Raw genomic sequence first — 57,671 nt, forward strand, 5'->3', positions numbered from 1 at the left:
TCGCGCACGCGGTAGGTGAAAGTGTCGACGCCCGCGGTGTCGTCGAATGCCTCGTAGACGAAGTGGTCGGCCCCGGTCTCGGTGATCCGCCCCTTGCCGGGCGAGGAGGCGAGCCCGACGAGCTCGACGGAGTCGCCGTCGGAGTCGATGCCGTCCAGCGGCACCGCGATGTTCACGCGGCTCCCGGCGAGCACCCGGGCGGTGATGTCTCGGGGCCGCGGCGCCGCGTTCGTGTCGGCGTTGACGGGGAGCACCTGGATGGTGATGTAGCCGGCGTCCTTCTGCCCGGTGCTGTCGACGGCCTCATAGGTCGCGTAGACCGTGCCGGGCTCATCGGATGCGCGGAACCGCACGGTGTCCTGCGAGACGAAGACCTCGCCGTCCTCGGGCTCGATGAGCGGCGGCACGAGATCGGGCGCGACGTGGATGGTGTCGCCGTTCGGGTGGTAGTCGTTGTCGAGCACCGGGATCGTCACGACATCGCCGGCGCGCACCACGACCTGGTCGTCGTTCGCGACGGGCGGGCGCAGCTGCGCCGGGGCCGGGATCGGGATGACGATGACGTCGCCCTCGGCCGACTGCGAGCCGTTGGAGATGCGGTACGAGATACGCACCTGCTCCGACAGTGCCGCCTGGTCGCTGATGCGGAGGGTCTCGTGGTTCAGCACGGCCACGGCGACGCCCGAGTTCGGCTCGACCGTCACCGACTGCACCACGAGGATGCCGCCGGAAGGGTCGGAGTCGTTCGTCAGGACGTTGACGAGCACCTCGCCACCGCTCGGCAGCAGCGCGACGTCGCGCACGGCGACCGGCGGCAGGTCGGTCTCGCCCTCGGGGATGACGTCGACGCGCACGATGCCGGGGACGCCGGAAGCGCCCGCCGCCACCATGTATTGGACGTAGTAGGTGCCGGGCGTCGCGGAGCGGAACGTGAAGGTCTTGTTGGAGTAGTCGGGCACGATGTCGGCACCGGAGACCGGGTCGACACGTGCCAGGCGCAGCGGCTCGCGCCCCGCTCCGACGTCGTTGGCGAGCGGCGAGACGGTCGCGGTCTGGCCGGTGCGCACGGCGATGTAGTCGGCGTTCGTGACCGGGTCGATGGAACCGACCGGCCGGACATCGAAACGCACGGTGCCGACGGTCACGTCGGAGCCATCCGAGACGGTGATCTCGACGTCCTTGCGGCCCTGTGTGCCGCCGACTGCTCGATAGGTGATCCGGCCGTCCGACGTGAAGTCCGCCTCGTCGCCCTCGGCGGGCTCCACCGAGCCGAGGAACACGTCGTCCCCGTCGGGGTCGATCCAGTCGGGGAGCACGTTGTACGTGATGGTGCCCCCGGCCTCGACGGCCACGGTCGTGACGCGCTTCTGCGTGGGCGGCGAGTTGACGTCCCAGCCGTGGACGGCGAGCGACACCCTCGCGGTGTCGGTGCCGCCGCGCCCGTCGGAGACCTCGTACGTGAAGGAGGTCGAGCCCTGCGCGTCCTCGGGGACAGCGATCTGCAGCGAGCGGCCGTTGTCGACGGACTGGATCTCGCCGACCGACGGCCCGCCGTCGACCACACGCGTCGTCAGGACGTCGCCGTCGGGGTCGCTGTCGTTGTCGAGGATGGGGAGGATCGTGGTGCGGCCCGGGCGCACGCCCAGGTCGTCGTCGTTGGCGTCGGGCGGGGTGTTGATGTCGGAGCGCTCGGGGAGGACGGTCTCGGTCGTCTCCTCGGTCGTCTGCTCGTCGTCCTCGGTCTCCCCCTCGGGCGGGGTCATCTCGTCCCAGTTGTCGACGCGCTGGAGGTCCTCGACGGCCATCCACGTGGCACCGCCGACGACGTCGTTGAGCACCACGACGTCCCGGTTGACACGGAACTTCAGCAGCGACGTCGGCTCGATGCCGTCGATGTCGGCCGCGAGGTCGTCGGCCTCGCCCGCGCAGTCCCGCACGAACCTGCCGGACCCCGTCCACGCGGCGTAGCCGCAGCCGTCGAGCCAGACCGGCGCGGCGGGCGCGCCCTCGGCACCGGCCGTGACGGACTTCGGCTCGGATCCGTCGAACGGCACGCGCACGAAGGCGGATGCCGTGGAGAGCGAGACGGCATCGGATGCCGCGGACGGCTGCTGCAGGACGGCGTTGCGTCCGCCGTCGATCTCGGTCGCGCGGCCGTCGACGATCACGGTGCCGGTGGCGGTGTCGAGCACGGCGGGCTTGTCGCCGACCGCCGTCACCGTGAGCTCCGCGCTGTCGCCGAGGTCGTTGAGTCCGGAGCGAGCCGGTTCCTCGGGGGTGCCGTCCGCGCCGACGCGGATCGTCACCAGCTCGGCGGTCTTCGGCGAGACGGCGTACACGACGCCGTCGACCCCGACGGCGACATCCGCACCCTTGCCGACGTTGGCGGTCGGGTCTGTGCCCTCGATCTGGAACGAGCCGATGCTCGTGCTGGGAACAACCCACAGGTCGCCGGACGCGCGGTCGAGGATGGCGACCGTCTCGCCGCCGAGCGCCACATCGGCGTCGGCGGGCACGCCGGCCGCACCGGAGAGCGCGACCATGGCCGGATCGACCACGCCGACGGAGGAGCCGGCGTCATCGACGACGAGGACGGTGCTGCCCGACTGGAGGATGTCGTACTCGTCGCTCGTGGTGCGCAGAGCCCCGTCGAGCACCTGCGACTCGTGGTTGAAGTGACCGACGAGCAGGCTGGACTGCTTCGTCACCCACACGCCGCCGTCGTGGAGGTCGACCTCGGTGGTGGGCACCCCCTGGTAGACGAACGCGAGCGTCGTGATCGTGACCGCGGCAGCGGTCACCGCGCCTGCCGATGCGAGCGCGCGCGGGCGTGATCGCAGCCATGCGAAAGACCTCATCGAACCTCGGCCTCCTCCGGGGTGTCGTGTGTCTTGTCGTGGCGTGGGACCCCGGCGAGGGGCGTCGCGAGCTCACAGAAGACCTGGGGGAACACTCCAGCCTAACCCGGCGCACGGCGTGCGACGAGACAGGAAGTGTCAACTCAGGAGATCGTATTCCGCCTGATCAGAGAGGATCGATGGGGACAATCACCCATCCTCCGACAGGCTCAGGAAGCGATCAGGTCGCTGCGCGTGTCGACGCGCCGACGTACTCCCGCAGATGCTGGGCCGTCAGCGTCTCTGCGCCCGCGACGAGCTCGGCCGGCGTGCCTTCGAACACGATCGAGCCGCCGTCATGACCCGCACCCGGACCGATGTCGATGATCCAGTCGGCGTGCGCCATCACGGCCTGGTGGTGCTCGATCACGATCACGCTGTTGCCGGCTTCGACGAGGCGGTCCAGCATCCCGAGCATGTTCTCGACATCGGCGAGATGCAGCCCCGTGGTGGGCTCGTCGAGCACGTAGATCGCGCCCTTCTTCGCCATCGAGATCGCGAGCTTGAGGCGCTGCCGCTCGCCGCCCGACAAGGTGTTGAGCGCCTGGCCGAGCGTGATGTAGCCGAGGCCGACGTCGATCATGCGCATCAGGGTCGTGTGCGCCGGGCCCTTCGTGAAGAAGACGGATGCCTCTGCCGCCGACATCGCGAGCACCTCGGCGATGTTCTTCCCGTCGAGGGTGTACTCGAGCACCTCGTCGCTGAAGCCCGACCCCTCGCACAGCTCGCACAGGGTCTCGACGGTCTGCGTGAAGCCGAGGTTCGTGATGATGACGCCGAGGCCCCGGCACGCGGGGCACGCGCCCTCGGAGTTGGCGCTGAAGAGGGCGGGCTTCACGCCGTTGGCCTTCGCGAACGCGGAGCGGATCGTGTCGAGGATGCCGGTGTACGTCGCCGGGCTCGAGCGGCGGTTGCCCTTGATGGGCGACTGGTCGACGACCACGACGTCGTCGAAGCCGGGCACGTTGCCGTGGATGAGCGACGACTTCCCCGAACCCGCGACGCCGGTCACGACGGTGAGGATGCCGAGCGGCACGTCGACGTCGACCTCCTTGAGGTTGTGCTGAGTGGCTCCGCGGATCTCGAGCGCGCCCTTCGCGACCCGCGTCGAGTCCTTGAGGCGCGCGCGGTCGCCGAGGTGACGGCCGGTGATCGTGCCGGACGTGCGCAGACCCTCGACATCCCCCTCGTACTGCACCTCGCCGCCCGCACGGCCGGCGCCGGGGCCCAGATCGACGATGTGGTCGGCGATCTCGATGACCTCGGGCTTGTGCTCGACCACGAGCACGGTGTTGCCCTTGTCGCGCAGCAGCTTCAGCAGCCGGTTCATCCGCTCGATGTCGTGGGGGTGCAGGCCCGCCGTGGGCTCGTCGAAGACGTAGCTGATGTCGGTGAGCGCCGAACCGAGGTGCCGGATCATCTTGGTGCGCTGCGCCTCGCCGCCCGAGAGCGTGCCCGAGGCGCGGTCGAGAGACAGGTAGCCGAGTCCGATGTCGATGAACGACGCGATCGTCTGGCGCAGGCCCACCATGAGCGGCGCGACGGAGGGGTCGTCCACCGTGTCGAGCCACACCGCGAGGTCCGTGATCTGCATGGCCGCGGCATCCGCGATGCTCGTCCCGTTGATCTTCGAAGACCGTGCGCCCTCGTTCAGACGCGTGCCGCCGCAGTCGGGGCAGGGCAGGAACTTCACGGCGCGGTCGACGAACGCGCGGATGTGGGGCTGCAGCGCCTCGCGGTCCTTCTGGAGCATCGACTTCGTGATCTTCGGGACGAGACCCTCGTAGGTCATGTTGATGCCGGCGATCTTGACCTTCGTCGGCTCCTTGTAGAGGAAGTCGGCGCGTTCCTGCTCGGTGTAGTCCTGGATGGGCTTGGCGGGGTCCACGAAGCCGGACTCGGTGAAGGCCTTCACCATCCAGCCGTCGGGGTTGTAGCCGGGGACCTGGATGGCGCCGTCCTTCAGCGACTTGGTCTTGTCGTAGAGCTCGTCGAGGTCGACGTCGCTCACCTCGCCGAGGCCCTCGCAGCGCGGGCACATGCCCCCGGTGATCTCGAACGAGCGGCGCTCCTTGACCTTCTTGCCGCCCTTCTCGAGGGTGATCGCCCCTGCTCCTGACACGGACGGGATGTTGAACGAGAACGCCTGCGGCGAGCCGACGTGGGGCACGCCGATGCGGCTGAACAGCAGCCGCAGCATCGCGTGCGCATCGGTCGCGGTGCCCACCGTGGACCTCGCGTTCGACCCCATCCGCTCCTGATCGACGATGATCGCAGGGCTCACGTTCTCGAGCGCGTCGACCTCGGGGCGGCTCAGCTGCCCCATGAACTGCTGCACGAACGTCGGGTACGTCTCGTTGATGAGGCGCTGCGACTCGTTGGCGATCGTTCCGAACACCAGCGACGACTTGCCCGACCCGCTCACCCCGGTGAAGACGGTGAGCCGCCGCTTCGGGATGTCGACCGACACGTCCTTGAGGTTGTTCTCGCGGGCGCCGACGACGCGGATGACTTCGTGCGAATCAGCGATGTGGGACTCGGATGCCATGCCGACGAGTATGCCCGGGAACCCGGACACCGCGCTTCCTGAATCCTGCTCGATCCGGAGCCACCCCGCGGTTCGGGGCGCACCGCGAACGTTCGGGGCGCACGGCACGCGCCCCGACCGCGCGGCGCGCGCCCCAAACCCGGAAAAGACGGGGATGGATGCTGCGCCTCAGGCCGCGTCGGACTCCGCGGGCTCGATCGCGAAGTTGTCGCGGAAGACGCACGTCGGGTCGTAGGTCGCCTTCACGCGGCGCAGCCGGGTCAGCGTGGCGGGTGGGAAGGCCTCGGCGATCCGCTCCGGCCGCTCGGACGAGTCGAAGCTGAGGTACATGCCGTCGACGTGGTCGGCGAGCGTGCGCCACTGCGCGTCGAGCCGGTCGGGGTGGGATCCGAGCGCGGCGACCGAGAAGTTCGCCGACCGGTGCGCGTACGCGGTCGCGTCCTCGGCCACGTCGGCCACCGCGCCGCCGACCGCGCGGAGCTGGAAGAACGGCACGGCACCGGACTGCAGCATCCGTTCCACCGCCGCAGCGAACGCGGGCGTGACGTGCTCGATCAGACCCGAGCGGCTGTGCGGCTCGCCGGCGCCGTGCTGCGGCCCGAGGTCGGCGTTCGCCATGATCTGCGGGTACGTCGTGAGCTGCACGGACTGCTGCACGAGCGGGGCGAGCTCGGCGAACGGCTGCAACCGGGCGATGATCGTGTCGGGGTCGTCGGAGTCGACGATGCCGTACAGCTGGACGACCTGCGGCTGGCCGGGCCGCGGTCCGCCGGTGAGGAGGAACAGCGTGAGGTCGCGCGGCGACTCCTCGACGATGCGGCCGTAGCCCTCGAGGAACTCCGCGACGTCGTCCACCTGGAACGCGAGCTGCGCGTAGCCGACCTGCCCGACCTCGTCGACCTCGAATTCGAAGGCCGTGACGATGCCGACGTTCGCGCCGGCACCGCGGATCGCCCAGAAGAGGTCGGGATGGGTGGAGGCATCCGTCCGCACGATCGAGCCGTCGGCGAGCACCACCTCGGCGGCGCGCAGGTGGTCGATGGTGAGGCCGTGCTCGCGGGCGAGCAGGCCGATGCCGCCCGCCGTCGCGAGACCACCGACCCCCACGCCGCCGTAGTCGCCCGACGTCAGCGCCCAGCCGTGCTCGCCCAGCGCCGCGGCCACCTGTGCCCAGCGCGCGCCCGGCCCGATGCGCACGAGCCGGCGGTCGGCGTCGAACACCTCGATCTCGTCGAGACTGCGGAGGTCGATCACGATGCCGCCGTCGTTGGTGCTGCGGCCACTGATGCCGTGGCCGCCGCTGCGCACCGCGAGGGGAAGCTCGGGATGCCGGCGCGCGAAGGCGAGCGCCTCGGCGACCTGCTCGGACGACGAGGGCTGCAGCACGAGGCCGGGGCGTCCGCCGCGCATGTAGGTGGCGCGCACGTCGCCGTAGTCGAAGTCTCCGGGCTCGATCGCGCGGAGGCCGGCCGGCACGTCGTCGTACGCGATGCCGTCACGGCGGGCGGCGAGCGCCGCCGCCGACCGCACCGGCGCGGCGTCGACCCCGCGGGTCCCGCGTTCGGCGGTCACGAGCTCGCGCACGGCAGGGGCGACGTCCTCGCCGAAGCGCTGGAGCAGGTTCGGGTCGTCGGCCGCGATGATGAACGTGCCGATGCCGTCGTCGATCGCGAGGCGGGCCAGGCGCTCGGCGAACTCCTGCGGATCGGCGGCGAGCTGCCCGATGTTGAGCAGGCGCCGGACCTCGCGCGGGTCGCGGCCGGCCGACTCCGCGGCCTCGTCGATCGCGGCGTTGCCCTTCGCGAGGTCGCCCGGCTGAAGGTAGCCGAGCGACGGCAGCCATCCGTCGCCCTTGCGGCCGGTGAGCGCGAGCATGCGCGGCTTGTACGCGCCGATGTGGATCGGGATGTCGTGCGCCGGCCGCGGTCCGCGCTTCGCGCCGTGCACGGGGTGGAACTTCCCGTCGGTGAACACACCCCGGCGCTCGTCGGTGCGCCACAGCTCGCGGATGAGGTCGATCGCCTCCCCCAGCGCCGTCACCGCCTGACCCGGAGTGAGCCTCGTGCCGCCCATCGCCTCGATCGCGTCCCAGAAGCCGCCGGCGCCGAGGCCGAGGTCGAACCGCCCGCCCGACAGCAGGTCGATGCTCGCGGCGGCCCGGGCCACGACGGCGGGCGGGCGCAGCGGCACGTTCAGCACGTTGGGCGCGATGCGGATGGACGAGGTGCGTGCCGCGACGAACGACATGAGCGTCCACGTGTCGAGGAACGCGGGCTGATACGGGTGGTCCTGGAACGTGACGAGATCGAGACCGGATGCCTCGGCCACCTGCGACAGCAGCACCGGCGCCTCAGGGGTCGCGGCAGAGGGGGTGATGAAAGCGCCGAACTCGAGCGCGTGTCCGTAGTCCACGATCCATTCGAACGCATGGGGTGCGCTCGTTGTTCCTCGGGCGTCAGCCGACGCGCCAGCACCCGTCGACGTGGTCGTCCACCATGCCGGCGGACTGCATGAGCGCGTACATCGTGGTCGGCCCGACGAAGCGGAATCCGCGCCCCCGCAGCGCCTTACTCATCGCCTCGGCCTCGACGGTGATCGCGGGCACCTCGGCGAACGTCGCCGGGCGCCGATGGTCCGCCGGCGCGAAGGACCACATGAACGCGTCGAGCTCACCGGGCTCGAGGTCGAGCACCAGCCGCGCATTGGAGATCGTGGCCTCGATCTTCGCGCGATTGCGGATGATCCCGGCATCCGTCATCAATCGCGCGATGTCGTCCTCGCCGAACGCCGCCACGACCTCGGGGTCGAACCCCGCGAACACCTCGCGGAACCGCGGGCGCTTGCGGAGGATCGTGATCCACGACAACCCCGCTTGGAACCCCTCGAGGCTCATCTTCTCGAAGAGCGCGCGGTCGCCGTGCAGCGGCACCCCCCACTCGTCGTCGTGGTAGCGGGTGTACTCGGAGTCGTCGCCGACCCACGCGCAGCGCGCGCGGCCGTCGGCGCCGAGGCGGACGTCGGTGCTCACCGCGCCAGCCTAGGCTCCCCCGCCGACGTCGGTCTCCCGAGCCCGCGGCGGCCCGCGTTCAGCCGCCCGACATCCGCTCGATTCCCGGATGCCGCCTCCGTCGCTTACCTTGGAATGTCGGGCTGTTCGGGTCCGCGCAGCTGGGAGGCAGGACCATGAAGATCGTCGCATCGGCGGATTGGCGGGACTCGGTCCCCTTCGAGAACCCCGTACTCCTCGCAGACGTGGTCCCGGGCGAGCCGACGCGCTGCTTCTCGTGCGGCCCCGAGTCGGAGCTGCTGCCGCGCACCGAGCTGTGGGCGTACAAGCACCGGCACCCCAAGAACCACGACGGCTACGTCCGCTTCTACTGCGCGTACCACGTCCCCGCCGCCGCGATCGTCCCGCAGCCGGTGGCAGCCGCGCCGGCGGCACGCGCGAAGTCGTCGTCTCCTCGGGCCGCCGCCGAACGCCGCGTCGCCAAGCCGGTCGTCCCCGAGCGCGTGCGCGCGATGTGCCCGAACTGCTTCATCGAGGTCTCCGCGACCGGCGAGTGCGGCAACTGCGGCTGGTCCGCTTCCTGACCCGAGGCCGATCCTCGATTGAGGATCGTTGCCGAGATGCGGAGCTGTCGGCACAGCCCAGCCCGCATCCCGGCTCCGCTCCTCAGCTGAGGACGCCGGGTCGCACGGTGAGCCGCGCCGTCACTTCTTCTTGAGCGACTTCTCCGACACCGGCGCCGCGCCCGACGCGGCGAGCGCGCGGTAGTACTCGCGCGCCTCGTCCTGGCGCTTGCGCTCGGCGCCCGACGCGATGGGTGCGCGCACGTGCTCGGGCGCGAAGCCGTAGGCGTCGACGAGATCCTGCGCGTGCGGACGCAGCCGCGCCGCGAGACGATCGATGTAGCGGGAGACGGATGCCGCGCGCTGGGTCGAGAGCCGGCCGTTGATGATGTACCAGGCAAGGTGCTTCTCGATGAGGTGCAGCCCGAACAGGTCGCGCAGCCACGTCAGCACCTGCTTGGTGCCCTCGTCCGAGACGCGGTTCACACCGTCGGTGAAGGCCTCCCACTGCAGCAGCTCGCCGTGCGCGCGGGCGGCTTCGATGAGTTCCGCCTGGTGGCTGTTGAACAGGGCGGCGGCCTCGGCCGGCGACAGCTTCGACGCGGGACGCAGGGCGGTCGCGACATCCGCCACCATCTGCTGCACCCGGCCGGCGAGCAGCTCGTGCTGCTGGTCGGTGCGCAGGCCCAGCTCGATCGAGCGCGCGGTCGAGCCGAAGTCGGTCACCGTCTGCCCGAACTGGCGCAGGCCGGCGCCGTGGAACACCTTGCCCGCGGTCTGGCCGACGGCGAAGCGGGCCAGCTTCGCAGCATCCGCCCCCTTGAACTGCTTGGCATAGTCCGACAGGAGTCGCTTGCCGACCAGCTGGAGCAGGACGTTGTTGTCGCCCTCGAAGGTGACGTAGACGTCGAGGTCCTGGTGGAGGCCGACCATGCGGTTCTCGGCGAGGAAGCCGGAGCCGCCGCAGGCCTCGCGGGCCTCCTGGATCGTGCTCAGCGCGTTCCACGTCGACAGCGGTTTGAGCGCCGCCGCGAGGGTCTCGAGGTCCTCGCGCTCCTCGGGGGTGTCGGTGCGGCCCGAGAAGACCGCGTCGAACTTCTTGAGGAGCTCGTCGTGGCTGAAGAACTGGGCGTAGTTCTGCGCGAGGAGCGGCAGCAGGCGCCGCTGGTGCTTGCCGTAGTCGAGCAGCACGACCTCTTCGGTGCCGGCGCCCGAGTCGAACTGGCGGCGCTGGTTGGCATAGGTGAGCGCGATGTGGAGGGCGAGCGCGGTGCCGGTGGTCGCGGCGCCGTCGAGCGACACGCGGCCCTGCACGAGCGCGCCGAGCATCGTGAAGAAGCGGCGGCCGGGCGTCGGGATGTCGGAGGTGTACGAGCCGTCGGCGGCGACCTGGCCGTAGCGGTCGAGCAGGTTGAAGCGGGGCACCCGCACCTGGTCGAACGCGAGCCGGCCGTTGTCGATGCCGTTGAGGCCGCCCTTGACGCCGTCGTCCTCGCTGATGATGCCCGGGAGCATCGCGCCCTCGTCGTCGCGGATCGGCACGAAGAAGCAGTGCACGCCGTAGTTGACGCCGCCCGTGATGAGCTGTGCGAACACCGTCGCGGCCTTGCCGTGCAGCGCCGCGTTGCCGAGGTAGTCCTTGTACGCGCCGCGGAACGGCGTGTGGATCACGAACTCCTCGGTCTCGGGGTCGTAGGTCGCGGTCGTGCCGATGGACGCGACATCCGAGCCGTGTCCGGTCTCGGTCATCGCGAACGCACCCGGGATCGAGAGGTCGGTGATGCCCGGCATCCACTTGTCGTGGTGCTTCTCGGTGCCGAGCTGGAAGACGGCCGAGCCGAACAGACCCCACTGCACGCCGGACTTGATCTGCAGGCTGGGGTCGGCGAGCACGAGCTCCTGGAAGCCGGCGAGGTTCGCGCCGTTGTCGTTGATGCCGCCGAACTTCTCGGGCATCGCCCGGCGCGAGCCGCCGTGCTCGACGAGCAGGTGCAGCTGCGTCAGCACGCGCTCGCGGTGCTCGGGCATCGACTGCCCTTCGATGCGCCAGAACGCGGGGTCCTTGATCATCTCGCGGGCCTCACGGCGGGTCGCGCCCCACGTGCCGAGCAGCAGATCGGTGACCGCAGCGATGTCGATACGGGGATCGGATGCCTCGGCCGCGGTGTGCGGAGCGGTCGGGGCTCCTCCGGCGGGCGTGTTCTTGTGGACGGCGGGCTTCTTGGTGCGGACGGCGGCGTCAGCCATGTGCATCACCTCTCGGTGCGACGGGAAGGATCAAGTTCCCTTCGACCGTAGGACTCCGACAACGTCCTCTCAAAGCCTCTGGTGAATGTCCACAAGGCCGGAGCGACACGGGTGACGGATGCGTTGTGCGAGACGCACAGCCGGGGCGCCTCCGGACGCCGTGTCGGGGGTGTTCGGGCAGGACCGCGCGTACGTCCGCGGCGAGGCCTAGGCTCGGGTCATGAGCCCGCCGACGGCGATCACGACCGCGTTCATCCCCGTGCACGATCCGCGAGCGAGCGCGCACTGGTACGCCGATGCGTTCGGCCTCGGCGTCGTCGAAGAGAGCGACGCCTCGAGCGTGCTCGCGGGCTCGCACGGACAGGTGACGCTGATGGGCCCCAAGAGCGGCATCCACGTCGAACCCGGCCTGCCGTGGGCGACGTGCAACTTCCGCGTCGACGATTTCGCCTCCGTCCACGAGCGCCTCGCGCGGCTCGGGGCGCACCCGAGCGACGAGCTCGGCGACCCCGACCGCTGCCTCTTCTTCACCGCGACAGACCCCGACGGGAACACCATCCTCGTCACCGATCGCTGATGACCGAGGCAGCCGTGACCCTCGCCCCGTGGGCGGCGGGCGACCTGCCGCTGCTCGAGCGCGCCAACACGCCGGAGATGATGGCGCATCTCGGCGGACCGGAGACGCCTGAGCAGCTGGTCGAGCGCCAGGAGCGCTACATGAACCTGATGCGCACGGGCGAAGCCGCCATGTACCGCATCGAGCTCGATGGCACGCCGGTCGGCGGCATCGGGTACTGGCAGGTCGACCACGACGGCGAACCCGCGTGGGAGGCGGGTTGGAACGTGTTCTCCGAGTGGCAGGGGCGGGGTCTCGCGCACGCGGCGCTGGGGCTGGTCGTGCGCGAGGTCGCAGATCGGCACGATCGCAGCCTTCTGGTCGCCTACCCCGGCGTCGACAATCCCGCGTCGAACGCACTGTGCCGCGCAGCCGGGTTCGAGCACCGTGGGTCGAGGACGGAGCCGTGGCACGGCCGTGAGCTGTCGTTCAACGTCTGGGTGCTCGACATGTCGCCGCTCGACCTCGACGGCCGCGAGGCCGACCTCGAGGAGCGGTTCGGCGAGGGCGTGCTCGACGAGAAGGTGTGGTGGCCGCACTACCTGCCGCACTGGTCGTCGCGCGAGCGCACCGCCGCCCGCTACTCCATCGCGCCCGACGCGCTCGAGCTCTTCATCGACGCCGACACCGCGCCGTGGTCGCCGGAGTTCGACGGCGACAACCGCGTCTCGCACATCCAGACTGGCCAGTTCGCCGGCGCGCGGGGCGGGTCGATCGGGCAGCACCGCTTCCGCGACGGCCTGGTGGTGCGCGAGGAGCAGCCGGAGCGCCGGCTCCACCTCCCCCGGTTCGGTGTGATCGAGGTCCGCATGGCCGCGGTGCGCCACCCCGACGCGATGGTGGCGTTCTGGCCGATCGGGTTCGAGGACCGGCCGGAGGACTCCGGCGAGATCTGCATCGCCGAGATCTTCGGCAGCGAGATCGACGATGAAGGCGGGTGGGTCGGTGTCGGGGTCAAGCGCCAGCACGATCCGCGCCTGCGCGACGACTTCGAGAAGGTCCGTGTCGAGGGCGATCTCACGGAGATGCATGACTACGCCGTCGAGTGGACGCCCGACGCGGTGCGGTTCTTCATCGACCACCGCTGGGTGAAGACCGTGCATCAGACGATGGACTACCCCGTGCAGCTCATGCTCGACCTCTACGAGCTTCCGCGCGCCGACGGCGTCCGCGACACCGCGGCGCTCCCCCACACGCTCCGCGTCGAGCGGGTGCGCACGTTCCCGCCGCTCTGACCACCGGGCACCCCGGCCTCAGAAGAGCCCGACGATGCGCCCCTCGTCGTCGACGTCGATGCTGTTCGCGGCGGGCTTCGCCGGCAGCCCGGGCATCGTCATGATGTCGCCGCAGATCATCACGACGAACCGCGCGCCGGCGGCGAGGCGCACCTCGCGGATGTCGACGACGTGGCCCGTCGGCGCTCCGCGCAGCTTCGCGTCGGTCGAGAACGAGTACTGCGTCTTCGCGACGCACACCGGGTAGCCGCCGTAGCCCTCGTCCTGCAGGCGCTTGATCTGCGCGCGGACGGCGGTCGACGCGGTGATCTCGGACGCCCCATAGATGCGCGTTGCGATCGCGCTCATCTTGCGCCACAGCGTCGCGTCATCCGGGTACGTGAAGTGCAGCGCATCGACAGGCTCAGCATCAGGTCCCTGCGCTGCGGCCGGTCCCTGAGCTTGTCGAAGGGCGGCCCGTTCGTCGCACAGCCGCACGACCTCGCGCGCCAGGTCCGCAGCCCCCGCGCCGCCGTCGGCGAAATGCCTCGCCACCACGGCCGTGACCCCGACGGACTCGGCGGCCGCGATGAGCGCCGCGGTCTCAGCATCCGTGTCCTCCGCGCGATGGTTGATCGCGACCACCGTCGGGATGCCCCACGTCTCACGGAGGGTCTTCAGGTGCCGCAGGAGGTTGGCGGTGCCGTGCTCGAGGGCGGCGACGTTCTCTTGCGGGAGGTCGGCGACCTCGACACCGCCGTGGAACTTCATGGCGCGCACCGTGGCGACGACCACCGCGACGTCGGGGCGGAGGCCTGTCGTCCGGCAGAGGATGTCGACGAACTTCTCGGCGCCGAGGTCGGCGCCGAAGCCCGCCTCGGTGACGACGTAGTCGGCCATCCGCAGCGCGGAGTCGGTCGCGAGGTACGAGTTGCAGCCGTGCGCGATGTTCGCGAACGGTCCGCCGTGCACGAACGCCGGCGTGTGCTCGAGCGTCTGCACGAGGTTCGGCGCGAGCGCGTCGCGCAGGATCGCGGCCATGGCCCCGTGCGCCTGCAGGTCGCGGGCGCGGATCGGCGTGCGGTCGCGGGTGTAGGCGACGACGATCTCGCCGAGCCGCTCCTTGAGGTCGGCGAGGTCGGTGGCGAGGCAGAAGATCGCCATCACCTCGCTCGCCACGACGATGTCGAAGCCGTCCTCGCGGGGGTAGCCGTTCGATGGACCGCCGAGGCCGATCACGGCGTCGCGGAGGGCCCGGTCGTTGACGTCGAGCACGCGCCGCCAGGTCACGCGACGCACGTCGATGCCGAGGGCGTTGCCGTGGTGCACGTGGTTGTCGATGAGCGCCGCGAGCAGGTTCGTCGCGATCGCGATGGCCGAGAAGTCGCCCGTGAAGTGGAGATTGATGTCCTCCATCGGCACGACCTGCGCGTACCCGCCGCCCGCGGCACCGCCCTTCATGCCGAACACCGGCCCGAGCGCGGGCTCGCGCAGGCAGATCATCGCCCGCTCGCCGATGCGGGTGAGCGCGTCGCCGAGGCCCACGGTGGTCGTCGTCTTGCCCTCGCCCGCGGGGGTGGGCGACACGGCGGTCATCAGCACGAGCCGCCCGCGAGGCTCCTCCTGGAGCGTCCGCAGGTGCCGCAACGACACCTTGGCCTTGAACCGGCCATACGGCTCGAGTTCCTCTTCAGGGATGCCGAGTCCCTCGGCGATCCGGGTGATCGGCCAGAGTTCGGCCTGCTGTGCGATCTCGATGTTGCTCGTGGCCACGCTCGCTCCCCGTTGCGGGCCTCGTCGCCCGCCTCCGTCAGCCTATGCGGGTCGCGCTCACTCGTCGCGGACGCGCACCGAGAGGCACGTCACGCAGCCCTCGAGCTTCTCGAACTCCGTGATCGGCGTGGTGATGACCTCGAGCCCACGTGACCGGTAGAGCTCGGCGGTCTCGGGAGCGTCGGCCGACATGAGCACGGTGGCGTCGTCGAGCACGACGACGGCGGTGCCGTGCTCCTCGGGCACCGCCAGGAAGTCCGGGTAGGCGGCCGGGTCGTCGACGAGCGGCTCGAACCCGACGACCGTGTCGTCGGGAAGCGCGGTCACGCCGCTTTTGAGGTGCAGCACCTTCGAGACGGGCACGCCGACGACGCTCCAGCCGCGCGGCGCGAGCAGGTCGCGCAGCTGCGTGATCCCTTCGTCGTTCGTTCGCAGTGTCCGCCCGACGTACACCGTGCGCCCGATCTTGAGCACGTCGCCGCCGTCGAGCGTGCCCGGCAGCTCGATGGCGCGATACGGGATGCCGGCACCCTCGAGCGTCGACCGCGTCGAGGCGATCTCGCCCCGGCGGGACTCCGCCCCCGGGCTCGTGAGCACCGCGAGGTCGGCGAACATGACGACCGCGTCCTCGATGAACACGCCGTCGGCGTGCTCGTCGGCCGGGGCGACCTCGACGACGTCCCAGCCACGCTGCCGGAACACGTCGACGTACGACTCCCACTGACGCTGCGCGAGCGCGGCATCGACGGGCACGCGCGCGATATGGGTGAGCTCGCCCTCCGCGAGACGGGGCGATGGACGGCGGACGAGAAGGCGCGGCATGGGCGCAAGGCTACCGCCGCGACCCCGGGCGGCAGCATCCGTTCCCCCTTCGCCGTCTGTGATCCCAGACGGCGGTCGGGCGTGCGGGCCTATGCCCGATCCGCCTCGCGCACCAGACTTGGGGGCACTCCGGGCGAGGTGGCCCGGCCACCCCGTGGGGAGTCCGACATGGCCGCACTCGGCGAACAGCTCTTTCGGCGCAAGCCCATCGTCATCCAGCAGAAGCACCACAAGGGCGAGGAGCTCGCCCGGAACATCGGCACCTTCCAACTCATGATGTTCGGCGTCGGCGCGACCGTCGGCACCGGGATCTTCTTCGTGCTGAGCGAGTCGATCCCCGAGGCGGGCCCCGCGGTGATCATCTCGTTCATCGTCGCCGCGATCTGCGCCGGCCTCTCGGCGCTGTGCTACGCCGAGCTCGCGTCGGCGATCCCCGTGAGCGGCTCCACCTACTCGTACACGTACCACGCGCTGGGCGAGATCTGGGCGGTGATCATCGCGGGCTGCGTGCTGCTCGAGTACGGCGTCGCCGTCTCGGCGGTCGCGGTGGGCTGGAGCGGCTATTTCAACGAACTGCTCGAGAACACGCTCGGATTCCGGCTGCCGGATGCCCTGTCGGTGTCGTTCATCCCCGGATCCGATGGCGCGGCGACCGGCGGCATCATCAACCTGCCGGCCGTCGTCCTCGTGGGCCTGTGCTGTCTGCTCCTCATCCGAGGGGTTGCCGAGTCGGCCACGGTGAACACGATCATGGTGCTGATCAAGCTCGGGGTGCTGGCACTGTTCATCGTCCTCGGCTTCACCGCGTTCAACGCCGACCACTTCGAGAACTTCTTCGCGTTCGGCGCCGCCGGCATCAGCGCCGCAGCAGGGACCATCTTCTTCTCGTTCATCGGCCTCGACGCCGTCGCGACGGCGGGCGAGGAGGTGCGCAACCCGCAGAAGGCACTCCCGCGGGCGATCATCGGCGCCCTCATCATCGTCTCGACGGTGTACATCCTGGTCGCGATCGCGGGGCTCGCGGCCGAGCCGGTCGAGTTCTACTCGACCGAGGAGGCCGGTGAGGCGGGCCTCGCCCAGATCCTGGAGAACATCACGGGCAACCCGATCTGGGGCACGATCCTGGCGGCCGGCGCAGTCATCTCGATCTTCTCGGTGACGCTGGTCACGCTGTACGGGCAGACCCGCATCCTGTTCTCGATCTCTCGCGACGGGCTCGTCCCGCGGAAGTTCCTCCACGTCAACGCCAAGACGATGACGCCGATCTACAACACGGTGGTCGTCTCGACGATCGTCGCGATCATCGCCGGCTTCGTCCCGTCCGACTACCTGTGGGACACCGTCTCGATCGGCACGCTGATGGCGTTCAGCGTGGTCGCGCTCGCCGTCATCGTGCTGCGGCGCACGAAACCTGATCTCGAGCGCCCCTTCCGCGTGCCGCTCTACCCCGTGGTGCCGATCCTCACCATCGCCGCGTGCGTCTACATCCTGTCGGGGCTGGCCGCCATCACCTGGGTGATCTTCGGCACCTGGATCGCGATCGTGCTGCTCTACTACTGGTTCTACGGCCGAAAGCACGCGACGCTGAACGACTACACCTCGGAAGAGCAGATCGCCGAGCCGATCCATCCCGAGGACGAGACGTGACGTACCTCGTCGGCTACGGACCGCGAGGCGACGATCGCAGCGCGATCGAACTCGCGTTCCAGTTCGCCCGCTCGCATCCCGAGCCGGTCGTGGCGGTGTCGGTCGTGCCGCAGGGGTGGGGAACCCCTCTCGCCGGCGGCGTCGACCGCGAGTACGAGGAGTGGACAGCGGGCGAAGGCAGGCTGAGTGCGGAGCTCGCCCTGTCGGACTTCGCCCACCACCCCGGGATCCCCGCTGAGGCGGTGTGGGTCGCCGGCAGGTCGGCACCCGCGACCCTGATCGAGCAGGCCGTGGCGCGAGACGCGCGGATGATCGTGGTGGGATCCGCCGAGGAGGCGGAGCCCGGGCGCGTGCGGCTGACCTCGAAGACCGACCGCCTCGTCCACTCCTCGCCCCTGCCGGTGGCCATCGCTCCGCGGAGCTTCCGCACGACGAGCGCGGTCACGAGGGTGACCGTCGGCTTCCGCGACGACGACGCCAGCTGGTCACTGCTGAACCGCGTCGCGGAGTTCAGCAGGCTCGCGTCGGCGCGCATGCGCCTCGTGACGTTCCTCGTGAACCCGGCGCGCCGGCCCGTCACCACCGACATCAGCCACGCGCAGACGCAGGTCATCGAGCTGTGGGGCGTGCAGGCCGCCGCCGCGCTACAGGAGGCGGCAGCGCACCTGAAGACGCTGGGATTCTCGGACGACGAGCTCGAGTACGGCATCGCCGCCGCCGGCGACTGGGGCACGGCGGTGTCGTCGGTCGGCTGGACCGAGGGCGACGTCATGGTCGTGGGGTCGTCGTCGACGCACCGCCTGGCCCAGGTGTTCCTGGGCTCCAGCGCGTCGAAGATCCTGCGCAACGCCCCGGTGCCCGTCGTCGTCGTGCCGGGGACCGGCGCGTAGCCCGGCACAGATTCGGAGACTTTCGGCGACACACCGGGTCACAGCATCCCGAGCCCGCGCGTCGGGCACAGTCTCCGATTCTGTGCGCGGCGAAACGACGAAGGGATGCTGCGCCGCGAGCTCGCAGCGCAGCATCCCCCGTCTCAGCCGGCTAGAGCGAAAGGCCGTGGCCGAAGCGGTACAGCGGGTCGGCGGTGTCGAAGGGCACGTCGGGGCGCGACGCCTCCACGGCCGCCATCGAGCTCGGCACGTCGAACGGCAGCTTGCCGGTCGCCGGGGATCCGCCGGTCAGCACCTCGAGCAGTGCATCGGCATTCGCTCCCCAATTCGCGGTGACGGCGCTCGCGGCCTCGACGATCGGGCCGAGGATCGCGGGGCGATCGAGGAACACGTCCACGACCGTCGGCACGACCGACGACACCGCGCGCACATGGGCGACGACGTCCTCGGGGAAGTCGAGCGACCCCGCGTGGAAGAAGTTCTCGAACATCGAGGCGCGCTGCTCGTAGGGTGCCTGCAGACGCAGGATCGCAGCATCCGCTTCCTCCGGCGTCTCGACGATCTCGCCGTAGCGAGCCGCCGCCTCGGGCGCGATGCCCTCGACGTAGAGCTTCAGGCCGCGGCGCAGCGGCAGCGCTCCGTCGTTCAACAGCACGGCGATCGAGGCGCGCTGCGCGGCCTCGCCCGCGGCGCGGAACTCCGCCGAGCCGACGATGGCGTCGGCCGCCTCGACGTCGACGTACGGGTTCTCGAACAGGCCGAGCTCGAACTTCTCGCGCAGCAGGCGGCGGGCGGAGACGTCGAGGCGCTCCTCGCTCACGCTGCCGTCGCTCACGAGGCCGAGGAGCAGGGACGGGTCGTGCTCGCCGCCGAACTGGTCGGCGCCGGCGTCGAGGATCTTCACCATGCGCTCGGCGGGCGTCAGGTGCTCCACGCCCCACGCACGGGCGGCGAAGTCCGTGCCCATGATCGGCTGGTCGGTGACGAGGCCCCAGTCGGTGCAGACGATGCCGTCGAAGCCGAAGCGCTCGCGCAGCAGTCCCGTGAGCACGCCCTTGTTGAAGCCGAAGCCGACCTCTTCGTACTCGGTGCCGACCGGCATGCCGTAATACGGCATGATCTGGCGGCCACCCGCGGCGAAGATCTCCTCGAACGGCTTGAGGTGCAGCTCGAACTGCCCGCCGGGGTAGACCTGCTCGCGGCCGTAGTCGAAGTGCGGGTCCTCGCCGTCCTTCTGGGGGCCGCCGCCCGGGAAGTGCTTGGTCATCGTGCTCACCGAGCCGGGACCGAACGCGGAGCCCTGGAAGCCGCGCACGTACGCCGCGCCCAGCTCGCCCGCGAGCGCAGCGTCCTCGCCGAACGTCTGCAGCTGGCGTGCCCACCGCGACTCGGTCGCGAGGTCGACCTGCGGGTGCAGAGCCACGCGGATGCCGACGGCCGTGTACTCCTGGCGCGCGATGTCGCCGAAGCGCTGCACCAGGTCCGCGTCACGCGTCGCCGCGAGACCGAGGGGCTCGGGCCACTGCGAGAACGGGCCGGCGAACATCGCGGCGCCCGGGTTGTCGCTGAACGAGTGGCGCGGATCGGTCGAGATCGACACCGGGATGCCGAGACGAGTGGATGCCGCGAGCTCCTGCAGCTTGTTGTGCCAGGCCGCGATGTCACTGGCCTTGGGCGCGACGCCCAGCAGGTTGAAGTGGTTCATGTGGCGGCCGACCACGTACTCGCGGTTGGCCGGGATGCCGAACGCGGAGTCGCCCTCGGAGAGCTCGCCGCCCTCGCCCATGACGATCATCGTCTGGAAGAAGAGGCCGGCCTTCTCCTCCACCGTCATCTCGGCGAGGAGCAGTTCGACGCGCTGCTCAACGGGCAGGCTCGCATCGAGCCAGGGCCGGTTCTCCGGTGCGGCCGGGGTAGCGGCATCCGTTGTCAGAATGTCGGTCATCACTTCACTCCCTTGATGCGGTAGACGAGCACGGCGCCGGCGAGGGACACGAGCGCGCCGAAGAGGTAGTACACGGTGTAGCCGCCGAGGGCGGTGGTCGCGCCGAGGGCGATGATGCCCGGGGCGATGGCGGGGGCGATCGACTGCGGCAGCGCGTTGGCGATGTTGAGCACGCCGAGGTCCTTCGCGGTGTCCTCGCGGTTGGGCAGCACCTCGGTCGCGAGGGCCAGGTCGACCGACATGAACGAGCCGGCGCCGAAGCCGATGATCGCCTGGGCGATGAGGACGACGGCGATGCTCGGGGCGAAGGCGAGGGTCACGAGGCCGACGACCATGATGACGCCGGCGATGGCGACGAACGGGCGGCGCTTGCCGATCTTGTCGGAGAGCACGCCGCCGAGCGGGCCCGAGATGGCCATCGCGACCATCGACGCGAGGTTGGCGATGAGGATCGTCGTGATCGCGGTCTGCTCGTCGAGGCCGAACTTCTCGGTGAGGTAGAAGGGCAGGAATGTCGCGATGCCCGCGTAGCCGAACATCACGAGGAACTTGGTGAGCCAGGTCCAGCCGAAGTCCGGGTGCTTGGCGGGGTTGAAGACGAACGAGCCGAAGAACTGGCCGATCGTGAACCTCTGCGCGGGCTTGTGGTCGAGGCGGCGGTCCTTCAGCACGAGGACGAAGAGCACCGCGAGGACGGTGGCGATGGCCGCCGGCACGACGAAGCGGGCGAAGTCGTCCGACAGGAAGTTGACGAGGAACGAGCCGGCGAGGATGCCGAGCGGCGTGGTGAGCCCCACGATGCCCGACACCTTGCCGCGGCCGGTGACCGGCACCTGGTCGGGGAGCGTCGCGTTGGCCGCGGCGAGCACGGCATTCATCGAGGTCTGCACGAGGCACCAGGCGATGAGCACGACCCACACGGACTCCGCGATGCCGATGAGGGCGAAGCCTCCGAGGCCGACGAGGGTGCCACCGAGGATCCAGGGGCGGCGCATGCCGAAGCGGGAGGTCGTGCGGTCGGACAGGCGGCCGGCGAGCGGGTTGGCGATGAGCGCGAACAGCGCGCCGACGCCCATGATGAGGCCGAGGTTGGCGGTGGCGGTGCCATCGGGCGAGATGTGCTCGACCTTGAAGGCCATCGAGACGAGCACCGGGGTCAGCAGCGCGAGATAGACGCCGAAGTTCACCGCGGCGAGGCCGGGGGTGTAGCCCCGGGGAGTCTTCTCAGGCGTCGTGCCCGGGGCCTTGAAGCCGGTGGTGCCGGCGGCGGCAACCGTCGCGGCGGGCGACATCTCTGTCATCGGAGTCCTTTCTCGGGTGCGACGCGGTCGACTCCGACGCGCGTCCAGGCACGAGCGTACATGAAACCCGACCATTTGGTAACTGAAATTCGACCGCGTGGTAATCGACGAGGATAGGATGGGCGCAGGCGAGCGCGGGGAGGCGGTGACGACGTGACGACGACCGCACCCGGTACCGTGCGCACTGCCCGCACCGAGCGGACCCGCGCCGCGATCGTCGCCGCGGCGCACGACGCGTTCGTCACCCGGGGGTACCGCGCCACGTCGCTCCGCGACATCGCGACCGCCGCCGGCATCAGCCATCCCGGTCTGCTCCGCCACTTCGCCACGAAGGACGAGCTGCTCGCCGCCGTGGTCGGCCTGTTCGAGCGCGACAACGAGACCGAGCTCCTCGAGCGCATGGCGGCCGAGGACCCCGGCGCCCTCGCCTACAGCGAGCTCGCGCGGCGCAACGAGACCGTGCCCGGATACCTGGCGCTCTTCGCCGCGCTCACGGGCGAGGCATCCACTCCCCGCCATCCCGCGCACGAGATCATGCGCGACCGGTACGCGCGCCTGCGCGAGCTGTCGGCCGACGCCATCGACGAGGCGATCACGCAGGACACCGTCTCGGCGGATCGCGACCCGCGCGGCGAGGCCGTGCGCATCGCCGCCGCGTGGGACGGGCTCCAGCTGCTCGCGCAGTACCTCCCCGCGCAGGTCGACATCGCCGAGACCCTCGAGACGTACGAGGCGTCGCTCGCACTGCCCGTGGGCTGGCGCGACGCCGACGATCCCCCACCCGCCGCGACGGCGGCGCCGGTGCCCCCGATGCCCTCCTTCGCGTCAACGGATGCTGCGCCCTCGGGCTATCGCGTCGGCCGCGAGCGCCGCGCGCTCATCGTCGACGGCGCCACGGCTCTCTTCGCCGAGGAGGGCTACGGCGACACCAGCCTGCGCGACATCGCCGAGCGGGTCGGTGTCTCGAAGTCGACGCTGCTGCACTACTTCGGATCGAAGGAGGACCTGCTGAGCGCGGTGCTGAGCCACCGCGACCAGCAGATCGAGTCGCGCGCGGACTACGTTCCCGCCGACCGGGCGGTCGAGGAGCTGCGCGGCCTCCCCCGCGGCGCGACCGTCAACGCCGCGACAGCCCCGGGCCTCATCGAGGTCTACGCCGTGCTCTCGTGCGAGGCCGTGCCCGCAGACCACCCCGCGCACGTCTACTTCGAGGAGCGCCTCCGCGGGGTGGTGGACCACTTCACCGCGCTGTTCCGCGCCGCCCAGGAGGACGGCGACCTCCCCTCTCACCGCGACCCCGAGTTCGAGGCCCTCTGGCTCACCGCGCTCTGGGACGGCCTCCAGTACCAGTGGCTCTACGACCGTTCGTCCGTCGACGTGGCCGCCCAGCTGACCGCGCACCTCGACGACGTGCTGCCGCGCTCCGGGTAGGCGCCGGCGTCAGGCGGCGGGGCGTTCACATCGTGTGCTCTCGCCGAGGCCACACGTTGTCAGCGCGTACGACGTGTGTTCTCGGCGAGAGCACATGATCTGATCGGGGTCCGCGACCGACGGACCACGAATCAGGCCGCGGCGACCACCGCGAGCACGGCCTCGCCGTAGGCCTCGCGCTTCTTGGCGCCGATGCCCGAGACGCCGTCGAGGTCGGCGAGGCTCTCGGGCCGGCGCTCGGCGAGGGCGCGCAGGGTCGCGTCGCCGAACACGATGTAGGCCGGTACGCCGAGCTCTTTCGCGACACCGGCGCGCCACGCGCGGAGCGCCTCGAAGAGACCGGCGTTCGCGGGGTCGAGCGTCTCGGGAGCGGTGGTCTTGCGCACGCGCGCGACGCCGCCGGAGCGGCCCATCACGTCGCGACGCAACGGCACCGGCGTCTCGCCGCGCAGCACGCCCGCGGCGGGCTCCCCGAGCGCGAGCGTGCCGTACTCGCCGCGGGCGACGAGGATGCCGCGGGCCAGCAGCTGGCGGATCACACTGCGCCAGTCCTGATCGCTGAGATCGGCGCCCAGCCCGTACGTCGAGAGCTGGTCGTGCCCCTGCTGCCGGATGCGGTCGGTCGATGCGCCGCGCAGGATGTCGACGAGGTGACCGGCGCCGAACGCCTGGCCGCGCTCGCGCTGCAGACGCACGATCGTCGAGAGGAGCTTCTGCGCGGGGACGAGTCCGTCCCACGTGTCGGGCGCCTCGAGGCAGGTGTCGCAGTTGCCGCACGGGCCGGAGGGTTCGCCGAAGTAGGCGAGCAGGTTCTGGCGGCGGCATCCGACCGTCTCGCAGAGGCCCAGCATGGCGTCGAGGTGCTGGCCCAGCCGGGTCTTGAAGGCACGGTCGCCGGGCGACTGGTCGATCATGCGACGCTGCTGCACCACGTCGCCGAGTCCGTAGGCCATCCACGCGACGGAGGCCTCGCCGTCGCGGCCCGCTCGGCCTGTCTCCTGGTAGTAGCCCTCGACGGACTTCGGCAGGTCGATGTGCGCCACGAAACGGACGTCGGGTTTGTCGATGCCCATGCCGAAGGCGATCGTCGCGACCATGACGACGCCGTCCTCGCGGAGGAACCGGGACTGGTTCGCGGCACGCGTCTCGGCGGGAAGGCCCGCGTGGTACGGGAGCGCGTCGACGCCCTGCGCCGAGAGGAACTCGGCCGTCTGCTCCACGGACTTGCGGCTGAGCGCGTAGACGATGCCCGCCGCGCCGGACCCCTGTGACCGGATGAAGGCGACGAGCTGGCGCCGCGGGTCGGACTTGGCCTCGATGCGGTACTGGATGTTCGGCCGGTCGAAGCTCGAGACGAAGTGGCGCGCCTGCGGCAGCTGCAGCCGCTCGGTCATCTCGCGGTGCGTCGCGGGGGTCGCCGTCGCGGTGAGAGCCAGGCGTGGCACCCCGGGGAACCGCTCGGCGAGGGCGCCCAACGCCAGGTAGTCGGGGCGGAAGTCGTGGCCCCACTGCGACACGCAGTGCGCCTCGTCGATCGCGATGACGCTGAGCTGTCCGCGCGCGAGGAACCGCAGCGTCGTCTCGGTGTTGAGCCGCTCCGGGGCGACGTAGAGGAGGTCGAGCTCGCCCGCGAGGTACGCGCGCTCGACGGCCGCGCGCTCGGGCGGCGCCTGGGTCGAGTTGAGGTACGCGGCCCGCACGCCGTTGGCGACGAGCGCGTCGACCTGGTCATGCATGAGGGCGATGAGCGGGCTCACGACGAGCCCCGTGCCCGGACGTGCGAGCGCCGGAACCTGGTAGCAGACGCTCTTGCCGCCACCGGTGGGCATCAGCACGACGGCGTCGCCGCCGGCGATCACGTGGTCGACGATCGCGCCCTGCTCACCACGGAACGCGTCGTAGCCGTACACCTCGCGCAGAACGGTGGCCGCGTCGGCGCCCGTGAAGTCCCGGCGAGGGCCGGCTCCCGCGAACGGGTCGATCGATGTCGAGCCGCCCGCTATGGGGTCGGGTGGCGGCATCCATCCGTCCTCCGGCGGCGCCCACGAATCGTCGGGCGGAGGAGCGAACTCGGGCTCCCACGCGAGGTCGGCGTACGGGTCGCCCTGGGGGATTGTCACCCGTCCCAGGGTAGCCGCGGGATCCGACGCGGTCCCCCGCGCACCCTCCCCGGTGCACAACCCGGGCCGAACCCATTTCCCGGGGTCATGTGGAGGAGCCGCTCGGCATCCTCAATTGAGGATCGGGGCCGAGACGAGGAGCGGCGCGCCGGGGTCGGGTCCGCATTCCGGCCCTGGTCCTCGATTGAGGAGCGTGTGAAGCCACAGCACCCCGAGCTCAGCACCACTTCTCCGCGAGCGTCGTGATGACGTTCACGTTCCGGTTGGTCGCGACGCCGAGCAGCTTCGCCGCGCGGAGCGGATCGACGGTTCCGGCCTGGTAGCCCGGGCCGAGCAGCGCGTGCGCGACCCGGCCGCGCACGACCATCTCGCCGGCATCCGTCGTCAGCCCCTCGATCTCGGCGACCGTGTCGGCCGGCAGCGTTTCCTTCAGCAGATACACGTAGTGGCGCTCCAGGCCGTGGCGGCCCGCGGTGAGGACGACGGCGTCACGGGCGATCGCCGCAAGCTCGGCGGTCGTGAACACCATCGTCGGGACGTCGAACCCCCGGTCGGCGGCGAAGGCGTCCTCGAGCGCCTTCTCGATCTTCGCCCGCGAGCGCATCGGCGTCGTGAACCGCACGTTGCCGGTGTTGATGTGCGTCTCGACGTCGGTGAACCCGACCCCCTCGACCGCCCGCACGATGTCGGCCTTCGGGAACTTCCGGTTCGCCCCGAGGTTGATGGCCCGCAGGAACGCCACGTAGGTCGGCATGACGCCATCATTCCCGACAACGCCGCTCCCCGTGCGCGACCGCTGCAGTTCCCTGCGACTGCTGCGTCGCGCGACGCAGCAGTCGTAGGAAAGAGCAGCAGCTACCGGGCCCCGGCTCAGGCGATCCGCTAGCCTCTTCGCATGCAATGCCTGTGACCCCGTCTCCGTCACCATCCCGTCCGTCGCGCTCCGCATGGACGCAGAAACGGATGCCGCGACCCGGCGTCCTCGAAAGGCATCGCATGTTCCCCTCCTCGTCGTCCCTGCCACTCACGGGCAAGACCGCCCTCGTCACCGGTGTCTCGCGCCGGCGCGGCATCGGCTTCGCCGTCGCCGCCCAGTTCGCGCGCCTCGGCGCCGATGTCTTCTTCCACCACTACCGCCCACACGACACACGCCTGCCGTGGGGCGGCGACGACCTCGACGCCGTGCGCGAGGGTCTGCGAGCGGAGCTCGCGCCGGGCGCGCAGCTCGGCGACATCAGCGCGGACCTCCGGGACGCAGCTGGGCCCACGCGCCCGGAGGCTCCGGGCGACGCGTCAGCGGCGCCTGGAGGGGGCGCGGGGACCGTCGCCCTCGTCATCGAAGCCGCTCGGGCGCTGACCGGGCGGCTCGACATCCTGGTCTGCAACCACGCGCAGTCGGGCGACGACGGGTCGATCCTCGACATGACGGCCGAGCGGCTCGACGCCTTCTGGCAGACCAACACACGGTCGACGCTGCTGCTGACGCGCGAGTTCGCGGCACTGCACGCGGGCGACGGCCCCGCCGCGAGACCGGGCGAGCGCGTCGAGCGGCGGGGGCCGTTCTCCGAGCCGACCGGGCGCGTGTTCTGGATGACGTCGGGTCAGATCCACGGCCCCATGCGCGGCGAGGTCGCCTACGCGGCGAGCAAGGCGGCGCTCGCGGGCGTCACGAAGACGGTGGCGGCCGAGCTGCTCGACCTCGGCATCATCCTCAACACGATCGATCCGGGGCCGGTCAACACCGGCTATCTCGACCCCGAGACGACCGACCGGCCGCTCGATGAGATCGCGGAATGGATGCGGTCGACGCCGTTCGGCCGTTACGGCGAGCCCGCCGACCCCGCGCGGCTCCTCGGCTGGCTCGCGACGCCCGACGGTGCGTGGGTCGTGGGCCAGGTGCTGTCGACCGACGGCGGACTCGGGCTCGGCTGACGCGAGCGCTGGGGTGGCACGACACGCGGCACCGACCGACCGATGCCGCGTGTCGTGACCCCCGAGCGGCCGTGGCCGCGCAGCTGAGGTGGCGCAACACGCGGCGTGGACTCACCGGCACCGCGTGTCGTGACCCCCGAACGGGCGCTCGGGCCGCGAAGACGGGAGACGGGATGCTGCGGGCAGCCGTCTCCCGTCTTCGCGAGTCCGTCCGGCTCAGGCCAGCGCGGTCTCCGCGCCGGCGACGCGCCCGCGGTGGCTGACGCGGTGGCCGATCCAGAACCCGAGGGCGATGAGCCCGGCGAGTGCGAGTCCGAGCATCCAGGGCAGCACGTTCGGGGTCGTCGCAGCGGTTGCCGCGGCCAGCGTGCCGGAGCCGTCGGCGACCTGGCCGCTGCCGTCGGCGAGCGCGGTCGCACCCGCGGAGAGCGTGTCGCTGCCGTCCGCGAGCTGCTGCGACCCCGCGGCCAGCGTGCCGGCGCCCTCGGAGAGCGCGGTCGCGCCCGCTGACAGGTCCGTGGCGCCGGACGACAGCGCGTCCGTTCCGGCCGCGAGCGTCGCCGCGCCCTCGGAGAGCGACGTCGCCCCGCCGCTCAGGTTCTGCGACCCCGCGTCCAGCCGGGCGACACCGCTCACGAGCGACTGGGTGCCGGCCGCGAGCGAGGCCGCGCCGTCGCGCACCTGCCCGGTCCCCGCGCTCAGCGACTGAGCGTTCGCGGCGAGGAAGGGCGCACCCTTCGCGGGGTCGGCGAGGCCGGCGGTTCCGGGCCATCCCTGGGCCTGGTCGCCGTTGACGAGCGCGTTCAGCCCGCCGGCGAGCTGCTGCGCGCCGCCCGAGGCGTCGATGACGCCGGCCGCCAGCAGCGGAGCCGCGCCCGCGGCGCCGGCGATGCCGTCCACCTGCTTGTCGAGCCCCGCGGCGAGAGCACTGAGCTGCTTCATCTGCTCGGTGGGGTCCGCCGCGGCGAGCGCCGCGAGAGCGTCGGCGAGCTTCTGCGAGTTCACCGGGGCACCTGCCGCGGCCCCCTGGATCAGCTCCTTGCCGGCAGCCAGCGCCTTCACGTCGTCGGTGACCGCCGGAGCGAGCTTGTCGCGCATCGTGGTCGCTCCGGCCAGAAGGTCGCCGGAGATCTTGTGCGCGGCGCCGACGCCCGTCGCGAGGGTCTGCGCGCCCGCCGCCAGCCGCGTCGCGCCGTCTGCAGCCTGGCTCGCGCCGGCGGCCAGGCTCGTGGCCCCGGCCGCCGCCGAGCGCGTGCCGGTGCCGAGCGTGCCGACTCCGCTCGCGAGTGACTGCGCGCCCGACTGCAGGCTGGCCGCTCCGGTTGCGAGCGACTGCGCGCCCGCGTCGGCCGATGAGGCGCCGTTCGCGAGGCGCGCGGCGCCGGCGCTGGCGGACGCCGCACCGTCGTCGAGCTCCGACGCGCCGGCGGCGAGGTCACCGGCGCCGGCCGCGAGCTCGGACGCGCCCGCGGCGAGCTCGGTCGAGCCCTCGTGCGCCTGGCCGGCGCCGTCCGCGAGCTTCGTCGATCCGCTCGCGATCTGCCACGTCGTCACGAAGTAGAGCAGGATCATGGCCGCGAGGGCCACGCTGAGCACGATGACGGCGACACGCATGCCGACGCCGTGGGTGTGGGTTTCTGTTCTCGTCATTGAGAGCACTCCGGTTCAGCGCCTGGGGGGTAGGCGCGGTGGACGTCGACGACCGGTGATCCGGCCGCGCGGCGACACAGCGGCAGGGTGTCGGATCCCGCCTTCGTCGGAGGGGTCCGGCCTGCTGTCGCGAGTGCAGTGTATGAACGGCGCGCGTCAGGCACACGGTCGTCGTCGAAGGAACCCAGTTTCACATGCTCTGAGACTGAGTTTCGTTGTGCGATAGGCACAATCGACGCGTTCGGGCTACAGCCGCACGACCTCGGTCACCCGCACCACCGCGGTGCCCGCCTCCTCCGACGCCGCGAGGTCCACCACGCCGCGGATGCGCCAGTCGTGATCGCCCGCCGGGTCGTCGATCGTCTGCTCCACGCGCCAGAGCCCCGACTCCGCGGCATCCGTCTCGTCCATGGTCACGAGTCGCGGCGACCGGGCCGCGCCTCCCGTCAGGATCTCGTCGTGGTCGTCGAAGTAGGCGTCGAGCACTGCCGGCCAGTCCACCTCGGGGTCGAGCTCGACGAGCTCCTCGTCGCCCTGCCGCGCGGCGAGCTGCACCCTCCGGAACAGCTCGTTGCGCACCAGCACGCCGAACGCGCGGCGGTTGGTGAGCACCGACGGCGGGGCGGGCGGAACCACCGGCGCCGACGGGTCGTCGACGGGGTTGATCAGCGCCTCCCACTCGTCGACGAGGCTCGAGTCGACCTGTCGAACGACCTCGCCGAGCCACGCGACCAGGTCGTGCAGATCGTCGGTCTGCGCCTCGGCCGGAACGGTCTGGCGCACCGCGCGGTACGCGTCCGAGAGGTACCGCAGCACCAGGCCCTCGCTGCGGGCGAGCTGGTACAGCGAGATCAGCTCCGAGAACGACAGCGCCCGCTCGAACATGTCGCGCACGACCGACTTGGGCGACAGCTCGAAGTCGCGCACCCACGGCTGGCTCGACGCGAACACCTCGTAGGACTGCGCGAGCAGCTCCTCGAGCGGCTTCGGATAGCTGACCTCTTCGAGCAGAGCCATGCGCTCGTCGTACTCGATGCCGTCGGCTTTCATCGCGGCGACGGCCTCGCCGCGCGCCTTGAACTCCTGCTGCGACAGGATCGGCCGCGGGTCGTCGAGCGTCGCCTCGATGACGCTCACGACATCGAGCGCGTAATGCCCCGTCCCCGCGGCCCCCGCCGTGTCGTCGGGGTCGAGCAGCTCGATCGCGGCGAGCGCGAACGGCGACAGCGGCTGGTTCAGCGCGAAGTTGGGCTGCAGATCGACGGTGAGACGGATGCTGGGCCCCGAGGCATCCGGACCCGCCGAGCGGTCGATCTCCACGACGTCGGCGGTCAGCAGCGTCCGGAAGATCGCGATCGCGCGCCGCGCGAGCTCGTACCGCCGGCCGCGCGGCTCGTGGTTGTCGAACACGAGGCTGCGCACATTCGTGAACACGTCGCCGCCGCGCGCGATGACGTTGATGAGCATCGCGGCGGTGAGCTGCAGCTGCGGCACGAGGGGTTCGGGCTCCGCCTCGACAAGGCGCTCGAACGATCCGAGGCCCCAGTTGACGACGCCCGTCGGCGCCTTCTTGCGCACGATCTTCTTCCGCTTGGCGGGGTCGTCGCCGGCCTTGCGGAGCGCGGCCTCGTTGTCGATCTCCCACTCCGGCGCCATCACGACGACGGTGCCGGAGGTGTCGTAGCCGGCGCGGCCCGCGCGACCGGCGACCTGGTGGAACTCGCGCGCGGAGAGCTGGCGCATCTTCGTGCCGTCGAACTTCGACAGCGCCGTGATGAGCACGGTGCGGATCGGCACGTTGATGCCGACGCCGAGGGTGTCGGTGCCGCAGATGACTCGGAGCAGCCCTCGCTGCGCGAGCGTCTCGACGAGCCGGCGGTAGCGCGGCAGCATGCCGGCGTGGTGCACGCCGATGCCCGCGCGCACGTAGCGCGAGAGGGTGCGGCCGAACGCGGTCGTGAAGCGGAAGCCGCCGATCGCCTCGGCGATCGCGTCGCGCTGCTCGCGGGAGACGATCTTGATCGACGACAGCGCCTGCGCCCGCTCCATCGCGGCGGCCTGCGAGAAGTGCACGATGTACACCGGCGCCTCGCCGGTCTGCAGCAGCTCCTCGACGGTCTCGTGCGCGGGCGTGCGCGCGTAGGAGAAGTGCAGCGGCACCGGACGCTCGACACCGGTGATGCGTGAGACCGTGCGACCGGTGCGACGCTCGAGGTCCTCGGCGATCGTCGTGACGTCACCGAGCGTCGCCGACATGAGCACGAACTGCGCACGCGGCAGGAGCAGCAGCGGCACCTGCCAGGCCCACCCGCGATCGGGGTCGCCGTAGTAGTGGAACTCGTCCATCACGACCTGGTCGACCGCGGCATCCTCGCCCTGCCGCAGCGAGAGGTTCGCGAGGATCTCCGCGGTGCAGCACACGATCGGGGCATCCGGATTCACGGACGAATCGCCGGTCACCATGCCGACGTTCGCGGCACCGAAGATCTCGACGAGTGCGAAGAACTTCTCGCTCACGAGCGCCTTGATCGGCGCGGTGTAGTAGGTGCGACCGCCACGGGCGACGCACGCCGCGTGGGCCGCGACCGCCACCAGCGACTTGCCCGTGCCCGTCGGCGTCGACAGGATCACGTGCGAGCCCGACACGATCTCGATGACCGCCTCGTCCTGCGCCGGGTACAGCGCGAAGCCCTGATCCCCCGCCCACTCCACGAACGCGTCGTACAGCGCGTCGGCGTCGGGCGCACCCGCGGGCGCACCCGAGGCCTCGGCCGCGGCACTGATGGTCTCGAGAAGCGTCACGGTCCGAGTCTGCCAGGCCGCTGGGCCCACGCACCCCGAGGCTCCGCGCAGCGCGGAGCGATGCGCGGAGAGGAGGTGGGGACATCCGTCCGTCCTGACGGTCGCCACCGCCCCTCGGCGCTTCCACGCACGTCGGGATGACGGATGCCGCGGGCCGCGGCATCCGTCATCCCTCGAGTCAGCGCCCGAGAACCCCGAGGATCACGTCGGTGTAGGCGGTGTATCCCGCGTACGTCGGGTGCAGGTAGCCCGCCGGGTCGCCCACCGGGTCGAGCCCGAACCACGGGTCACTGGGCACGCCTGGCACGAGCTGCACCCCGTGGCCGGCGAACGCGTCGACCACGTCGGCGTAGAGCACGTTCGCGCCGCCCGCGGCGGCGGCGCCGACGGCACCCTGGATCGCGGCGTTGAGCGCATCGGTCGCACCGTTCACCGCGGCGACCAGGGCGGCGAGCTGGGCGAACTGCGGGGCGCCGGGCGGCGCCGCGAGCAGGTGCGGGTAGCCGGTGACGACGATGGTCGCATTCGGCGAGCGCTGTGCGACCGATCCGATCAGCGAGCTGAGCGGCATCACGATCCCCGGCGCGGAACCGACCGCCATCTGGATCGCGGCGAGGCACGGCGCAGGGTCTCCACCCGCCGCGGCTGCGGCGCAGGCGCCGTAGACCTGGTCGAGGTCGAGATCGTTCGCGCCCACGGTGAGCGTCACGACGGTCGTGCCGCGGTTCACCTGCGACAGCTGCGCCATGGTGTCGGCGATCGTGGCGCCCGAGCACCCGGCGTTGCGCAGCAGGTTGAACTTCGGCGCCTGATCGAGCTGGGCCGCGTAACCTCCACCCGTCCGGGCGCAGGCGTCCAGCGGGACACCGCCGCCCTGGCCCGCAGCGATCGAGTCGCCGAGAGCGACGTGTTTGGCGACCATCAGCGGCGTGGCCGTGGCCGGCCCTGCTGCACCGGCGACGAGCACGACGGCCCCCAGTGCGACGGCCGCGAGCGCGGCCAGTATGCGTCGTTTCATGATTCCCCTTCGAATCCGTGGACGGATCGATCGATTCCCCCGAATCGGTCCGCGCAGAGTGCGGACGAGGCCGACGATAGACCCGTGGCAACCGTCCCGCCAGGGGTCCGCGTGTGCGCGGTGGCGGAATCGCGCGGCGGACCCGTACGTTGAGAAGGACGACGGAGGGACTGAAGTGACCGAGACGCAAACGCAGACCATCGTGACCCGCAACGACGAGGATCGCCGCTATGAGGTGCACGTCGACGACGTGCTGGCCGGCTTCACCGTTTTCCGTATCGACACGAAGGGCCGGCTGCACTTCCCTCACACCGAGGTGGACCCCGCCTTCCGCGGTCGCGGTCTCGCGCAGATCGTCGTGTCGGAGGCGATGGCTGATGTCGCGCGCCGGGGTGAGACCGTCGTGCCGCACTGCCCGGTGGTGGTGAAGTACCTCCGTACGCACGACGTACCGGGGCTCACCGTCGAGTGGCCCGACCAGCCGCACCCGGAGTGATCGGGGCCGGCGACATGACCCGACTGGACGCCGACGACGCCGTCGCCACCGAATCCCCGGTCGAGTGTGCGGGTCCACGCACCCTGCTGCTCGAGGCCCGCGAGGTGCCGCTCGGCGGCGTGCGCGCGATGTCGGTGCACCGCGCATTGCCGCAGCGTGAGCTGCCCCTCGTGGGCGCCTGGTGCTTCCTCGACCGATTCGGTCCGCAGGAGACGCGCATGCGCGTCGAGCCTCACCCGCACATCGGGTTGCAGACGGTGACCTGGCCCTACCTCGGCGATGTGCGCCACCGCGACTCCGTCGGCAGCGACGTCGTCGTGCGTCGCGGAGCCCTCAACCTCATGACGAGCGGCGCGGGCATCGCCCACTCCGAGTACTCGGTCGGCGAGGATGCCGCACCCCTCGACGCCCTGCAGCTCTGGGTCGCCCTCCCCGAGTCGCGACGCCACGGCGGACCCTCGTTCGAGCAGCATGCGGTCCTGCCCGAGGTGGAGCTCGCGCCCGTCACCGGCGACGCGGGCTCGGCCACGGTCGTGCTCGGCGAGCTCGCGGGCGTCGCGTCGCCGGCCACTGTCTACACGCCGATCGTCGGCGCGGAGCTGCGGATCCCGGCGGGCTCGACGGTGACCGTGCCGCTCGACCACGCGTGGGAGCACGCACTCGTCGCCGTCTACGGCCAGGCCGCCGTCGCGGCCGACGCCGGCGACGACGTCGTGGTCGACGCGGCGCACCTCCTCTACCTCGGCACGCACCGCGACGACGTCGTGATCTCGAGCCCGGCCGGGGCGACGCTGTTCCTCCTCGGCGGGGAACCGTTCGAGGACGACGTCGTCATGTGGTGGAACTTCGTCGGCCGCACCCACGAAGAGATCGTCGAGGCCCGCGAGGCCTGGGAGGCGGGCTCCGACCGCTTCGGCCGCGTCGTCGACCACGGCGACGAGCGCATCCCCGCTCCGCCCATGCCCGCCGTTCGTCTGACCCGGCGGCGCCGCCGCCTGTAACCCCGAGCGGGACACGTCGAGAGGGATGGATGCTGCGGCCCGCAGCATCCACGATCCACAGACGCGAAGGGCGCCCGAGCCTGAGCCCGGGCGCCCCCGCTGTATCGGTAGGGGTTACGGCACGTCGACCGAGACCACCGTGCGCACCTGCGAGTCGCCGTAGCGGACGACGCCCAGGTAGCTGCCCTTGTCGAGACCCGACCACGACAGGTTGTACGTCGCGGGCGTGCCCTGCTGGGCGGCCAGCGTGCTCGGGTTCGCGGTGAGCGAGCCGACGCCGCCGGGGCCGACGAGCGCGCTCGTCGCCGTCCAGGTGAACGGACCGGTGAACGCGTACACGTTGGCCGAGATCACGTACCACCCGGCGTTCGGCTGCGTGATCTGCACCGCCTCGTCCGCGGACGCGGTGGCCGACTGCCAGCGCTCGTAGTAGCGCAGGTCGGTCGGGCTCACCACGCGGTAGACCGTGAGGTCGAGGTCGGTGCCCGAGGTGTCGACCGACGAGTTCAGCGCGAACTTCGCCACGTCGATGCCCGCGGGCACCTGGATCAGCACGTTCGTGGTGCCCTCGTTCGCCTCGCCGGTCTTCTCGGTGCCGTCGATGAGGACGTCGGCCTTGGCGAGGCCGAGCACTGTCAGCGGCAGCTGCCCGGTGAAGCCCGGGGTGACCGTGATGTCGAGGTCACCCTCGGCGCCGGTGCCCGACGCCGTGGGCGGCGCGTCGGCGCTGACCGGGTACACCGCGATGGGCGAGCGCACCGTGTTGCCGGCGCCCGTCCAGGTGAGGAATCCGGTCGCCCACTTCTCGAGCGACGCACCCGCCGTCGTGAAGGTCACCGTGAAGGACTTCGACTCGCCGACCTCGAGGTCGAGCGTCGCCGGTTCGACCACGGCGTTCACGCCCGGAACGTTCACCGACGCTGTGTACGTGCCGGCCGTGGTGGCCGTCACCGTGCGCGTGATCGTCTGCGTGCCCGCGAGCGCGCCGATGCCGATCGAGGCGATGTTCAGGTCGCTCGGGTCGATCGGGTCGACGCCGTCGAAGTAGTCCTGCCCGAGGGCGCCCTCGAGGTACCCTGCCCAGTCGACGATGCCGTTCTCGTACACGAGGCCCGGGTTGAAGTACCGCTTCGGGTCGACGTGACCCGCGCCCTGGGCGAACGTGTCGGCCGTCTGCTGACCGTTCGCGTCGACCAGGTTGTAGGCCGTGGTCATGAGCGCGGACTTGATCTTCGCGGGCGACGCCAGCGGCTCCTCGCCGAGGTACAGCGCACCGAGGCCCGCCACCTGCGGCGACGACATCGACGTGCCCGACTTGAAGCCGAACGTGGGCTTCTCCTTGGGTCCGTTGTGCGTGGCCGCGAGGATCGCGACGCCCGGGGCCGATACGTCGGGCTTGATGACGTCACGGCCGTCCGCGAGGATCGGGCCGCGGCTCGAGAACCCGGCGATCTGCGGGGTCGGCGTCACCTTGCCGGTCACGTTGTCGCCCACGAGCGTCGCCGTCGCGCCGGCAGCCGCGGTGCGGACGTAGTCGAGCAGCGCCGCACGGTACTGCGCGTCGATGTGGACGGTCGGCACCGAGTGGAAGTCGTTGTCGAGCGATCCGGCGGTCACGTTGACGAGGATCATCGCCGTGCCGCCCGCTGCCTTGACCTCCTGCGACTTCTCGACGCGGGCGTTGGTGCCGCGGTCGCAGATCACCGTCTTGCCGACCGCCTTGGCCGGGTCGAGCGTCCCGAGGAAGCACAGCGCCGCCTCGTTCGGTGCGGCGCCCGCCTTGGCGATGTCGCCCGCGTAGACGACCGGTCCCGTCAGCTCCTTGCCGAACGGCACCGTCACCGATGCGCCCGCGGCCTGGAACCCGTTGGGCAGCTTGACCGTGCCCTCGTAGGTCGGGATGGTGGATGCCGCGACCGTCGTGTACCAGGGCGAACCGTGGTCGGCGGTCGAGGCGCCCGGGCCGTCGTTGCCGGCGCTCACCGCGACGAAGACGCCCGCCGCGGCCGCGCCGAGGAACGCGTAGTCGTCGGCGCTCAGCACGGTGGATGCCGCGCCGCCGCCGATCGAGTAGTTGATCACGTCGACGCCGTCGGCGACGGCCTTGTCGATGGCCGCGATCAGGTCGCTGCCGGCGCAGATGTCGTCGGTCGTGACGAGGTCGTCCGGTCCGACGTAGCAGGCCTTGTACGCCGCGACCTTGGCCGCCGGCGCGACACCCGAGATCTTGCCGAAGCCGATGCCCTCGACCGACGCGTCGACGCCGAAGTTGCCGGCCGCAGTGCTCGCGGTGTGCGAGCCGTGGCCGTCGCCGTCACGGGGCGACAGGAAGTCGTAGCTGAAGTCGAAGCCCGACGCCGCCGCACCCGCGGAGAAGTACTGCGCGCCGATGAGCTTGGTGTTGTAGTTGCGCTTGTCCCAGCTCTGGGCGATCGTGATCGGCCCTCGGAACTGGCCGCCGTCCGCCTTGTCGAAGACGATCGTGTCGCCGTTCTCGGTGTACGGGACGCCCGCTGCGCCCTTCTTCTTGAGCTGGTCGCCCGCGAACGAAGGGTTCTCGGGCGCGATGCCCGTGTCGATCACACCGACGACGACGCCCTTGCCGGCCTCGCCCACGCCGCCGACGGCATCCCAGATGCCGCCCGCGCCGGTCGTGTTCGAACCGAGGCCGAGGAACTCCGTCGACGGGACGGCGGCCGTGGGGTGGTGGATCTCGTCGGGGAAGACGCCCAGCACGCCCTTGTCTGCGCTCAGCTCGGCGACCTGCTTCGCCGTCAGCGCGGCGCTGAAGCCGTTGACCGTGACGCCGTACGACTGCTGGGGCGTGACGCCGGCCTCGGCCGCGACATCCGCCTGCTGCTTCTTCAGGTGCGCGAGGTACTTCTTCGAGTTCGTCGAATTGGCGTCCAGCTGCGTGCCCTTGTCGGGCTTGGTGCGCTGGATGCCGGTCGTGCCGCCCTCGTAGGTGGCGAGGGGCGCGTCCTTGAGGAGGACGATGTACTGGCCGTCCTCGGCATTGATGGGGGTCGGGGTGTTCACCTCCTCCGGGACGCTGCCGAAACTGGCGGTGGCGGTGCCCGTGAACAGTGCGGCGAGTGTGACGACCGCGGCTGCTCTGACGGAGGATCGACCCATACGTGGCCTCCATTGATATGTGGGGAGTCGCTGCGCCACATCGTCGGGGCGCAGCGGATTCAAACGTAACTGCCAGGTGAATCTCAGTTAATGAGAGCTCAGTGAGAATCGCGAGGCCGCATCCCAGTACGCTGGGCAGGTGGCTGCCCGCACCCGGATTTCGACGAGCGTTCTGCTCACCTCCGCCGCGATCGGCGTCGCGACCGGCGTTCTGCAGGCGGGCGCGGGAGCGATCAGCGGCTTCGTCTCGGCCGGTGCGCCGATCCTCTACGGACTCGTCCTCGGCGTGCACGTGCTGCCCGGCGTCGTCGCGCAGGAACTGCTGCGCCGCCCGTGGGTCGCGCTGATCACGCACATGGTCGCCGCCCTCGTCGCGAGCGCCGTCGTGCCGCTCTGGATCGGCCGCTACATCGGCACCGCCATCCTCATCGGCGGGCTGCAGGAGATCATCGCCGCGACCTCGCGCTACAAGCGCTGGGAACCGTGGCGCTTCTTCCTCTCGGCAGTCATCGTCGGGGCGGTCATCGCGGCCGCGATCTGGTTCGCCGCCGACGTGACCCGCTTCCCGCTGTGGGGGCAGATCGTCTACGTGGCACTGTTCATCGTCGGTCCGGTGGCATGGACCGCCGTGGGCCTCGCGATCGGCTCCGCGCTGCGGCGCGCGGGGGTCGCCCGACGCAGTCAGCTCTGAGGCATCCGTCGCCCCGGAGCCGTTTCGCCGCCGTGCGGTCGGCCGGTAAGTTAGGGAAGGCTAAGTTTCCCTCGACGATCGGATGCCCGTGTCTCCTGCCGTGCCGCTGCTGCGCGTGCGCGAGCTCGGCATCACCCACGACGGCGAGACCACGCCGGCGCCGGCATCCGTCTCGTTCGATGTCGCCCCCGGTGAGGTCGTGCTGCTGCTGGGTCCGAGCGGGTCGGGCAAGTCGACGCTGACCCTCGCTCTCAACGGGCTGCTGCCGCAGGCCGTGCCGGCGACCGTCACCGGATCGGTCGAGGTCGACGGACTCGACACGCAGGCGACGCCCGTCGCCGAGCTCAGCACCCGCGTCGGCATGGTCTTCCAGGACCCGGACGCGCAGCTCGTGACCGGAACGCTCCTCGACGAGGTGGCCTTCGGGCCGGAGAACCTCCGGATGCCGGTGGCCGAGGTGCTCGCCCGCGCCGAGGAGGCTCTCCGCCGGGTGGGCCTGTGGGAGCGTCGACGCGAGAACCCCGACCGCCTCTCAGGCGGCGGACGCCAGCGGCTCGCGATCGCGTGCGCCCTCGCCATGGGATCGCCGCTCCTCGTGCTCGACGAGCCGACCGCCAATCTCGACCCCGCCGGGATCGAGGAGGTCTACGCCGCCCTCGCCGAGCTCGTCGCCGCCGGTGACCGGGCGATCCTCCTCGTCGAGCACAACCTCGACGCCGCTGTCGGCTTCGTCGACCGGGTCGTCGTCCTCGACCACGACGGCTTCCTCGCCGCCGACGGTTCGGTCGATGACGTCCTGCGCGGCCGCGCCGAGGACCTCCACGCGATGGGCGTGTGGCTGCCGGTCTCGACGATCGCCGCCCTGCGGCTCCGCCGCGCGGGCTTCCGCCTCGACCCACTGCCGCTGACCCCCGACGAGCTCCGGGCAGCGCTCGACGCCGAGACTGCTGTTTCACAAGACCCCGAGTACCGGTCGTCGAGCGAGCGTGGAACGCGCTCGTTGAGCGAGCCTGCGAGTCGAAGCACGGAGACGAAACGCGCCGAACCCGGCGCAGACCGCGAGTCCGAGGCGTTTCATCTGTGGGCGCCAGAGCGCCCTCCGCTCAACGACCGTGGCGCGGAGTCCCTCATCACCGTCCGGGGCCTCACCCTCCGCCGCGGTCGCACCGAGGTGCTCCACGACGTCGACCTCGACATCCCCCGCGGCGCCTTCGTCGCGGTCGTCGGGGCGAACGGCGCGGGCAAGACGAGCCTCATCCAGGCGCTCGCCGGGGTCGTCTCGCCACCCAAGGGCACCGTGCACGTCGACGGACTCGACGTCGGCCGCGCCGACGCCCGCACCCTCAGCTCGCGCATCGGCTTCGTGTTCCAGAACCCCGAGCACCAGTTCATCGCGCACACCGTCTTCGACGAGATCGCGCACGGCCTGCGTCGCCAGCACCTCTCCGACGACGAGGTCCGCGCCCGCACCGAGGCGCTGCTCGAGCGGTTCGGCCTCACGGCCAAGGCCGAGAGCCACCCGTTCCTCCTCTCGGGCGGGCAGAAGCGCCGCCTCTCGGTGGGCACCGCCCTCGTGGCCGGCGCCCCGGTGCTCGTGCTCGACGAGCCGACGTTCGGGCAGGACCGCGCCCGCGCCGACGAGCTGCTCTCCCTCCTCTCCGAGCTCAACGCCGAGGGCACCACGATCATCGTGGTCACCCACGACATGCAGCTCGTCACCGACTACGCGGACCGCGCCGTCATCCTGGCCGACGGTCGGGTGCTCGCCGAAGGACCCACCGCCGACCTCTTCGCCGACGACGCGCTCATCGCCCGCGCGGGTCTGCGCCCGCCGCCCCTGCGCCGCGCGCTCCAGGGCGTGCAGCAGCATCCCGAGCTCTCCCGCATCGCCCGCCTCTCCGACCTCCCCGACGCACCCGCACCCCTCCCCACGTCGCGTTCGCAACTCAGGACCGATGCAGGCGAACCCGCCCGAATCGACCTGCCGCGCCCCAACGATCCTGAATTGCGAACCGGATCGACGCCGACGGCCGCACCGGCCCCGCACGCGACGGGAGGTGCCGCGTGACCGACACCGGCCCGCTCACTGCGGCGACGGCCGCGCACTCGACGTTCGATCCGTACGCGCGGCGGGTCGAGGCATCCGCCGTCCGCTTCCTCTACGGGATGAACCCGCTCGCGAAGCTCGCTGCGCCGCTGCCCGCGATGGCGCTGCTCGTGTTCGTACGGGATCTCGCAACTCCTGCGGCATTCCTTGCGCTCGCGTACGTCGTGCTGCTGGTGGGGGTGTCGTTCACCCGGCGCCTCGCGGCGATCCTGTTCCTCGCGCTGCCGCTCAGCGCGCTCGTCATCGGCTTCGGGTTCTCGCTGTGGACCGACGCGTCGCAGGTCGACCAGTCCGTCGTGGTGTGGCAGCTCGGCGGCTGGACGATGTACGGCGGCGCGCTCGAGGTGGGCTTCGCCACGGGTCTGCGCCTCGCCGCGATCCTCGCCCTCACGCTCATCGCGGGGCTCTCGACCAGCGGACCCGACCTGGTGCGCGCGTCGGTGCAGCAGCTGCGCGTGCCCTACCGCATCGGGTACACGGCGCTGGCGGCGTTCCGCTTCGTGCCGCGCTTCGGGCACGAGCTGGACGTCATCCGCCAGGCGCACCGCGTGCGCGGCGCCCACGGCGGACGCGGGCCCTTCGCCGCGATCGCCCGCTGGTTCGGGTACGTCGTGCCGCTCATGGCCGGCGCCATCCGTCACGCCGAGCGGGTCGCCCTCGCCATGGACGCCCGGGCGTTCGGCGCGCACCCCGACCGCACCGAGCGGTACCTCGTGCCGTGGCGCGTGCGCGACACCGTGTCCGTTCTCGCGTTCTGGCTCGCGTCCGCCGCACTGTTCGCCGTCTTCTTCCCCTGGGGCCTCTGACCCCTCTCGCCCTCCCGACAAGGAGCACCGACATGGCTCATCCTCGACTGGTCAAGCCCGAGACGCAGGGGCTCGTGCACCTCACGGTGCTGCGCACCGAGCGCCTCTCCCCGCACTGGCTGCGCGTGACGCTCGGCGGCGGCGAGATCGATCGATTCCGCGCGATGGGCTACGACCAGTGGTTCCGGCTGTTCCTGCCGCTCGGTGGTGACGAGGGCCTCGAGCGCCTGCCCGCGAAGGCGAACAAGATGTTCGGGTACCTCAAGTACCTCCGCATCCCCGACGGCGTGCGGCCGGTCATGCGCAACTACACCGTGCGCGCGTTCCGCCCCGCGACGGCGACGACCGGCGCCGAGATCGACGTCGACTTCGTGCTGCACGGCTCCGCGGCCGACGGCACCGCGGGTCCCGCCTCGCGCTGGGCGGAGACCTGCCAGGCGGGCGAAAGCGTCGTCGTGATCGACGAGGGCCTCACGTTCAACCCCGACCGCGGCACCGACCGCGTCGTCCTGGTCTCCGACGAGACCGGTCTGCCGGCGATCGCGGGCATCTGCGCCGCCCTGCCGTCGCATGCGACCGGCCTCGCGATCGTCGAGGTGCCCTCCGCCGAGGATGCGCTCGACTTCGCGCATCCTGCCGACGTCACCGTGCGCTGGATCGTCCGCGACCACGATGTGAAGCCCGGAACCCTGGCGCTGCAGGCCCTCCGCGACGCTTCGATTCCGGATGCTGCGATCCACGCGTACATCGTCGGCGAGCAGGCCCTCGCGACCGAGGGTCGCCGGCACCTCGTCGGCGAGCGCGGCGTCCCGAAGGACCAGGTGAGCTTCTGCGGCTACTGGCGCGTCGGCGCCGCGTCGCCCGCCCCGAAGTCCCAGCGCGCGACGGCCGAGGCCCACTCGTGAGCGGGCCCGCTGCCCAGACGCCCGCCGCGTCCACGCCGCCGCGCAGCACCCGCGGTCGCGCCACCACCGCGTACCTGCTGACGTGCGCCGCGATCGGCGTCGCCGGCGGCGTGATGCTGTGGGGCGCCGGCTGGATCTCGACCGTGCTGTTCGCGACGGTGCCGTTCGTCTCGGTCGCGATCGCCGGGCTCTGGCTGCTCCCCGCGACGGTCGCGCTGCGCCTGCTCGAACGCCCGCTCGCCGGCATCCTCGTCGGCGTGATCTCAGGGCTCGTCGTGTTCCCGTTCCTCGGGGCGGCGATCTGGTGGGCGTTCTTCGCCGAGCTCGCATTCCTGGTGACCCTCTACCGCTCGTGGCGCACATGGCAGTACTACGCGGGCGCCGTCGTGGTCGGCGCGATCTACCCCGTGCTCGCCGCGGCTTCGTTCAACCTGTGGGCGATGGAGCCATGGGCCCTCATCACCTTCTTCGCCCTCACGATCGCGAGCTGCGTCGCGGGCGTCGCGCTCGGCATCCTCGTGGCCGACCGCCTCCGCAAGGCCGGCGTCGCCAAGCTCGCCCGCCGTCGGGGGCTGGCCTCGCGCGGCCTCGGCCGGGGTGCCGGTCCCGCCGGCCAGCACTGACCCCCCGCCCCCCTCCTCTTCCACCTGCTCACCTGTCACAAGTTGCGGCCGCAGGCAGCACTTCGTGACAGGGGATCTAACCCCCCCACCTGCTCACCTGTCACAAGTTGCGGCCGCAGGCAACACTTCGTGACAGGGGAGCTAACCCCCCACCTGCTCACCTGTCACAAGTTGCGGCCGCAGGCAACACTTCGTGACAGGGGAGCCATTCAGGCGAACTCGGGAGAGAACGGATGCCGCGACCCGGTGCCTCCGCAGAGGCGCCGGGTCGCGGCATCCGTTATCGAGTGAGCGTCAGCGCTTGCCGACGATCTGGCGCGAGACCAGGTCGCGCATGATCTCGTTCGTGCCGCCGTAGATGCGGTGCACGCGGGCGTCGAGGTAGGCGCGGGCGATCGGGTACTCGGTGATGTAGCCGTAGCCGCCGTGCAGCTGCACGCCGACGTCGAGGAGCTCGGCCTCGCGGTCGGTCGTCCAGAACTTGACCTTGGCGGCCTCTTCGGCGGTGAGCTTCTGGTCCTTGTAGAGCAGCATCGCGCGGTCCACGTAGGCCCACATCACGTCGACGGTCGTCGCCATGTCGGCGAGCTTGAAGCGCGTGTTCTGGAAGTCGGCGATCCGCTCGCCGAACGCCTCGCGGCTGAGCACGTAGTCGCGGGTCCACGCGAACGCGGCCTCGCCGGCGGCCGCCGCGGCGACGCCGATCGACAGGCGCTCGAGCGGCAGGTTCATCATGAGCTGGATGAAGCCGAGGCCCTCCTTGCCGCCGATGAGGTTCTCCTCCGGCACGAAGACGTCGGTGAACGAGAGCTCGGCGGTGTCCCAGCCGTGGAAGCCCATCTTCTCGAGCTTCTTGCCGTGGTCGAAGCCCTGCATGCCGTCCTCGAGGATCAGCAGGCTGAAGGCGTCGGGGCGGTTGCCCTCGCCGGTCTTCACGAACGTCACGACCATGTCGGCGGTCTTGCCCGACGAGATGAACGTCTTCGCGCCGTTGACGATGTACCCGCCCTCGACGCGCTTGGCGGTGGTCTTGATGCCGCGCAGGTCGCTGCCGGCGCCGGGCTCGGTCATCGCGAGAGCGCCGAGGATCTCGCCGGTCGCCATGCCGGGGAGCCACTTCTCCTTCTGCTCCTGCGTGCCCATGTGCACGATGTACGGCACGGCGAGGTCGTCCTGGATGCCGAGCGCGCCGGCGAGCGAGCCCAGGCCCGCGCCGATCGTCTCTTCGAGCACGATCGAGCGGAAGCGGTAGTCCTGCAGCATGCCTGCGCCGCCGAACTCCTCGGGCACCGACAGGCCGATGATGCCGGCCTCACCCGCGGCGAGCATAGTCGCGCGGTCGATCTCGCCGTCCGCGTCCCACTGCTTGCGCTTCTCGTCCGACGCGTAGCGCTTGACGAACTCCTTGACGACGTCGCGGAACGCCTCGTGGTCCTCGTCGTAGATCTCGCGCTCCATGATGCGCCTTCCTCTCGTCTTCGAGTCTGTGTGGAGACGCATCCCCGGTGGAATCGCATCTCACCTTCAATGGTACTCAGTTTCAGGATGGTGGATGCTGTGAGCCGCGGCATCCGTGATCCGCAGAGTAGTGGCGACGCCCGACGCCCGACGTCAGCCGAGGTAGTCGGGAGCCGGGTCGAGGGCGAAGAACTCCTCGAGCGAGGTCCAGCCGCCGTCGTGATAGGCCTTCGCGAGCTCGGGGCCGACGTAGCGGAGGTGCCACGGCTCGGGGAGGTAGCCGGTCACCGGCGTGGCTCCCTCGACGTAGCGGACGATCCACCCGTGCTCCCACGAGTGCTCGGCGACGAACTGACCCTGCGGCGTCGCGGCGATCTGATCAAGCGTCCCGCACGAGCCGGCGCACGCGACGACGTCCGCGCTGAGTCCCAGCTGGTGCTCGCTGTATCCGGGCCGCGCACTCACCTGGTCGGCGCGCTCGCCCTTCTCGGCGAAGTGGCGCCCGTACGTCTGCTGCTGGGTCTGGTACGACCGGAATCCGCTCTCGAGCGCGATCTCGCCCACTCCGGCGTTGCGGGCGGCGGTGACGAGGGAGGCGAGAGCGGAGGCTGCGTCAGACCGAAGCGCGCCGCCCTCGATGTTGCGCACCCCGTCGGGGAGCACGAGCGCGCTGGGGCGGTAGTCGATCGGGCTGGCCGGGCGGATCTTGTCCATGACGGTCCAGACGCGGGCGGAGTCGCCGAGGTTCACGCACGGAGCCCGGCCCTCGACGACCGCAGCGCGGAACGCCTCGCCGCCACCGGCTGCGACGATCGCGGCCTCGTCGTCGCCGCGCTGCACGGCGGCCGCCACGTCGGGAAGCGCGCAGATGTCGGCCGCGGGCGGGGACTCCTCGACCTGGGGAACCGGAAGCTGCTCGATCTCGGGCAGCTCCATCGTCATCGTCAGCGCCGCGTCGGCGCCGGCGGCCTGCGGCTCGGACGGGAGCATCATTGCGGTCATCGCCGCGGATCCGAGCAGCAGGGCGGCACCGGTGGCGAGCCCCGCCACCAGGACCAGCCGCTTGGTCAGTCGACGCGGCCGCGCATGCCGGACGGGCCGAGCGCTCTCGTCGACCTCGAGCAATCCGTCGGCGCGCGCGGCGCGACGCTCGCTGACAACGGGACGGGGCGAGCGCACGGCGCGCCGGCGTCCGCGCACGCGCGCCTCGGGAACGCGGTGAGGCGTCGAGTCGGTCCGGTGCGGCGCGGCCCCCGTCGGGCGGAGGTCGAGCGGCAACGTGGACGGTGCGCCCGCCGAGATCGAACCCGGCACGAACTCATCGCTCGGCAGCTCGAACGCCAGGAACTCGTCGGCGGGATCGGGGACCGGCGCGGGCACGTCGGCGGGGGCGGAGTCCGCTCCGCGGGCACGCCTCGCAGCCTCTTCGCGCATCGCTCGGGCGGCGCGACGAGTCTCGGGGGCGGCTCGGGGGGTAGCGAGCCCGCCAGGCTCCGTCACGTCTGCCATTCTTACCCGCGACGGCCGGTTTTGGCCAGGCAAGCGGCATCCGTCCCGTCGATGTTCTAGACACGGCAGCGCCAGTCTTGACTTAAGTTCGAAGCTTTGTTCTCATGGATGCATGCGATGGCAAGGTCAGGAACTGGGCGTGGCGGATGCTGCGGCCCTCCCCGGCCTCGAACAGCTGAACGGTCTGGTGCGCTCGGTGACGACCCCCGAGTTCGCGGGCGTGACGTTCCACGAGGTGCTCTGCAAGTCCGCCCTCAACCACGTGCCGGGCGCCTCCGCGATGCCGTTCGACTGGACCGTGAACCCGTACAGGGGCTGCAGCCATGCCTGCGTCTACTGCTTCGCGCGGGGCACGCACGAGTACCTCGAGCTCGATGCGGGGCGAGACTTCGATACGCAGGTCGTGGTGAAGGTGAACGTCGCCGAGGTGCTCGAGAAGGAGTTGCGGCGAGGCACCTGGCAACACGATCCGGTCATGCTGGGTACGAACACCGACCCGTATCAGCGCGCGGAGGGGCGCTACAAGCTGATGCCCGGGATCGTGTCGGCCCTGACCGAGTCGGGCACGCCGTTCTCCATCCTCACGAAGGGCACGCTGCTGCGGCGGGATCTGCCTCTGCTGACGGACGCCGCGAGCCAGGTGCCTGTGACGATCGCGATGTCGATCGCCGTGTTCGACGACGAGCTGCAGCACCTCATCGAACCCGGCACGCCCAATGCGACCGCACGCCTCGAGACGGTGCGCGCGGCGACGGAGGCGGGGTTCCGCGTCACGGTGTTCCTGATGCCGATCATCCCGCACCTCACCGACTCGATCGCGGCGATCGACCACGCACTCGCCCGCATCAAGGCGGCAGGAGCGGTGCGGGTCGTGTACGGCGCACTCCACCTGCGGCCCGGCGCGAAGCAGTGGTTCCTCGAGTGGCTCGCCGAGCGGCACCCCGAGCTCGTGTCGTCATATCGGGGGCTCTATCCCGGCGCGACGGCGTACGCACCGAAGGCCTACCGCTCGTGGCTCGCCAAGCGGGTGCGCCCGTTGCTGCGCGTCCACGGCCTCGACGGCCAGGCCGAGGAAGAGAATCCGCGTGGCGCGCCCGTGGCGGGTCTCGCCGACCGAGCCGATGCCCGCAGCGCGCCGCCGATCATCACGACCTCGCGCGGGCGCGCCGCCGCGACGTCGTTGCGGGCGGCCTCCTCCCGGTCGCAGCCGGGGGCCGACGCATCCGCTCGGCTCTTCTGAGTCCTGCCCACTGACGGCTGGGAGGCGGAGTGCCGATCGCCCGGCGCACAGAATCGGAGGTCCGGTCCGACACGCCGAGGACGGATGCCGCCACTCGGGGTGTCACCGAGGACCTCCGATTCTGTGCGCTCGAGGGCGTTACGCCGCGACCGGACTGAGCTTCTCGAGTGGCACGGCCTCCTCGACATCTCTCGCGCGCATGGCGAGCGGAGAGCGGACGTGGTCCAGCACGGCGTCGAGCACCGCGTCGTCGGTGAGGATGCGGTTGTGCCCGAGACCCTTCGTCGCGAGCAGCCTCGCCCCGGGGTTCGCGGCGACGACCCGCCCCGCCTCGGCGAACGGCACGACGCGGTCGCCGTGGTCGTGGACGACGAGGAGTGGCACCCCGGCCGGAAGCGGGCGCCGCACGCCCGACAGCCACGCGAACGGGTCGGGCTCGCCGGGGAAGTACCGGGTCGCGAAGAGCTCGCGCATGCTCGCCGCGACCGCACCGGAGTAGCCGAGCATGCCCTGGAACTGACTCAGCAGCAGGTCGGCGTCGGCGGGCGCGGCGATCGTCACGACCCGCGCCGCATCGATGCCGCCGGCGACGCCCACCAGCGTCGCAAGACCGCCGAACGAGTGCCCGACCATGGCGTCGAACCCGCCGTGGCGCTCCCGGAGCGCGGCGAACACGTCGAGCCAGTCGACGAGATAGGTGTGCCGACCGCCCGATCCTCCATGCGCGGGCGCGTCGAACGAGACGACGCGGTACCCGTCGGCGCGGAGTTCGCGCACGAGCGCTGAGAACTGGCTGGCGCGGCCGTTCCAGCCGTGCGACAGCACGACCGCGCGCGGGCCGTCGCCCCACTCGTAGGTGTCGACGTCGACACCACGGCGGTCGATGCCGGCGATGCGCACCGTCTGCCGGCGCGCGCGCAGCATCGTGGCCTCGTCGTCGGCGTGCACGGGTCGCGGCTTCGCGACATGACCGAAGAGCGGCATGGCCACGGCGGCTCCCCACCGGGGCGAGAGGGCGGCCGCGGCACGAACGGATGTGCCGGCGGCGAGTGCGAGATTCATGATGCTCCGATCAGAAGAATACGAACGATCGTACTTATGAACACGAACGATCGTACGGTAATCTCGAGTTGTGTCACAAGCCCCCGTCGACCGCCGCCGCCTCCGAGGCGACGAGTCGCGGCGCGCCGTGCTGTCACACGCGGTCGACACCGCGACGGTCGACGGCCTGGACGGGCTCACGATCGGGCGGCTGGCGGATGCCTCGGGCCACAGCAAGAGCGGCATCGCGACGCTGTTCGGCTCGAAGGAGCAGCTGCAGCTCGCCGTGGTGGCGGCCGCGCGTGAGGTCTTCATCGACCGCGTCGTCGCGCCGGCCCGCGCCCGCACACCCCGCGGCCTGATCCGCGTGTGCACGCTGCTGGGCGACTGGCTGGACTACTCCCGCGATCGCGTGTTCCGCGGCGGTTGCTTCTTCGCCGCGACCTCCGTGGAGTTCGATGCGAAGCCGGGCGTCGTCCGCGACGCGATCGTCGCCGCCTCGAGCGAGTGGGAGGACTACCTCACCGTGAGCATCGAGTACGCGATGGCCGCCGGCGAGCTGCCCCTCCTCGACGACGCGCGTCAGCTCACCTTCGAGATGGTGTCGTTCCTCGAGGCCGCGAACACCCGCTCGCTGCTCCACACGAGCGAGGAGCCCTACCGCCGCGCCGAGGTCGCTCTCCGCGCACGCCTGACGTCCCTCGGCGGCGACCCCGAGCTCATCGCCTCGATCGGCGCCGCGCCCGCCGGGTGATCCTCGCGCCGCCCGGCGCAGCGAGGGTGGGCCCTTGTGGTCGCCACCCGCGACGGAGCGGCGAAAGCAGCCACCTCGGCGAACCGATGCCCGACCGAGGTGGCCTCATGCGCCGCCGAACCACGGGATTCCCGCCGAAACACGGGTCGCCACCCCCGGTCTCAGCCAAACTCCCCTGTTTCGCCGGCACCCACCGACACACACCGAGGCCCTGGTGCGTCTCCCCCGGTTGCGACACGATGTCCCAATGGCCCGATTCCTGGTGACGGCCATGCCATTCACCGGGCATGTCCTCCCGCTGCGTTCGGTCGCCCAGGCGCTGGTCGCACGCGGCCACGACGTGCGCTTCTACACCGGGAGCGCCTTCCGCGCGGGGATCGAGGCATCCGGAGCCGTCCATGTGCCATGGCACGAAGCGCCGGACTTCGACGAGAACGATCTGCGCGCGACCTTCCCCCGGCTCGAGGGGCGCAAAGGCCTCCGCCAGGTCTTCGCCAACCTCGAAGACGTCATGATCAACACCGCCCCGGCACAGGTCGCCGACCTGCAGGCGGAGTGGGACCGCGCGCCCTGGGACGCGATCGTCGCCGACGACACCTCCATCGGCGCGGCCCTCTTCGCCGACCGGTCCGGCTGCCCGCGGGCCACGATCGCGGTCCTGCCGCTCCACCTCACCAGCCGACAGGGACCACCGAGCGGCATGGGCCTCACGCCGGGCCGCAATCCGATCATGAAGACACGGGATGCTGCGCTCCGGGGCATCGCACCGCTCGCGATGCGTCCGCTGACCAAACCCATCGTGCGCGCGCGGGTCGCGGTCGGCCTGCCCGCGGACCCCCTCACCTTCGAGCAGACGGTGCTGTCACCCCGGCGCATCCTCGCGAGCGGATCGCCCCTGCTCGACTTCGGCCGCACCGACCGGCCCGCACACCTCGACTTCGTCGGTCTGCTGACTGCGCCGCCTTCCGCAGCCACGCCGCTCCCGGCCTGGTGGGGCGATCTCGACGGCCGCACGGTGGTCCATGTCACGCAGGGCACGCAGAACATCGACCCCACCGACCTCATCCGCCCCGCGCTCGACGCGCTCGCCGAACGCGACGTGCTCGTCGTCGTGTCCACCGGCGTGCGTGGCCGCGACGAACTGCCGTTCGCCGTTCCGTCGAACGCACGGGTTGCCGGATTCCTGCCCCATGACGCGCTCCTCCCCCGCACCGCGGTCATGATCACCAACGGCGGGTGGGGCGGCACGCTCGCCGCGCTCAGCCACGGCATCCCGCTCGTCATCGCCGGCGGCGACCTCGACAAGCCCGAGATCGCGGCGCGTGTCGCGTGGGCCGGCGCGGGCGTCGACCTCCGCACCGGCACGCCCACCTCGGCGCAGGTCGCGGCCGGCTTCGAGCGCGCCTCGGCGGACACCGCGATGAGGGATGCCGCCACCCGCGTAGCAGGCGAGCTCAGGTCACTCGGCGGAGCGCCGCGTGCGGCCGAACTGCTCGAAGGGTTCGCGGCCCGGTCGGGGCGGTGAGCGACGTGACGTCAGCGCCCGGCGAGCTCCTCGAGCAGGTCGTCGCCGGGGCGCACCTCGTCGAACGGCGCCTCGATGTCGGCCCGGTCGAGCAGGTCGGCGAGCCGCTCGCGGCGCGCGCGCGTCACCAACGTGACGACGGTGCCCGAGCGTCCCGCGCGGCCCGTGCGACCCGAACGGTGCAGGTACGTCTTGTACTCGTCGGGCGCGTCTGCCTGCACCACGAGATCGATGTCGTCGACATGGATGCCGCGGGCCGCGACATCCGTCGCCACCAGCACGTCGATGCGACCCGACGTGAGCTTCTCGAGGTTGCGCGTGCGGCGGGCCTGATCGAGGTCGCCGTGGAGCGCGAGCGCGCGGATGCCCACGTCGTCCAGCTGGTCGGCGAGCATCTCGGCGAACGCGCGCGTGCGCGTGAAGACGAGCGTCTTGCCGCTGCGGTCGACCAGCGTGCGCAGGATGTCGCGCTTGTCGCGGTGGTCGACCACGAGCACACGATGATCGATGGTGCCGGTCCGCTGGGTCTCGCCGGCGACCTCGTACACCGCCGGCTCGCTGAGGAACTCCTTCACCAGCGACGACACCTCGCCGTCGAGCGTCGCCGAGAACAGCAGGCGCTGCGCATCGCGGGACGTGCGGCGCATGATGCGCTGCACCGGCTCGAGGAAGCCCAGGTCGCACATGTGGTCGGCCTCGTCGAGCACCGCGATGCGCACCTGCGAGAGGTCGAGAGCGCGCGACTCCACGAGGTCTTCGATGCGCCCCGGCGTGCCGATGACGATGTCGATGCCTCGCTTCAGCGCGCCGAGCTGACGCGCCTTGGGCACACCGCCGTAGATCTGCGTCGTGAAGAGGCCGACGCTGCGGGCGATCGGCTGGACCGTCGCGTCGATCTGCAGCGCGAGCTCACGCGTGGGGGCGAGGATCAGCGCGCGCGGCGCGCGACCGAACTCGCGCTTCTCCCGGGCCTGCGACCGCAGCACGCTCTCGACGAGCGGCGCACCGAACGCGATGGTCTTGCCGGACCCGGTGCGGCCGCGCGCCAGCACATCGTGACCGGCGAGGATCGCCGGGATCGTCGCCGCCTGGATGGGGAACGGATGCTGCGCCCCCAGCTCCGCGATCGTCTTGACGATGTTCTGCCCCAGGCCGAGATCGGCGAACGTCACGTCCTCGACCTCGCCGGGTGCGACCGCGGCGGCGTCGAGCCGCTCGTGCACGACATCACGGCGGGCCGGCTCGTCCCGGCGGGGAGCATTGTCCCGGCGGGGAGCACTATCCCGGCGCGGAGCGGCGTCCCGGCGCGGGGCGGCATCCCGGCGCGGAGCGGCGTCCCGGCGCGGGGCGGCGTCCCGGCGCGCACCGTCGTCGCGGCGGGGTGCAGCGTCCCGGCGCGGCGGCTCGCCGCGCCCCGAGTCACGACGGTCGTCGCGGTCACGCCCCGGTCGCCCGCGCTCGTCCCTCGAGTGCGTGCGGATCGCCCGCGCCTCATCCCGGCCGGCGCGCTCCTGCTCGGTCCAGCGGCGCTTCGGTGCCGAGGCGTCCGTGGATTCGGTGCGGTGTCCGCGGTGCCCGGCGCTGCGGCTCCCCGGCTTGCCCGACGACGATTCGCCCGGCCGGCGCGTGCCGTCCTGAGCGTCGCGACCGGCGCTCGCCGCCCGGTACTTCGGGTTGTACCGGGGGTCGAAGTTCTTCGCCGCGCGACCGCCGCCGGGCTTGTTGTTCTTGGGCATCCGGCTCCTCCAGGTGCGGGTCCGCGGCGCCCGCGCGCCGTCCACGCGGCGCGGCGCGTGGACCGGCCCGTCCAGCGTACCCGGCACGATGCCTGCATCAGGGAGTCGCCATATACCACCGACCAGCGGTTTCCCGGCTCTGCGGGATACAGTTTCGGTATGCGGTTCGCCGCTGAACTGGGGAATTGCCGTCTTGACCAACGGGCCCCGGACCGGGGGTTCTTTGGGGGGATGTCCGGCTTCGGGCACGCCGTGCAGAACCGATCGTGAGTCGAATGCCTCCCACGACCCTTTCCGACGCTCCACCGGTCACCGTCCCGCCCGCGCGCGCGACGGTCGCCGTCACTGCGCCGACCCGCACCCGAGTCGACCCCGAACCCGCCGTCGCACGGGCGCTCCCGCACGCCGCGACGAGCACCTCCAGCGACGCGCCTTCCCTCTCGGCGACGACGACAACCGCCGTCGCGGCCACCGCCACCACCGTCACGACCACCACCGTCGCCACGATCCCCGCCGCACCCGAGGCGGCGAAGGCCGATCCCGCGCACTTCGCCCACCGCATCGGCCGGCTCGCCGTGCTGTCGCTCCCGGTCGGGGTCGCCGTCGCGATCCTGACGACGCACGACGCCACGTGGTGGCAGCTCCACTTCTCCCAGCTCGGCACCCACACCGACTTCTCGGGCCGCACCTTCAACAGCATCACCATCTTCTCCGGCTTCCTCCTCGCGGTGTACGGCGTGCTGATCGCGGTGGCGCTGCCCAGCGGCATCCGTCGCCGTGCCTCACGCGCGTTCCGCGGATCGATCGTGTCGGCGGGACTCTTCCTGACCGGCGTGGGGCTCGTGCCGATCCCGGTGAGCCCGGTGGGGCACGACCTCATCGCCACCGCGCTCGGGCTGTCGTTCGTCTCGACCGTCGCGACGGGACTTGCAATTCCTGGTCGCAGTCGCCGATTCCGCCGGGCCACCATGCTGTGCGTCGCGCTCCTCGCGACGGGCATGGGTGTGCTCACCGCCGGTTTCATCACCCTCGCGCTGTTCGAGTTCGTCGCCTTCGTGACGATGGGCTTCTGGCTGCTGTCGCTGCCGCGCGCACTCGCCCTCACGCCGTCGCCCGCGCCCATCCTGGTGACCACGACGATGCGCGCATCCGCAGAATGGATGGCATGGCAGAACCCGTGGCCCACCCCATCACCGTCGCGATCGAACGGCGCATCGATCCCTCACGCACCGTCGAAGCAACAAGCTGGATGCAAGCCGGCACCGATCTCGCCGCAGGCTTCGCGGGGTTCCTCGGCTCCGGCTGGGTCCGCGCCGGCGAAGGCAGCGACCTCTGGTACATGCTCTACCGCTTCCGCGACATCCCGACCCTCGAAGCCTGGGAGGACTCGCCGCAGCGGTCATGGTGGCTCGACTCCGGCCGTGCCTTCGCGAGCGAAGTCAGGGTCGAGCGACGCACCGGCATCGAGGGATGGTTCGACGCCTCGTTCGCCACGCACGTCGAGCCGAGGCATCCGGGTCACGCGCCTTCACCGGTCACCGGCCCGGTGCAGCAGCCCATCCCGGCCGCTCCGCCTCGCTGGAAGCAGGCCGTCACGATCTGGCTGGGCTTCTTCCCCACGAACCTCCTCGCGTCGTGGCTTCTCGGGTTCGTCCCGGGCTTCGCGGAGTGGCCGCTGATCGCACGCGTGCTCCTCTCGACGGTGCTGCTCACCCCCGTCATGACGTACGCGGTGCTTCCGTGGGTGACACGGATGCTGCGCCCCTGGCTCCAGCGCGGCGCTTGACGAATCTGTGACCGAATCTTCCTGCGCCGATCACCCTGGACGTTCTCGCGCAGTCGTACTCTGACCTCGTGAGCACTGTGAACACCTCGCCGGTGCCGGGCGCCGCGCCTCCGACGCCCGGTCGCAAGGCAGAATCGGAGGCGGTCTACGCCGCGTTCGGCGCCGGCATCGTCGGCGCGATCTACGGCCTGCTGGTGGGGATCTTCGCCCCCGATCTGCAGCTCGCCGGCGTCGCCGATTCGTTCTCGGTCTGGGCCGCTTGCGGCGCCGCGGTGGTCGCCGCCGTCGCGTCGACGCTGGAGTACTGGCGCTCCCGCGACCGACCCGGTCAGGAGTGGCGGCAGTCGCTGCCGTCCTGGAAATACATCGTCAACACGGTCTCTGTCGTCATCGTGCACACGGCACTCGCGTTCGTCGCGGTGTATGCGCTGTACCGCGTGCTCGCGATGGGCTTCATCGGGCTGCCGATCGTGACGTTCTGGGCGGTCGTGCTGATGGCGGTCACGCTCGGCCTGACGACGTGGTTCGTCTACCTGTCGGTGTCGGCGATGACCACACAGCGCATGTCGTCGCTCCTGCTCACGTTCATCGCGATCGGCACGCTCACCGCCATGGTCACGACGCCCGACCCGAAGTGGTGGACGATCCACTTCAGTCACCTCGGCACCTTCGAAGACGACCTCTCGAGCTGGGTGTTCAACGGCACCCTCATCGCCGCGGGCCTGCTCGTGACGACGTTCGCCGTCTACGTCGCCAACGACATGCGCGAGCTGACCGAGGCGGGTGTGCTCCAGAACCCCCGCGGGATGCGGACCGTCCCGGTGCTCTTCGTGATCATGGGCATCATGCTCGCGTGCGTGGGCATCTTCCCCGTCGACGTGAACATGCCGGCGCACAACCTCTCGGCATCGGGCATGGCCGTGATGTACCTGGTGCTGCTCATCGGCGGGCCCCGCTTCTTCCGAGGGATGCCCCGCACCTACTTCGTCGCGGCGTGGGCGTTCCTCGCGGCGATGGTGGTCTCGGTGATCCTCTTCATCCCCGCGGTCGGGTACTTCTCGCTCACCGCGTTCGAGATCATCGTCTTCGCGCTGATCTTCGGCTGGATCGCCGTCTTCATCCGGTTCCTGGGCGTCGCGGGCCGCAAGGACTGAGGCGGTTCAGGACTCGCTGGGCGCGAGGAAGACGCCGATGCGGCTGCCGTCGAAGACGAACTGCAGGGCGCTGTCGGAGGCGAAGCGGTCGCGGAGCTGCTGCGGCGCGTTGCTGTCGACGACGAACTGCACGGTGGCGGGGAAGGCGCCCGCGCCGCAGCCGCTGTACATGATCCCCGACATCGACCACGAGTTCGTGTCGGCGTCGAGCTCGGGCATCTGCTCGGTCGCCACCACGGCGAAGCAGTCGGTGCCCAGGCCGGTGTAGCCGCCGGTGCTCTCGAACAGGGTGAGACCGTAGTACTCGAAGGCCATCGAGCTCGGGCCGGCGCCGAACCAGCCCGCCGGGACCTCGATGAACGGATCGGGCTCGAGCGTGTCGACCTGCGTCGCACCGCTGGAGGCTTCGACCGGCGGTGCGGACGTCAGCGAATACGTGAGCCCGGCGGCCAGGGCCGCTGCGCCGAGCACGGAGAGCGCCCAGAGCGCCGCGGACTGGCTCGACAGGCGACGGCGCTTTCGGCGCCTGGCGGACGCAGGCATGTCCGACTCGGTCTCGCTCGACTCCCCGATGGCGAAGAGCTCGGCGCCGTCGTCGGCCGGCGGCGGCACCGGCGCCTCGACAGGGGTGGGCTCGACGTGCGTCGGCACCTCGGACGGCTCGTCCGGCACCGCGGCGTCCGGCGCATCGCGACTCGCCTCCAGCTCGCGCAGCCGCTGCAGCGCGGCGGGATCCTGCTCGATGTCAGCGGAGGGGCCATAGGCGCGGGCGCGCAGCGTGCGCAGCTCGTCGAGGGTCGCGGCATCCATCTCGTGCATCGTCTCACGCCGCGGGGCGCGGGCTGGATGGCTGGTCCGGTGCGGGACTAGCGTCGTCCTCGAGCGATCGCACACCACCTGCGGAGGCATCCGATGCTGAACCACGTCGCCGAGGGCGTTCTCACCCACGAGAGCGAGTTCATCCAGACCCAGGCCACGGTCGTGCAGGGGCGCGACGGCGTGCTCCTGGTCGACCCGGGCATCACGCGCGCCGAAATCGCAGACCTCGCGCACGATCTCCGCGAACTCGGTCGGCCGGTCGTGGCGGCCTTCTCGACGCACCCTGACTGGGACCACGTGCTCTGGCACCCCGATCTCGGCGACCCGCCGCGCTGGGGCACGGCCCGGGGCGCAGCATCCATCCGTGAAGTGCTGTCGATGGCGGACTGGAAGGAGCAGATCGCCGAGGGGCTGCCGCCGGAGTACGCCGACGACATCCCGATGGAGCTGCTCGGCCACATCACGGGCCTCCCCGAGGGGACCACGCACCTGCCCTGGGACGGCCCGGCGGTGCGCATCCTCGAGCACCGCGCGCATGCGCCTGGGCACGCCGCACTGCTCGTCGAGGGAAGCGGCGTCCTCGTCGCGGGCGACATGCTCTCCGACATCCTGATGCCGTTCCTTGATCTGCAGGCGGACGACCCGATCGGCGACTACCTCGCCGCGCTCGAACTGTTCGAGAGTGTCGCCGACGACGTCACGGCCGTCATCCCCGGGCACGGCTCCGTCGGCGGCGCCAGCGCGCTGCGCCCGCGCATCGCCCAGGACCGCGCGTACGTCGAGGCCCTGCGCGACGGCCGCACTCCCTCCGATTCGCGCATCGGCCCATCGGCTCCGCTGGACTGGCTCGTCGACGTGCACGACTGGCAGGTGCGGGCGATCGCCGAGCACCGCTGACGGCGCTCAGTCGGCGGGAGCACGGACGAAGACGTCCACCGTGTCTTCGCGGAATCGGAAGTCGACGTTGCTCCCGTCGGGCAGCCATCGCCCGAACTCGTCCGCTTCCCGGGCGACACTCAGGGTCAGTGCGACCTCCGTGCCCGGAGGGGCGCACTTGATGGAGAACCTGCCGCTCTCGGCGATGTCCCAGACGATGAAGCAGACCTTTCCCGCGTGGTCCTCGACCGACCACACGCGCACGTCGTGGTACGGCTCGAACCGGCGCAGCGTCGAGGGAACCGGCCCCCTCCCCTGGGCGCTCAGCACGCGGATGATGTCGCTGTTCGCCTCGACGGCGATCTGCTGCAGCGTCGCATCTGGACGTGGCACGAGATTCCACGCCGCGGCTGCGAGGGCGCCGACGAGGACGGTCCCTCCGATGACCACCCCCGCACGTCGCGAAGGTCGGCGAGCGCCGGCCGGCCGCGGGTCGCGCGTCGGCTCCGCGGACGCCGCTGCCGGGACGGGCGCGACGACAGTCGATCCGCCGGCTCGCTCCGCCGTGACAGTGAACAGATGTGCTGCCTCGAGCTCGGCCAGCCGGGCCATCGCCGCCGGGTCGGCTTCGATATCGGCCTCCGGTCCGTACGCCCGCGCGCGCAGCTCGGCCAGCTCGCGTTCGGTGTCTGACGGGCGCGGGCTTCCTTCCGTGAGCTCGAGCGACTCGGGGCCGGAGTCTGGTGCGGAGGACGATCCGTCCACAGCCTCAACGTACCCCCGCGCCCTCGCAGGCGGGAGCGGCGTTCGCGATGACGGATGCTGCGGCCCGCAGCATCCGTGTCCCCTCATGCCTCCCTGACGGATGGTCGCGCACCGCGGCACCGTCCGAAAGGCCCGTGATGGGTGGACAATCAAGCCATGGCACGCGGCGCGTGGACGCAGGAAGCACGCCTCGAAGCTGCCGCGGTACTGGTCGAGAAGCAGCTGCACCGTGACGGAGTGGTCGAAGCGCGACGCTTCGCCGTGCGCACCGAAGCCCGCGCGATCGTCGTCGCGGCTCTGGCTTTCGGCATCGGCCTCGCCGCCGGAGCACTGGGGTTCTGGGGCCGCGCCGCACACGTGTGGGAAGGGGCGTCGGTCGGCGCCGCAGGCATCGTGGTCGCAGCATCCGTCACGCTCGCGGCCGCGTCGGTGAGCTATCGCCTGGCCGCCCGCGATCCGCGGCAGGCCTGGCTGAAAGGCGTCACGCGTGCTCGGCGGGCGTGGATGACAGCGGCCGTCGGGGTCTCGCTCGCGGCGGTGTTCGGCATGGTCCAGTGGATGCTGTTCCACGCCGCATCGATGATCTGGCCCGGGGCCGCGGTCGACACGCTCACGGCGACGATGATCGTCGCGCTCGTCGCCGGCGGATGCGGCTACACGGCGTTCGCGGTCGCGGCACACGTCACCGCGACCCGGCTCGTGCTGCTGCTGTTCGCCGTCGTGGCGACCGGGTTCACCGTGAGCGTCGCGACCACGCAGGACGACGAGTGGTACCGGCTCAACTTCAGCGAACTCGGCGGCCGGGGCGGGATCACGTCCGC

Annotated in this window: 42 protein-coding genes and 1 pseudogene (2 of these 43 cut by a window edge); 22 read left to right on the forward strand and 21 right to left on the reverse strand. The window is 71.1% G+C overall.

Translation table 11 applies throughout. From position 1 onward, the window contains the following. The 4 genes from ACFC1K_RS00470 to ACFC1K_RS00485 form a co-directional block, all read right to left on the reverse strand. Window positions 1-2,801 carry the beginning of an Ig-like domain-containing protein gene (locus ACFC1K_RS00470; RefSeq protein WP_375869978.1) on the reverse strand. 3,199 nt of this gene lie to the left of the window's left edge, so only the first 2,801 of its 6,000 coding nucleotides appear in the window; it begins with the start codon at window positions 2,799-2,801; the stop codon falls past the left edge of the window. Window positions 2,802-3,078: 277 nt separating this feature from the next. Next, entirely contained in the window at window positions 3,079-5,445 is a 2,367-nt protein-coding gene (locus tag ACFC1K_RS00475; RefSeq protein ID WP_375869979.1) for an ATP-binding cassette domain-containing protein, read from the reverse strand. Window positions 5,446-5,613: 168 nt separating this feature from the next. Continuing rightward, window positions 5,614-7,860, reverse strand: a complete 2,247-nt coding sequence (locus ACFC1K_RS00480) for an LLM class flavin-dependent oxidoreductase (RefSeq protein ID WP_375871136.1) — start codon at window positions 7,858-7,860, stop codon at window positions 5,614-5,616. Window positions 7,861-7,900: 40 nt separating this feature from the next. Beyond that, window positions 7,901-8,473: a DNA-3-methyladenine glycosylase I gene (locus ACFC1K_RS00485; RefSeq protein ID WP_375869980.1), complete on the reverse strand. Its 573-nt coding sequence runs from the start codon at window positions 8,471-8,473 to the stop codon at window positions 7,901-7,903. 155 nt (window positions 8,474-8,628) lie between these two features. Between ACFC1K_RS00485 and ACFC1K_RS00490 the strand changes: the two genes are divergently transcribed. Then, window positions 8,629-9,036, forward strand: coding sequence for a glucose-6-phosphate dehydrogenase (locus tag ACFC1K_RS00490; protein WP_375869981.1), 408 nt, complete (start codon window positions 8,629-8,631; stop codon window positions 9,034-9,036). Between the two features lie 120 nt (window positions 9,037-9,156). On the opposite strand, the gene ACFC1K_RS00495 is transcribed toward ACFC1K_RS00490, so the two are convergent. Further along, on the reverse strand, window positions 9,157-11,262 hold the full coding sequence (locus tag ACFC1K_RS00495) for an acyl-CoA dehydrogenase (protein ID WP_375869982.1): 2,106 nt from the start codon (window positions 11,260-11,262) through the stop codon (window positions 9,157-9,159). 220 nt (window positions 11,263-11,482) lie between these two features. On the opposite strand from ACFC1K_RS00495, the gene ACFC1K_RS00500 reads away from it, so the two are divergent. Beyond that, window positions 11,483-11,839 (forward strand): VOC family protein, encoded by a 357-nt coding sequence (locus tag ACFC1K_RS00500; protein WP_310287568.1) that lies wholly within the window; start codon window positions 11,483-11,485, stop codon window positions 11,837-11,839. Next, window positions 11,839-13,113 (forward strand): GNAT family N-acetyltransferase, encoded by a 1,275-nt coding sequence (locus ACFC1K_RS00505; protein WP_375869983.1) that lies wholly within the window; start codon window positions 11,839-11,841, stop codon window positions 13,111-13,113. The genes ACFC1K_RS00500 and ACFC1K_RS00505 overlap by 1 nt, the downstream gene beginning before the upstream one ends. An 18-nt stretch (window positions 13,114-13,131) precedes the next feature. On the opposite strand, the gene ACFC1K_RS00510 is transcribed toward ACFC1K_RS00505, so the two are convergent. Then, window positions 13,132-14,865: a formate--tetrahydrofolate ligase gene (locus tag ACFC1K_RS00510; protein WP_375869984.1), complete on the reverse strand. Its 1,734-nt coding sequence runs from the start codon at window positions 14,863-14,865 to the stop codon at window positions 13,132-13,134. 57 nt (window positions 14,866-14,922) lie between these two features. After that, window positions 14,923-15,687, reverse strand: coding sequence for a dimethylargininase (gene ddaH / locus ACFC1K_RS00515; RefSeq protein ID WP_375869985.1), 765 nt, complete (start codon window positions 15,685-15,687; stop codon window positions 14,923-14,925). Window positions 15,688-15,855: 168 nt separating this feature from the next. On the opposite strand from ddaH, the gene ACFC1K_RS00520 reads away from it, so the two are divergent. Then, on the forward strand, window positions 15,856-17,334 hold the full coding sequence (locus ACFC1K_RS00520; protein ID WP_310287559.1) for an amino acid permease: 1,479 nt from the start codon (window positions 15,856-15,858) through the stop codon (window positions 17,332-17,334). Continuing rightward, on the forward strand, window positions 17,331-18,224 hold the full coding sequence (locus tag ACFC1K_RS00525) for a universal stress protein (protein ID WP_375869986.1): 894 nt from the start codon (window positions 17,331-17,333) through the stop codon (window positions 18,222-18,224). Before ACFC1K_RS00520 ends, ACFC1K_RS00525 begins: the two co-directional genes overlap by 4 nt. A 151-nt stretch (window positions 18,225-18,375) precedes the next feature. Here the strand turns inward: ACFC1K_RS00525 and ACFC1K_RS00530 are convergent, their stop codons facing one another. Next, window positions 18,376-20,169, reverse strand: coding sequence for a glycoside hydrolase family 3 protein (locus ACFC1K_RS00530; RefSeq protein ID WP_375869987.1), 1,794 nt, complete (start codon window positions 20,167-20,169; stop codon window positions 18,376-18,378). Next, window positions 20,169-21,470 carry an MFS transporter gene (locus tag ACFC1K_RS00535; protein WP_375869988.1) on the reverse strand — a complete coding sequence of 434 codons (1,302 nt, stop codon included), beginning with the start codon at window positions 21,468-21,470 and terminating at the stop codon, window positions 20,169-20,171. The genes ACFC1K_RS00530 and ACFC1K_RS00535 overlap by 1 nt, the downstream gene beginning before the upstream one ends. Window positions 21,471-21,623: 153 nt before the next feature. Here ACFC1K_RS00535 and ACFC1K_RS00540 point away from each other — a divergent pair, with 153 nt between their 5' ends. Next, window positions 21,624-22,901: a TetR/AcrR family transcriptional regulator gene (locus ACFC1K_RS00540; RefSeq protein ID WP_375869989.1), complete on the forward strand. Its 1,278-nt coding sequence runs from the start codon at window positions 21,624-21,626 to the stop codon at window positions 22,899-22,901. Between the two features lie 131 nt (window positions 22,902-23,032). Here ACFC1K_RS00540 and recQ read toward each other — a convergent pair whose 3' ends face one another. Further along, window positions 23,033-25,021, reverse strand: a complete 1,989-nt coding sequence (gene recQ / locus ACFC1K_RS00545; protein ID WP_375869990.1) for a DNA helicase RecQ — start codon at window positions 25,019-25,021, stop codon at window positions 23,033-23,035. A gap of 217 nt (window positions 25,022-25,238) precedes the next feature. Continuing rightward, window positions 25,239-25,775 (reverse strand): DUF1697 domain-containing protein, encoded by a 537-nt coding sequence (locus tag ACFC1K_RS00550; RefSeq protein WP_375869991.1) that lies wholly within the window; start codon window positions 25,773-25,775, stop codon window positions 25,239-25,241. A 242-nt stretch (window positions 25,776-26,017) separates the two neighbouring features. Between ACFC1K_RS00550 and ACFC1K_RS00555 the strand changes: the two genes are divergently transcribed. Continuing rightward, window positions 26,018-26,953, forward strand: a complete 936-nt coding sequence (locus tag ACFC1K_RS00555) for an SDR family oxidoreductase (RefSeq protein WP_375869992.1) — start codon at window positions 26,018-26,020, stop codon at window positions 26,951-26,953. A 216-nt stretch (window positions 26,954-27,169) separates the two neighbouring features. On the opposite strand, the gene ACFC1K_RS00560 is transcribed toward ACFC1K_RS00555, so the two are convergent. The 3 genes from ACFC1K_RS00560 to ACFC1K_RS00570 form a co-directional block, all read right to left on the reverse strand. Beyond that, the gene (locus ACFC1K_RS00560; RefSeq protein WP_375869993.1) at window positions 27,170-28,603 is read right to left on the reverse strand and encodes a hypothetical protein; all 1,434 of its coding nucleotides are present in this window, start codon (window positions 28,601-28,603) and stop codon (window positions 27,170-27,172) included. A 246-nt stretch (window positions 28,604-28,849) separates the two neighbouring features. Continuing rightward, the gene (locus tag ACFC1K_RS00565; protein ID WP_375869994.1) at window positions 28,850-31,405 is read right to left on the reverse strand and encodes a DEAD/DEAH box helicase; all 2,556 of its coding nucleotides are present in this window, start codon (window positions 31,403-31,405) and stop codon (window positions 28,850-28,852) included. 178 nt (window positions 31,406-31,583) lie between these two features. Next, complete coding sequence (locus ACFC1K_RS00570; protein WP_310287531.1) at window positions 31,584-32,423, reverse strand: GDSL-type esterase/lipase family protein; 840 nt, start codon at window positions 32,421-32,423, stop codon at window positions 31,584-31,586. 175 nt (window positions 32,424-32,598) lie between these two features. Here ACFC1K_RS00570 and ACFC1K_RS00575 point away from each other — a divergent pair, with 175 nt between their 5' ends. After that, window positions 32,599-32,919 (forward strand): GNAT family N-acetyltransferase, encoded by a 321-nt coding sequence (locus ACFC1K_RS00575; protein WP_375869995.1) that lies wholly within the window; start codon window positions 32,599-32,601, stop codon window positions 32,917-32,919. A 14-nt stretch (window positions 32,920-32,933) separates the two neighbouring features. Further along, the gene (locus ACFC1K_RS00580) at window positions 32,934-33,920 is read left to right on the forward strand and encodes a pirin family protein (protein ID WP_375869996.1); all 987 of its coding nucleotides are present in this window, start codon (window positions 32,934-32,936) and stop codon (window positions 33,918-33,920) included. A 114-nt stretch (window positions 33,921-34,034) separates the two neighbouring features. Here the strand turns inward: ACFC1K_RS00580 and ACFC1K_RS00585 are convergent, their stop codons facing one another. Continuing rightward, a complete protein-coding gene (locus ACFC1K_RS00585) occupies window positions 34,035-37,055 on the reverse strand; it encodes a S8 family serine peptidase (protein ID WP_375869997.1) in 3,021 nt (1,006 codons plus the stop codon). A gap of 139 nt (window positions 37,056-37,194) precedes the next feature. Here ACFC1K_RS00585 and ACFC1K_RS00590 point away from each other — a divergent pair, with 139 nt between their 5' ends. The 5 genes from ACFC1K_RS00590 to ACFC1K_RS00610 all read left to right on the forward strand — a co-directional run bounded on the left by ACFC1K_RS00590 (window position 37,195) and on the right by ACFC1K_RS00610 (window position 42,187). Next, a complete protein-coding gene (locus ACFC1K_RS00590) occupies window positions 37,195-37,746 on the forward strand; it encodes an ECF transporter S component (protein WP_375869998.1) in 552 nt (183 codons plus the stop codon). A gap of 82 nt (window positions 37,747-37,828) precedes the next feature. Continuing rightward, window positions 37,829-39,814, forward strand: coding sequence for an ABC transporter ATP-binding protein (locus ACFC1K_RS00595; RefSeq protein ID WP_375869999.1), 1,986 nt, complete (start codon window positions 37,829-37,831; stop codon window positions 39,812-39,814). Next, on the forward strand, window positions 39,811-40,659 hold the full coding sequence (locus tag ACFC1K_RS00600; RefSeq protein ID WP_375870000.1) for an energy-coupling factor transporter transmembrane component T: 849 nt from the start codon (window positions 39,811-39,813) through the stop codon (window positions 40,657-40,659). Before ACFC1K_RS00595 ends, ACFC1K_RS00600 begins: the two co-directional genes overlap by 4 nt. A gap of 32 nt (window positions 40,660-40,691) precedes the next feature. Next, a complete protein-coding gene (locus ACFC1K_RS00605; RefSeq protein WP_375870001.1) occupies window positions 40,692-41,564 on the forward strand; it encodes a siderophore-interacting protein in 873 nt (290 codons plus the stop codon). Beyond that, window positions 41,561-42,187, forward strand: coding sequence for an ECF transporter S component (locus tag ACFC1K_RS00610; protein ID WP_310287507.1), 627 nt, complete (start codon window positions 41,561-41,563; stop codon window positions 42,185-42,187). Before ACFC1K_RS00605 ends, ACFC1K_RS00610 begins: the two co-directional genes overlap by 4 nt. A 294-nt stretch (window positions 42,188-42,481) precedes the next feature. Here ACFC1K_RS00610 and ACFC1K_RS00615 read toward each other — a convergent pair whose 3' ends face one another. Next, entirely contained in the window at window positions 42,482-43,645 is a 1,164-nt protein-coding gene (locus ACFC1K_RS00615) for an acyl-CoA dehydrogenase family protein (protein WP_056364887.1), read from the reverse strand. A gap of 153 nt (window positions 43,646-43,798) precedes the next feature. Further along, window positions 43,799-45,145: a M15 family metallopeptidase gene (locus ACFC1K_RS00620; RefSeq protein ID WP_375870002.1), complete on the reverse strand. Its 1,347-nt coding sequence runs from the start codon at window positions 45,143-45,145 to the stop codon at window positions 43,799-43,801. Between the two features lie 121 nt (window positions 45,146-45,266). Here ACFC1K_RS00620 and ACFC1K_RS00625 point away from each other — a divergent pair, with 121 nt between their 5' ends. After that, entirely contained in the window at window positions 45,267-46,394 is a 1,128-nt protein-coding gene (locus ACFC1K_RS00625) for an Rv2578c family radical SAM protein (protein ID WP_375870003.1), read from the forward strand. A 138-nt stretch (window positions 46,395-46,532) separates the two neighbouring features. Here ACFC1K_RS00625 and ACFC1K_RS00630 read toward each other — a convergent pair whose 3' ends face one another. Next, window positions 46,533-47,456 carry an alpha/beta fold hydrolase gene (locus tag ACFC1K_RS00630; RefSeq protein ID WP_375870004.1) on the reverse strand — a complete coding sequence of 308 codons (924 nt, stop codon included), beginning with the start codon at window positions 47,454-47,456 and terminating at the stop codon, window positions 46,533-46,535. A 70-nt stretch (window positions 47,457-47,526) separates the two neighbouring features. Between ACFC1K_RS00630 and ACFC1K_RS00635 the strand changes: the two genes are divergently transcribed. Both ACFC1K_RS00635 and ACFC1K_RS00640 read left to right on the forward strand, forming a co-directional pair. Continuing rightward, window positions 47,527-48,189: a TetR/AcrR family transcriptional regulator gene (locus tag ACFC1K_RS00635; RefSeq protein ID WP_375870005.1), complete on the forward strand. Its 663-nt coding sequence runs from the start codon at window positions 47,527-47,529 to the stop codon at window positions 48,187-48,189. A gap of 247 nt (window positions 48,190-48,436) precedes the next feature. Then, entirely contained in the window at window positions 48,437-49,714 is a 1,278-nt protein-coding gene (locus ACFC1K_RS00640) for a glycosyltransferase (protein ID WP_375870006.1), read from the forward strand. 11 nt (window positions 49,715-49,725) lie between these two features. On the opposite strand, the gene ACFC1K_RS00645 is transcribed toward ACFC1K_RS00640, so the two are convergent. After that, complete coding sequence (locus ACFC1K_RS00645) at window positions 49,726-51,450, reverse strand: DEAD/DEAH box helicase (protein ID WP_375870007.1); 1,725 nt, start codon at window positions 51,448-51,450, stop codon at window positions 49,726-49,728. Between the two features lie 275 nt (window positions 51,451-51,725). Here ACFC1K_RS00645 and ACFC1K_RS00650 point away from each other — a divergent pair. The 3 genes and pseudogenes from ACFC1K_RS00650 to ACFC1K_RS00660 all read left to right on the forward strand — a co-directional run. Next, window positions 51,726-52,472 (forward strand): annotated as a pseudogene (locus ACFC1K_RS00650) (hypothetical protein); the annotation flags it as partial. Between the two features lie 134 nt (window positions 52,473-52,606). Further along, window positions 52,607-53,236: an antibiotic biosynthesis monooxygenase gene (locus tag ACFC1K_RS00655; RefSeq protein ID WP_310287494.1), complete on the forward strand. Its 630-nt coding sequence runs from the start codon at window positions 52,607-52,609 to the stop codon at window positions 53,234-53,236. Between the two features lie 68 nt (window positions 53,237-53,304). Continuing rightward, a complete protein-coding gene (locus ACFC1K_RS00660; RefSeq protein WP_310287493.1) occupies window positions 53,305-54,390 on the forward strand; it encodes a DUF998 domain-containing protein in 1,086 nt (361 codons plus the stop codon). A gap of 6 nt (window positions 54,391-54,396) precedes the next feature. Here ACFC1K_RS00660 and ACFC1K_RS00665 read toward each other — a convergent pair whose 3' ends face one another. After that, window positions 54,397-55,200, reverse strand: coding sequence for a hypothetical protein (locus tag ACFC1K_RS00665; RefSeq protein ID WP_375870008.1), 804 nt, complete (start codon window positions 55,198-55,200; stop codon window positions 54,397-54,399). A 102-nt stretch (window positions 55,201-55,302) separates the two neighbouring features. Between ACFC1K_RS00665 and ACFC1K_RS00670 the strand changes: the two genes are divergently transcribed. Further along, complete coding sequence (locus ACFC1K_RS00670) at window positions 55,303-56,106, forward strand: MBL fold metallo-hydrolase (protein ID WP_375870009.1); 804 nt, start codon at window positions 55,303-55,305, stop codon at window positions 56,104-56,106. Window positions 56,107-56,112: 6 nt separating this feature from the next. On the opposite strand, the gene ACFC1K_RS00675 is transcribed toward ACFC1K_RS00670, so the two are convergent. After that, entirely contained in the window at window positions 56,113-56,850 is a 738-nt protein-coding gene (locus ACFC1K_RS00675; protein ID WP_375870010.1) for a hypothetical protein, read from the reverse strand. 156 nt (window positions 56,851-57,006) lie between these two features. On the opposite strand from ACFC1K_RS00675, the gene ACFC1K_RS00680 reads away from it, so the two are divergent. Beyond that, a protein-coding gene (locus tag ACFC1K_RS00680; protein ID WP_375870011.1) for a hypothetical protein crosses the window boundary here: on the forward strand, window positions 57,007-57,671 show its 5' portion. It continues 487 nt past the right edge of the window; the window shows 665 of its 1,152 coding nt (coding positions 1-665); the start codon lies at window positions 57,007-57,009; its stop codon lies beyond the right edge, outside the window.

This window comes from Microbacterium sp. NPDC056057, from assembly GCF_042266945.1.
GTDB lineage: Bacteria > Actinomycetota > Actinomycetes > Actinomycetales > Microbacteriaceae > Microbacterium > Microbacterium trichothecenolyticum_C.

Bases quoted from the DNA above. Each gene is read 5' to 3' on its own strand.
- ACFC1K_RS00475 (WP_375869979.1), bottom strand. From the start codon at position 5,445: ATGGCATCCGAGTCCCACATCGCTGATTCGCACGAAGTCATCCGCGTC.
- ACFC1K_RS00490 (WP_375869981.1), top strand. From the start codon at position 8,629: ATGAAGATCGTCGCATCGGCGGATTGGCGGGACTCGGTCCCCTTCGAG.
- ACFC1K_RS00495 (WP_375869982.1), bottom strand. From the start codon at position 11,262: ATGGCTGACGCCGCCGTCCGCACCAAGAAGCCCGCCGTCCACAAGAAC.
- ACFC1K_RS00500 (WP_310287568.1), top strand. From the start codon at position 11,483: ATGAGCCCGCCGACGGCGATCACGACCGCGTTCATCCCCGTGCACGAT.
- ACFC1K_RS00505 (WP_375869983.1), top strand. From the start codon at position 11,839: ATGACCGAGGCAGCCGTGACCCTCGCCCCGTGGGCGGCGGGCGACCTG.
- ddaH (WP_375869985.1), bottom strand. From the start codon at position 15,687: ATGCCGCGCCTTCTCGTCCGCCGTCCATCGCCCCGTCTCGCGGAGGGC.
- ACFC1K_RS00520 (WP_310287559.1), top strand. From the start codon at position 15,856: ATGGCCGCACTCGGCGAACAGCTCTTTCGGCGCAAGCCCATCGTCATC.
- ACFC1K_RS00530 (WP_375869987.1), bottom strand. From the start codon at position 20,169: ATGACCGACATTCTGACAACGGATGCCGCTACCCCGGCCGCACCGGAG.
- ACFC1K_RS00535 (WP_375869988.1), bottom strand. From the start codon at position 21,470: ATGACAGAGATGTCGCCCGCCGCGACGGTTGCCGCCGCCGGCACCACC.
- ACFC1K_RS00550 (WP_375869991.1), bottom strand. From the start codon at position 25,775: ATGCCGACCTACGTGGCGTTCCTGCGGGCCATCAACCTCGGGGCGAAC.
- ACFC1K_RS00555 (WP_375869992.1), top strand. From the start codon at position 26,018: ATGTTCCCCTCCTCGTCGTCCCTGCCACTCACGGGCAAGACCGCCCTC.
- ACFC1K_RS00560 (WP_375869993.1), bottom strand. From the start codon at position 28,603: ATGACGAGAACAGAAACCCACACCCACGGCGTCGGCATGCGTGTCGCC.
- ACFC1K_RS00570 (WP_310287531.1), bottom strand. From the start codon at position 32,423: ATGAAACGACGCATACTGGCCGCGCTCGCGGCCGTCGCACTGGGGGCC.
- ACFC1K_RS00580 (WP_375869996.1), top strand. From the start codon at position 32,934: ATGACCCGACTGGACGCCGACGACGCCGTCGCCACCGAATCCCCGGTC.
- ACFC1K_RS00585 (WP_375869997.1), bottom strand. From the start codon at position 37,055: ATGGGTCGATCCTCCGTCAGAGCAGCCGCGGTCGTCACACTCGCCGCA.
- ACFC1K_RS00595 (WP_375869999.1), top strand. From the start codon at position 37,829: ATGCCCGTGTCTCCTGCCGTGCCGCTGCTGCGCGTGCGCGAGCTCGGC.
- ACFC1K_RS00605 (WP_375870001.1), top strand. From the start codon at position 40,692: ATGGCTCATCCTCGACTGGTCAAGCCCGAGACGCAGGGGCTCGTGCAC.
- ACFC1K_RS00615 (WP_056364887.1), bottom strand. From the start codon at position 43,645: ATGGAGCGCGAGATCTACGACGAGGACCACGAGGCGTTCCGCGACGTC.
- ACFC1K_RS00625 (WP_375870003.1), top strand. From the start codon at position 45,267: ATGCGATGGCAAGGTCAGGAACTGGGCGTGGCGGATGCTGCGGCCCTC.
- ACFC1K_RS00630 (WP_375870004.1), bottom strand. From the start codon at position 47,456: ATGAATCTCGCACTCGCCGCCGGCACATCCGTTCGTGCCGCGGCCGCC.
- ACFC1K_RS00640 (WP_375870006.1), top strand. From the start codon at position 48,437: ATGGCCCGATTCCTGGTGACGGCCATGCCATTCACCGGGCATGTCCTC.
- ACFC1K_RS00645 (WP_375870007.1), bottom strand. From the start codon at position 51,450: ATGCCCAAGAACAACAAGCCCGGCGGCGGTCGCGCGGCGAAGAACTTC.
- ACFC1K_RS00655 (WP_310287494.1), top strand. From the start codon at position 52,607: ATGGATGGCATGGCAGAACCCGTGGCCCACCCCATCACCGTCGCGATC.
- ACFC1K_RS00665 (WP_375870008.1), bottom strand. From the start codon at position 55,200: ATGGATGCCGCGACCCTCGACGAGCTGCGCACGCTGCGCGCCCGCGCC.
- ACFC1K_RS00670 (WP_375870009.1), top strand. From the start codon at position 55,303: ATGCTGAACCACGTCGCCGAGGGCGTTCTCACCCACGAGAGCGAGTTC.